Here is a 57,671-nt window from a genome sequence, read left to right as displayed (position 1 = left end):
TGGCCCTATTCTGTATCTGATACAACAGACATTTTATAAGAAATATATGCAGATCAGACAGATGCTGATCCATCTTATCCCTTTTATACTATGTACTGTATGGATTTATTCGATTGATACTTCACCTATTCTGTTTTATTCCTATTCCTTGATTAATGCTCTTATAGTATGCAGTTCCAGTATCGGTTATACCTTAATGATACTGCTGAATATGAAAAAGTGGACATCACATACAGAAAATATAAAGGTTTCCTTATTTATTAAGCTTTTTTTTATTTTCTGTGCCATTGAATTCGGGTTCCTGACACTTGTTCTGCATCACAGACTGCAGTTTGATTATGATATTGATCCTATGATTATTATCTGCCTGCTGTCGGTTCTTTCCGCTCTATTGAGTTTTGATTTTCTGATCCGCCGCCTGAGTTCTTCTTTTGAACAGACAAATGCCGCAGGCCGGAAACTATCAATAGTACAACTTCCATTTTTGGAAGAGATCCAGATGGATGAAGCACATTGGGAATTGTACCGACAAGACCTCGTCCGATCCGTAGAAGAGCAGCAGTTATATCTGGATACCGGACTTTCTGCAGACCGGCTTGCGGATGAAATCGGAATAAGCAGGCAACAGCTATCTGTATTGCTGAACAATTACCTGGGAAAAAATTTTTATGAATGGATAGCCGAATACCGTATCGCACATGCTGTCAAGCTGTTCAGAGAAGGAGGGTACATACTCAAAATAGAATCATTGGCTTTTCAGTGCGGGTTTAATTCTAAAACCACTTTTAACAAATACTTTAAACATTATATGGGGATTACCCCGTCAGAATTCAGAGAACACTTATCCCTAAATAAGCAATGATCGCTACAATACTTTTTACAGCTATTCTGTTGATGGCCAGTGTGACACTGGGCTTTATACTGTTTACAAAGAGTACAGCATTTATTGATCAGGTCACGCAAAGTATTTTGGTGATATTTATCTTTTACACTTTGTTTACGGTGGTATGCAGTTATATGTATCCTTCACTTTCGTATATAGATAAAGCTTCTCCCTTATTATGGATATTTGGCCCATGTGGTTATCTCAGGTTTAAAGCGACAGAAAGAACAAGATGGTCTAAACAGGATATCTGGCATCTTTTACCCCTGATGCTGATGCTTCCGTTTTATTTTATTTTTGTATCTTCTGCATCCTTTCGTAATGATTACGGATATATCTATTATAGTGTTTTGTATACCAGTACTGCTTGTATTTGGTTTGTATACGCACTTCCTATTATTTTTAGCCTGGGAAGAAAAACCGAAACACCTATAGACAGTAACGGATATCTGGATTATATCAGTGTAATATTGCTGTTTATACTGGCTTTCTTTATGATGTCGGTGGCATACAACTATATTGTCTATAAGCAGGATGCAGTATCCTCATTATCCGGTCTGTTGCTGTTCTTTGCTATGTTTATTGGTGTATCAGCAGCTTATCTCCACTACTTTTACCTGTTGATGCAACAAAAAAGACAATCCGATACAGCAGATCATATCCGCCATGGTAAGACGCAGGACAAGTATCCTGATGAAGAAGATAGAAAATTGTGGATTCAGCGTATAGATGAATATCTGGTGCCGGAAAGGTATCTGGATATGAGATTTAATATGTTGAAACTGTCCAAAAATCTCAAAATTCCCAAAGAACAGTTACTGCTGATATTTGAACAACATTACGGACAGAGTTTTATTACATATATCAATCAGCTGAGAGTAAATTATGCCTGTGGTATGCTTGCAGATCAGGATTTTAACCTTCCTATGGAGCAACTTGCTGCGCATTGCGGATTCAGATCAAAAGCATCCTTTTACAGATGTTTCAGAGACCGACAATCCTGTACACCTTTAATGTTTAGAGAAAGACAACTCAAAAATCAACTTGTTTAAAGAACGCTTTCTGATAATGCTATGATGTCAACGCCAATACTATATAACTATTTACCGTGAAAAGAATAAGATTTGCCTTACTGTTCCTTATCGTATTGTACATAGCAATACCTCTTCGGGCTCAGCAAAATGCTGCTTTCGATAGTGTGTACAATAAAGTTTACGGTGCAATGATCGCTTCGGATGTAAGGAAAGCAAATTTTCTTGCTGATTCGCTGCTGTCCATAGCTCATAAAGGTGAAGAACAGATCAAGTCACTGATGCTTCTGGCCAATATCAAACATAGTACGGGAGATTTTACAGCAGCCTTGGTTAATGCCATTCGTGCGCAACAAATAGCAAAAGATTTCGATTATCTGGAATGGACGGTACGCACTTCGGGATTTATAGCTACCACTTTTCGTAATGTAGGCTTAGTAGAAGAAGGACGTAAACACCTCGCAGAAGCAGAAAAGGCAAATAAAAGACTCAAAGGAAAAGAAGGGTATGATCTTACCTCAGCCAATATTTATCAGGAGAGAGCTTTCTATTATCTGGAGAATAAAAAATACAAAGAAGCAATAAAGGAACTGGAAAACGGGATGCAGCATCTGAAACAAATCCCCTCCAGTCCGAGAGCAATAATAGTGCATGCTACAAATGATCAGTTATTGGGAATCTGTTACCTGGAAATCAATGATCTGCAAAAAGCCAGAGAATATCTCAATTCTTCCTTGCAGAAGTTGGGGGAGCAGGAAAGCAATCTTCGCCCTTATATCTTCAGAGCAATGGGAGAGGTGGAAATGAGACTGAAGCAATATGCTAAAGCCTATTCTTATTTTAAACAGGCGGAAGCTTACATAGCTTCATCGGAGAGAGCTGAGATGAAAAGTCTTGTATATGAAAGTTTTGCGACCTACTATAAAGTTACAAATGATCAGGCCAAAGCAGTGGAGTATAGCGAACGCTATATGGAAGAAATCAGGAAAAAAAACGATCTGACATTAAAGATCTCTAATCAGCTGATCAAAGAATTTTACAGCACACAACACACTGAATCCCGGAATAAAAAATACCTGATCCTGCTGTCTGTTTTTCTGTTTATTGTGACCTCCGTAAGTGTAATATTTTACATATGGAACAGAAAGATGCAAAATATGAGATATAATCATATTCTCCGTGATGTACAGCAGTTTGGACTAAGAGGTAACCGGTCCGGGGCCGTACAGCCTGCAAAAGCAGAAAGCAGAGACCTCAGAATTACCAAAGAAACAGAAGAGCGTATACTAACTGAGCTCATACAACTGGAGGAGCAGTCATATTTTGTTAATAAAGAAATATCCCTTTCAGCGGTAGCAACCCGACTCAATACCAATACCAATTATCTTTCATACATCATCAATACCTACAGAGGAAAAGACTTTTCTCATTATATCAACGAATACAGAGTACGTCATATCATTCAAAGACTGCAGGAAGAACCAAAATTAAGACATTGCAAACTTTCGCATATCGCTGATCTGGCAGGTTTTTCTTCACACAGTAAATTTTCCGCAGTATTTAAAGTGGTAACAGGAATCTCTCCCTCTGTTCTGATCTCTCGCTTACGGGAAGAATCAAAATAACATCTGATCCCTGCCTATCTCTAACATATAAATGTTTTACAGGTGGTTTCTTTCATGAAATATATTCGTTAAAAAAGCAAGGAATTTCCTGTTCTCCTGCTTTCAATACCTAATTACTAAAATCCTTTTTACGTCTTGCAGTAACAGTTACGATGGAGTAGTAATACTTCTGTGTAAATGTTAAAGAATTTACTGTTGTCCGTTTCGATGTTGTAAATCACATTTCCCTTTCAGAAATCTGTTTAAAAACATTCTTTTTTTGAAAATTCTACATACACTACTGTTCATTTCTTAAAAACAGACAGACAAGTGTCCCCTGATTTTGAGTTTTTATGAAAAATCGTTAACAATCTTATTTATAGATGTTTATAATATTTTTTTTAAAGTCCGTTTGTCTCAATTTATTGTCTTGTACAACAGTTTCATATAATGAGACCATTGGTCTTGGTCAGGATATTAATATTTGTGCCGCCAAAGTAAAGCGTATTACGAAGGAGCTTATAACTTCTCAGTTTGTATGAGGAAGATTCCACTTCCATATCATTGCCCTGATGAGTATGCCGCTTTGGAAAGATAATGAAAAGTCAAATAATTGTTAACCGAATATGCAAAATTTTAACAAAAATTGTATTGTTTACATCGTACTGCTATTTATATCCCTTTGCCTGGGATTGAATACATATGCGGATGGTTCCAGAGATTTATATCCGAGCGGAGTAAGTGGGGGAAGAGCTTCTTTGCGTTCCAGTATGACTGTAAATGCGAGTGCTTATCCATTTCCCACAAATGGTACACATTATGTCTACGCAAAAGTAGGTGAAACGATAGCATTAGCATCAAGTGCTCAAAGTGGAACTAACACGCAAATCAAATTGTATAATCCCAGCGGAACCGAATTGTCACTGACTATAGGTAATAACGCAGGAAATATCGCCAATCGAACTGCCGAACTTGAAGGTCCGAGATTGCCGGGACAGACGTCTCCTGCTAATGCTTATACTGCAATTTATCATACCGTAGTACAGGAGGGTATTTATAAGGTCGAATTCCTTCCTCATGGCAATGGTACAGGTAGTGGTGGCCGGGACAATATTTCAGGAAATGGCAACTGGACGCAGGCAACAAATTCTGTATATATTCCCGCCTGGGATGTCTCTGTAGCCAATGTCGCCAAAACAGGCTGGATTAAAGGACGGGTATATATGAATGTCCTTAATATGGACATTTATACAATAACTTCCGGTTTTTCGAATATTGGTGGGTTCTATGGTAAATTCAAGATATTAACAAAAGACGGATATGTCTACAATGTGGATAATAATGGAAATAACGGTATCTCTTTTACGTTCTTTGTAAATAATAAAGGATTCTTCAAATCTACCACAGATAATACCCCGCTTTACAAGAGTATGGATTTATCTAACCTCTCGGGCAGAGTACATGATCCTCGTACGGCAGATGCCGGATCCGAAGTTACACACAAGATATTCTACACCCTTCCTGCAAACGATTTGCCAAGTTCGGCCAATGGAGCTGTACCCGGAAATACTACCTGGTTAAAAAATAACAGAATTGTCCCTAAAGTCGAACAATTGAAAGTGATCGGTGTAGACGGAACAAATGGACAGGTTAGTAATAAGGGGGGTAAAATTTCCTTTGAAACTGGAAATACCGGACAATATAAAATTGTAATTGAATCTAACGGTGGAGTGAATTTTCCTGCCCGAACGTTAACAGGCATAGCATTGGCTGGTATCAATAATATTCTTTGGGATGGAAAAGATGGTGCAGGAAATCCATTACCACAAGGTAATGTACCTGCTAAAATCAGTGTTCAGCTTCAGGGGGCAGAAGTACATTTCCCATACTTAGATATGGAGATCAATCCGAATGGTATTATTCTGGAATTGCTTAATGATAATCTGTCATCCGTAGAGTCAAATATTGTGTATTGGGATGATACAGATATACCAAATACCAGTTCAGGAACAAACTCATCACCAAAAAATGCAAGTCATTTTGTACTACCGAATGGTACTCCGAGTTCTGGCACTAACGCAAATGGACATAAGTGGGGCGCTAATACAACCGCTACTAGCGGAACATTTGGAGATGTTAAGGCGATGGACACATGGACATTTATTTTAGGCCCGGTAGAAACATTACAAACACAAATATCGGTTAAGGTAGCCGATCTCAAGATTGAAAGTGTAAGCACTTCCAACGGAGTAGTCAAAGTTGGTGATGAAATCGTATACACTGTAATTGTAAAAAATGACGGACCAAGTGATGTAGAGGGTGCTCCTTTTTCATTTAATGCACCTACAGGCTACGAGATTACAAGTGCAACACCAAAAACTGTATGCGCAGGAGGTGGGGAAATAAGTCCATCCATAACATCAAATAAATTTAATTCGGCACTTAATATGCCGAATGGCTGTTCTATCACCTACGAAATTAAGGTAAAACCGACCAGTACTGCACCTTTTGGTCCTATAACAGTAGACGCAACGATCATGCGCCCTAATGACGTGACAGATCCGGACGCCACAAACCCGGATATCAATACTCCTCCCACAGATCCGTATTTTGAATGTGGTAATGGAGTAGCCGGAGCAGGATGTAATAATATAAAAAATAATACAACAGTAACGTTGATTGATTTGTTGACTGCGACAAAATCTATCGTGGGTAATCCTGCAACCTTAAAACCCGGACAAGCTATTACCTACCAGATCAAAATCAAAAACAGTAATACGGTTGCAAAAACTCCGGTGCAGGTATCTGACGTTATACCTGCCGGATTATCGCAGATTTCAGCGATTACCAATGGCGGGACATATAATCCAACGAACAGAACAATTACCTGGTCTAATCTTACCGTAGCAGGTAATTCAGAATTGACATTAAGCTTTAATGTTATTGTTGATGCCAACCTTACAGCAGGAACAACAGCTATTAAGAATACAGCGATAGTAACAGATCCAATTGACCCTACTGTTCCGGTCACTCCAGAAGTAGAAGTACCTACAGAAGGGAAGATCACTTCCGTGAAAAGCATCGTAGGCAATCCGGCCAGTGTAAAATCCGGCGATGAACTGGAATACCGCATCGTACTGACCAACAGTTATGGTACTGCGAAGAGTGGCGTTACCGTAAGTGATGCGCTAGCAGCCGAGCTAAATACACCTACAGCTATATCCAACAATGGTCAGTTGACAGGTAACACAATCAACTGGACAAACCTGACCGTCCCTGCCAATGGCACATTAACTTTAAGCTTCAAAGCTACCGTCAAAGCCAACCTTGCAACAGGAACAACAGCTATTAAGAATACAGCAATCGTAACAGATCCAATTGATCCTACAGTTCCGGTCACTCCAGAAGTAGAAGTACCTACAGAAGGGAAGATCACTTCCGTAAAAAGCATCGTCGGTAATCCGACCAGTGTAAAATCAGGTGATGAACTGGAATACCGCATCGTACTGACTAACAGTTACGGTACAGCCAAAACTGGTGTGACCGTCAGTGATGCGCTAGCAGCCGAGCTGAATACACCTACAGCTATATCCAACAGCGGAGTGCTGAGTGGCAATACCATCAACTGGACAAACCTGACCGTTCCAGCCAATGGCACATTAACTTTAAGCTTCAAGGCTACGGTCAAAGCCAACCTTGCAACAGGAACAACAGCTATTAAGAATACAGCGATCGTAACAGATCCAATTGATCCTACCGTTCCGGTCACTCCAGAAGTAGAAGTACCTACAGAAGGGAAGATCACTTCCGTGAAAAGTATCGTCGGTAATCCGGCCAGTGTAAAATCAGGTGATGAACTGGAATACCGCATCGTACTGACTAACAGTTACGGTACAGCCAAAACTGGCGTGACCGTCAGTGATGCGCTAGCAGCGGAGCTGAATACACCTACAGCTATATCCAACAATGGTCAGTTGACAGGTAACACAATCAACTGGACAAACCTGACCGTTCCTGCCAATGGCACATTGACCCTAAGCTTCAAGGCTACGGTCAAAGCCAACCTTGCAGCAGGTACAGTTTCTATTAAGAATACAGCGATCGTAACAGATCCTATCGATCCTACCGTTCCGGTCACTCCAGAAGTAGAAGTACCTACAGAAGGGAAGATCACTTCCGTGAAAAGCATCGTCGGCAATCCGGCCAGTGTAAAATCCGGCGATGAACTGGAATACCGCATCGTACTGACCAACAGCTATGGTACTGCGAAGACTGGTGTGACCGTAAGTGATGCGCTAGCAGCCGAGCTGAATACACCTACAGCTATATCCAACAGCGGAGTGCTGAGTGGCAATACCATCAACTGGACAAACCTGACTGTTCCAGCCAATGGTACATTGACCCTAAGCTTCAAGGCTACGGTCAAAGCCAACCTTGCAGCAGGTACAGTTTCTATTAAGAATACAGCGATCGTAACAGATCCTATCGATCCTACAGTTCCGGTCACTCCAGAAGTAGAAGTACCTACAGAAGGGAAGATCACTTCCGTGAAAAGCATCGTCGGCAATCCGGCCAGTGTAAAATCAGGTGATGAACTGGAATACCGCATCGTACTGACTAACAGTTACGGTAAAGCCAAAACTGGCGTGACCGTAAGTGATGCGCTTGCAGCGGAGCTGAATACACCTACAGCTATATCCAACAATGGTCAGTTGACAGGTAACACAATCAACTGGACAAACCTGACCGTTCCTGCCAATGGCACATTGACCCTAAGCTTCAAGGCTACGGTCAAAGCCAACCTTGCAACAGGAACAATAGCTATCAAGAATACAGCGATCGTAACAGATCCAATTGATCCTACAGTTCCGGTCACTCCAGAAGTAGAAGTGCCGACAGAAGGGAAGATCACTTCCGTGAAAAGCATCGTAGGCAATCCGACCAGTGTAAAATCAGGTGATGAACTGGAATACCGCATCGTACTGACCAACAGCTATGGTACTGCGAAGACTGGCGTGACCGTAAGTGATGCGCTAGCAGCCGAGCTGAATACACCTACAGCTATATCCAACAATGGTCAGTTGACAGGTAACACAATCAACTGGACAAACCTGACCGTTCCTGCCAATGGCACATTGACCCTAAGCTTCAAGGCTACGGTCAAAGCCAACCTTACAGCAGGAACAACAGCTATTAAGAATACAGCAATCGTAACAGATCCAATTGATCCTACAGTTCCGGTCACTCCAGAAGTAGAAGTACCTACAGAAGGAAAGATCACTTCCGTGAAAAGCATCGTAGGCAATCCGGCCAGTGTAAAATCCGGCGATGAACTGGAATACCGCATCGTACTGACCAACAGTTATGGTACTGCGAAGAGTGGCGTGACCGTCAGTGATGCGCTAGCAGCCGAGCTAAATACACCTACAGCTATATCCAACAATGGTCAGTTGACAAATAACACGATTAACTGGACAAACCTGACAGTCCCTGCCAATGGTACATTGACCCTAAGCTTCAAGGCTACGGTCAAAGCCAACCTTGCAGCAGGTACAGTTTCTATTAAGAATACAGCGATAGTAACAGATCCAATTGATCCTACAGTTCCGGTCACTCCAGAAGTAGAAGTGCCGACAGAAGGAAAGATCACTTCCGTGAAAAGTATCGTAGGCAATCCGGCCAGTGTAAAATCCGGCGATGAACTGGAATACCGCATCGTACTGACCAACAGTTATGGTACTGCGAAGAGTGGCGTTACCGTAAGTGATGCGCTAGCAGCCGAGCTAAATACACCTACAGCTATATCCAACAATGGTCAGTTGACAGGTAACACGATCAACTGGACAAACCTGACCGTCCCTGCCAATGGTACATTGACCCTAAGCTTCAGAGCTACCGTCAAAGCCAACCTTACAGCAGGAACAACAGCTATTAAGAATACAGCGATCGTAACAGATCCAATTGATCCTACTGTTCCGGTCACTCCAGAAGTAGAAGTAAAAGTTCCTTCTCTTGCATTGGTGAAAGAGTCAGTTTTAAATGATGAAAACGGAGATCAGATTGTTCAGAAGGGAGAGACAGTTACATACACCTTTAAGGTTTTCAATAATGGAGGAACAGTTGTAAATAATATTGTAATCAATGACTCTAAATTAAATATTGTCAATTTACCTGTTGTACCGTCACTGTTAAATCCTGGAGAAACGGGAACAGTAACAGGTACATACACACTTACACAGGCCGATGTAGACGCCGGAAGTATAACCAATACAGCTTTAGCTAAAGGAGCAGATCCTACAGGCAGAGATGTAACAGATATTTCGGGTACGGCAGTTGATAATAACATACCAACTGTAACAGTTTTACCAAAACAACCTTCATTGGTATTACACAAAACAGGTACTTACGTAGATACGGATAATAATGGGTCTACCAATGTGGGAGATGTGATTAAGTACCGGTTTGAAGTTATTAACAACGGTAACGTTACCGTTAAAGGAATCACAATCAGCGATCCTAAAGTAACCGTAACAGGAGGACCTGTTGATCTGGCTCCGGGAAGTTCGGATGAAACAACATTCTATGCAGAATATATCATAAAACAAGAAGATATCGATAGAGGTGGTGTTTATAATCTGGCAACAGCCGCAGGAAAAGATCCGGACGGAGATCATGTATCTGTTACTTCAAAAGATCCGAATCCGATAAATACGGATCCGGGAGTTGATCCGGGCTGTTTAACCTGTACCATTACACCTCTTGACAGAAAAGGTGAAATTACTGTAATGAAAACCGCTAATCTTTCTCAACAATTCAGATATGCAGGTGAGAAAATAGAATATGATATAGTGGTCACAAATACAGGTAATGTCACATTAAAGAATGTAAACGTTACCGATGCTAATGCAGACATTAAAAACATTGGTACAATTGCCGAATTAAAGGTAGGACAATCTGAAACATTTAAAGCTTATCATACTATAACAGCAGCAGATATGTTGCAGGGTTATGTATCAAATATAGCGGTAGCTGTTGGAAATGATCCTAAGAATAATCCTGTAACAGGAGAATCGAAGAGCGGTAATCCGACACAACCGAAAGATCCTGTTGACCCGAATTGTAAAACATGTACAGTTACACCTCTTCCATGGAAAGAGATCAAAGCCAATAACGATACGCCACCGGCTATCAACGGAAAAGATGGTGGCAGTACAACAAGTGTGTTAGATAACGATCAGCTGAACGGCAAACCTGTTGTACCGGCAGAAGTAAAACTAACACCGGGAACATCACCGAACAAAGGAATCATAATGAATCCTGACGGAACGATCACAGTATCCCCGGAAACACCTGCAGGAAGCTACGAATATCCGTACACTATCTGTGAAGTGCTGAACCCAGCAAACTGCAGCGATGCTAAAGCAACGGTAGTTGTAGAAGCAGCGCCAATCAAAGCCAATAACGATACGCCACCGGCTATCAACGGAAAAGATGGTGGCAGTACAACAAGTGTGTTAGATAACGATCAGCTGAACGGCAAACCTGTTGTACCGGCAGAAGTAAAACTAACACCGGGAACATCACCGAACAAAGGAATCACAATGAATCCTGACGGAACGATCACAGTATCACCGGAAACACCTGCAGGAAGCTACGAATATCCATACAGCATCTGTGAAGTACTGAACCCTGCAAACTGCAGTGATGCAAAAGTAACGGTAGTTGTAGAAGCAGCGCCAATCAAAGCCAATAACGATACGCCACCGGCTATCAACGGAAAAGATGGTGGCAGTACAACAAGTGTGTTAGATAATGATCAGCTGAACGGCAAACCTGTTGTACCGGCAGAAGTAAAACTGACTCCGGGAACATCACCGAACAAAGGAATCACAATGAATCCTGATGGAACGATCACAGTATCACCGGAAACACCTGCAGGAAGCTACGAATATCCGTACACTATCTGTGAAGTGCTGAACCCAGCAAACTGCAGCGATGCTAAAGCAACGGTAGTTGTAGAAGCAGCGCCAATCAAAGCCAATAACGATACGCCACCGGCTATCAACGGAAAAGATGGTGGCAGTACAACAAGTGTGTTAGATAACGATCAGCTGAACGGCAAACCTGTTGTACCGGCAGAAGTAAAACTAACACCGGGAACATCACCGAACAAAGGAATCACAATGAATCCTGACGGAACGATCACAGTATCACCGGAAATACCTGCAGGAAGCTACGAATATCCGTACACAATCTGTGAAGTATTGAATCCAACTAATTGCAGTGATGCTAAAGCAACGGTAGTTGTAGAAGCAGCGCCAATCAAAGCCAATAACGATACGCCACCGGCTATCAACGGAAAAGATGGTGGCAGTACAACAAGCGTGTTAGATAACGATCAGCTGAACGGCAAACCTGTTGTACCGGCAGAAGTTAAACTAACACCGGGAACATCACCGAACAAAGGAATCACAATGAATCCTGACGGAACGATCACAGTATCACCGGAAACACCTGCAGGAAGCTACGAATATCCATACACAATCTGTGAAGTATTGAATCCAACTAATTGCAGTGATGCAAAAGTAACGGTAGTTGTAGAAGCAGCGCCAATCAAAGCCAATAACGATACGCCACCGGCTATCAACGGAAAAGATGGTGGCAGTACAACAAGTGTGTTAGATAACGATCAGTTGAACGGCAAACCTGTTGTACCGGCAGAAGTAAAACTAACACCGGGAACATCGCCAATCAAAGGAATCACAATGAATCCTGACGGAACGATCACGATAAGCCCGGAAACACCTGCAGGAAGCTACGAATATCCGTACACAATCTGTGAAGTATTGAATCCAACTAATTGCAGTGATGCAAAAGTAACGGTAGTAATAGAAGCAGCACCTATCAAAGCTAACACCGATACACCTGTCCCTGTAAATGGTAAAAATGGAAAAACAATTCCTAGTGTATTGGATAACGATCAGTTAAACGGTAAGCCGGTAGTACCAGCTGAAGTAAAACTGACACCGGGTACATCACCAAACAAAGGAATCACAATGAATCCTGACGGAACGATTACAGTATCACCGGAAACACCGGCAGGTAACTATGAATATCCGTACACAATCTGTGAAGTATTGAATCCGACAAACTGTAGTAATACAGTAGTCAGAATTACAGTAGTAGAGCCTAAGCTTGAGATTCTGAAAGTTGCAGACAGATCAAGAGTTAAAGCAGCTGGTGAAGAAATTACGTACACCATTACAGTCAAAAATACCGGAGGAGTAGAATTTAATAATCTAGTATTGACAGATGTGATGTTCCCTGCCTGGACAGAGAAAATACCTGTACTTGCAGTAGGAGCGAGCAGAAGTTTCAGTCTGACCCATAAGATAACCCAGAATGAAATAGAAAACGGTGTTCTTGTCAATTCGGCTAAAGTAAATGCACAGGATCCGGATGGAAAACCTTATCAGCCTGAGGTGAAAATAGAAACACCGGTAGATAATCTGGCAGGTCTTACTGTTGTCAAAACAGGGGATCGTAAAGAGGTCAAAGAAAGAGGTGATAAGATTGTGTATACCATCACTGTAGAAAATACCGGAAATAAAATTCTGTATGATATTGAAGTAACCGATCCGTTGACCAAACTGTCTAAAACAATTACTCAGCTGACACCGGGTCAGAAAGAAGTATTTACTACGGAATATGTCGTTATACAACCAGATTTTGATTTGGCTGAGATTGAAAATACAGCCTTTGTGAAAGCGAAAGACGGAAAAGGAAATGTCGTGGATGCAAGCGGACAGTACAGTGTAACTGTATCACCGTTACCATTGCATATTCCGAATGTATTTACGCCAAACGGAGATGGTCAGAATGATAAATTTGAGATTGAAGGAATAGAACGATTTGATCGTGTCGAGATGACTATTATCAACAGATGGGGTAATGAAGTCTACAGAAATAGCCGATACGACAACAATTGGGTAGGAGAAGGCCTTAATGAAGGAACTTACTATTACATCATTGAGACACACAAAGGAAGTACAAAACAACTCCATAAAGGTTGGGTACTGATCAAACGTAATTAATCGAATCATTCATTATACAGCAATACAAAATGAAATACGGAAAATATGCAGTGATTACTATAATAAGCCTGTTGGGACTGACAAAAGTCAGTGCCCAGCAGAGCATACAGTTCACGCAATATATATTTAACTCGATGAGTGTCAATCCTGCCTATGCAGGGTACAAGGAAGAGTGGTTTGCTCAGGTAGGACTGCGCAGTCAGTGGACAGGCTGGGAAGGAGCTCCGAAGACAGGAACTGTTTCTATAGATGGAGTGTTGGATGCACAATCCAAACGGCATGGTGTGGGGTTGAATGTAACTTCAGATAAATTGGGGGCACAATCCGCCACGGCTATCTATGCAAATTATGCTTTCAGATTGCAATTGGATGATGAAGATACACAACGGCTGAGTCTGGGTATAGCAGGAGGTGTGACACAGTACAGTCTGGATGGAAATAAGCTGGATCCGAATGATTATAATGATCAGGTGATCCCGCGCGGAAAAATATCCGACTGGGCTCCGGACATTCGTTTAGGTGTATATTACTATAATCCGAGATGGTATGCAGGTGTCTCTGTACAGGATCTTTTCAACGGCACTAATTCCGGATCAGACTATCGTTTTAACAGTACCACATCTGAGAACCTGTACCGTACTGTAAGTGGATACTTCATTGCGGGAGCTTTGTTTGAATTAGACAGAGGTGTTCACCTGAGACCTAGTATTCTGGTGAAGGAAGATTTTAAAGGACCGACTTCATTAGATGTAAATGCCATGTTTGTATTCAATAGCAAATTCTGGATAGGAGCAGGGTATCGTACCAGAGCGAAGATCTTTAACCGGACATATCAGGATAAGTCAATAGATAAACTGAGTGCTACAAATGCAATAACAGGAATCGCACAGTTCTATGCAACAGAAAAACTGCGTATAGGCTATTCCTATGACATGATGATCAATCGAATGAGCGGTCTGCAGAACGGATCACATGAGATTACGCTTGGACTGACATTTGGGCGCAAAGCAGCAAGTCAGTACTTAAGCCCAAGATTCTTCTAATTAATCAGTATTAATGAATCACAAAGAATGAAACGGAATATCATGATAAAATCAACTTACCTGAACAAACTGTTAATCGCTCTGCTTATCTGTGCTGCCGGAATTTCTGAAGCAAAGGCACAGGAACAAGTGAGTAAGAGAACAACAGCGGAAAAACTGTATTATCAATATGAATACTATTCAGCATCACGTATATATGAAAAACTGGTAGATACCAAACGTCCGAAGGCTGAGGATATGGAGCGTCTGGCAACCTGTTACTTCAATATGAATGAATATAGTCTTGCCCGTAACTGGTATGCCCGGGTTGCTGAAGAAGGCAAAATATCAGATCAGTCTCAACTCAACTATGCTGATGTGCTCAAAAAACTAGGAGACTATGCGGCGGCAAAGAATCAATATAAAGCCTATGGTACAAAAACAGGCAAAGAAAGTGAAGTAGAATTAGCCATTCAGGGTTGCGATTCGGCAATTGTCTGGATGCAGAAACCTACCGTACACAAAATCAGAAATGAACAGCAGATCAATACGCGTTTCTCTGACTTCAGCACTACACCAATCGGGCAGCAGGTACTCTATGTAGGAGAGCCTATGGGATCCGACCAGATTTCCGGACGGACAGGCAGAGCATTCCTCCGAGTATACTCCGCAACAAGAGATAAGGATGGAATAGCATTGATCTATCCGAATGTGTTGCCCGATGTCTTTAACAGTGCACCATATCATGTCGGTCCTGTAGCCGTAAATAAGGATGAGAACGTGCTGTATGTAACACGTACCTATCCTGGAAAAGATACGGAACAACAAAAGTCAGGTCCCTACAGTTTCAAAAAACACAATCTTGAAATTAAGATATACACAAAGAATGGAGATAGCTGGAATGAAACTGATTTCCCTTATAACGATACCAAAAAGTATGCAGTAGGGCATGCAGCATTGAGTAAGGACGAGCAGACATTATATTTTGCATCCAATATGCCAGGCGGATATGGAGGTGTAGATATCTGGTATTCCATACGACAACCCGATGGAACATGGGGACAGCCGGTAAATGCCGGAGCTGAAATCAATTCCGCAGGAGATGAAATGTTTCCTTCCGTATTTGAAGACCGGTTATACTATTCAAGCAATGGATTTCCGGGGATGGGTGGTCTCGATATATTCAGTGCAGTAGGTAGCCGGTCTTCATTTGCAAACCGTCAGAACCTTCGTTTTCCTGTCAACTCTGCTTCAGATGATTTTAGTTATGTCCTCTTAGGTGACAGCCCTGAAGCACGATACGGATATTTGTCATCCGATAGATTAGGAGGTGTAGGTCTGGATGATATTTATTCTTTTTCAGCAATCAAACCCAAAATTACCATTATACTAAAAGGTATTGCCCAGCATCGTACAACAGCAGAACCCCTGGAAGATGTACAGCTTTCTTTATTAAGTGATGGAGGGAAAGTGGTGTCCCGCAAACTGAGTGCTGCGACAGGTGTATTTGAATTTCAGTTAGAACCCGGTACAGCCTACCAGTTGATGGGTGAAAAATTGAAATTCCATGGAGACTCCGTTAATATTGCAGCGCTGTCCCCTCAAAAAGATACCACCATTCAGGTAACACTAAGGCTTCAACCTATCATAGAAAAAGGAACAACATTTATCCTGGAAAACATTTACTATGATCTGGACAAATATAATATCCGGGCTGATGCCAAACCGATCCTGAATCAACTGGTGAATACTCTTCGGGATAATCCAACTCTCAAGATCGAACTATCCAGTCATACAGATAGCCGTGCCACGCATAAATACAATATGAAATTGTCTCAAAACCGTGCACAGGCTGCCGTAGACTATATTATCAGCAGAGGTATTGCCCGAGATCGTATTGTCGCAAAAGGATATGGCGAAACCAGGTTAGTCAACAAATGTGCTGACGGTGTTAAATGTTCTGACGAAGAACATCAGGCAAACAGAAGAACAGAAATCAAAGTATTGGAATATTAAGGTTATTACTCCTCTGATTCCCATTTCATGAGTATTTTCCCCCGATTCCCTCTCCTTAAATAAGAACAGGGAATCGGAGAGAGGTTCCATGTCCTGAGATACATAAATTGACTGGAATTTAAGAAACCCGTTAAATACAATAAAAACAAACTGTTTTCATCGCCCGTCTGTCCTGTAACAGGAGACGGGCGATTTTTGTATACGACAGGGCTAAATAAACAAATGTTCCGACCCTCTGGATAAAGATCGGAACATTTGTTTGTCTGTATGTTCTTTCCCGGTTATGGGATATTAAGATATTTGTGCGTTTGAAGGGAAATTTCCCATTTAGGATTTGCCATCACATAATCAATGATCAATGGCGTCATCTCAGCAGCCTTAGACCATTCCGGTTGAAGATACAATTTACAGGTATCATTGACCAGTCTGGCGTGTTCTTCAGCCCATTGAAAGTCACTTTTATTAAATACAATCACTTTTAATTCACCTGCATTAGCCAGTACATCAGGTCTGGGAGCTTTGAATTTTTTCGGAGAAAGACATATCCAGTCCCAGTGTCCGCTCAACGGATAGGCTCCTGAAGTCTCTAAAAAAGTCTGTATGCCCGCATTCTGCAATTGACTGGTCAGATAATCCAGATTATAAATCAAGGGCTCTCCGCCTGTCACTACGACCGTTTTAGAAGGATGCACGTTTGCATGTTCTACAATAGTATCAGCTGCAGTAAGCGGATGCAACTCGGCATCCCAGCTTTCTTTAACATCACACCAGTGGCATCCCACATCACATCCGCCTAAGCGTATGAAGTAAGCTGCTTTGCCGGTATGATAACCTTCTCCCTGTATAGTATAGAATTCTTCCATCAAAGGGAGTTGCTGGCCGTTTTCTGGAACTTGTAGTGACATCTTTTGAAATTAAGACTGCAAAGGTAGGCTTTTTTTCTTAAGATACCAGCCTGTGTTTTTTGGAGCAGTAGGCTTCATAAAATTATGACATATGATAGACAGGTAATTAACTTTTTCATAAAAAAATATTTCTTCTTTCTTGAACATATTAATTTGATGATTGTTATATTTAACATAGTTAGTACCCATTACTAAAACTCTACCTACAATGAAAAGCAAAGGATATTTTCCATTGTTTTTATTCCTGTTTATGATCCTGTGCCCGCTATTGCTGTGGGCTGACGGATCAAAGGATCTTTACCCGATGGGGGTGAAAGGGAACCGTGCGTACCTGATTTCCCGGAGTGAGAAAGAGGTAGGGACTACAAGTTTTCCTTTTTTTACACTTGGAGCACATTATGTATATGTACAATCAGGTGAAACCATTGCGGCAGCTTCCAGTGCACAGAATATAGGCGAAGGCAGGATCCGGCTGACAAGCCCCGGCGGAAAAAAATATCTTTCAACAAAAAATAATATCGGTAAGATTGTAAATAACGGAAAGGGATCACGACAGGCTGAAATATCCGGTCCGCGTGTAGGATATGCCCCTTATGAAGTTAAAGCAACCGAAGAAGGGGTTTGGAAAGTTGAATTTATATCGCCAGTGGGAGAGTTTACTGAAAATTTTGGCGATCCGAATATCCCGGTAGTTGCAGCCAATGGCGATTGGTCACAGACCTGGGATACCAGTATTGCGGCCTGGGATATTTCAGTGAGAGATGAAAAAGATGAAAACTGGATTTCAGGAAGAGTCTATACCAATGTGCTGAATCTTCATCTCAACAGCGGACAGATGGCCAATAAACAAGGAGCCTTCTATGGTAAATACTTCGTTCTTACACATGATGCATATGTGTACAAAGTTGACGGTAACGGTAGCAACGGTATAGCATTTACTTCATTTGTCAATAATATGGGATTTCTGGATGATGAGGGTAAATCTTTGTACAAAAGTCTTGACTACATTCCACAGGTGGGTTCGGGAGATGTGCAGGATCCGAGACAAGCCGATGCCAACGGACATATTACCCATAAGATATTATATACCAGGCCTGATCTGCATATGCCTGCTGAAGCTGTGGCTGCAGTGCCCGAGCTGAAAACCTGGCTGATCAAGGACAGACCTCAGCCAGTCGTTTCTGATATTTCACTTATAGGATATGAAGGAACAGAAGGGCAACTCGGAGCCAAAGGAGCACATATACTGTTTAAGAGTAGTGAGACTGCCAAATATAAAGTAGTGTTGGAAAGGACAGGCGATCAGACGCAGTTATTGACCGAGTTTGTATACAATGCATCCGCAGGCCTGAATGAAATCTATTGGAATGGCATCGGGAAAGACGGACAATTTGCTCCGAATGGTGAAAAATACCCTTTAACTATTCGTATAGAACTAATACAGGCAGAAGTTCATTTTCCATATATGGATATGGAAATCAATCCGAATGGTATTTTGCTGGAACGATTAGATAAAGAGATGAATGAAGTAGAATCCGATATTGTCTATTGGGATGACAGTGATATCCAGGAAGGACTCCATTCGGAAAACAGCAATCCCAGAGTAAACCTTAGTGGCTTAAGCAGTCATATCAACGGACATCGCTGGGGGACTTATACTAATCAGACCTCGCAGCGAAATACCAACACAAACTATGGCAATTACAGTTTTGGAAATGAAAAAGCCATAGATACATGGGCCTATGCATTGACTCCCAATCAGCAAATCACTATAGCACTCACTGTCAAAACCGCAGATCTCGAAATCACATCACTGGAAAGCCCCGATAGGCAAATAAATAAAGGTCAGGAAGTAACCTATGTGCTCAATCTGAAAAATAATGGTCCTTCAGATGCACCACATGTACGCTTCAATTTTGGTCTTCCTCTGGGATTTGAGATAAATCATGTAGAACTGGGAGAGGTCGTAGCAAACATTGGTTACGAGGAAGCAAATCAACACAGCAGCCTGTTGAATCTGGCCAGCCAGGAAGAACGTATCGTAACGGTGAAGGCGACAGCTTTACAGGAACCGGAGAATACTATGGCGATTCACGCCGTAGCATCCATTGTACGAAGTGCAGATATGATAGATCCGGACGCTACTTCTAAAGATCTGGGTGTAAAAGAACCGTTAGATGCAGAAACAGAATGTTTAGGGCAGGGATGTAATAATATCCGTCTCCACAGAGAAGTGCTCTGGAAAACTACGCCGGTATCAAAAGCAAAAATTGCATTAGTAAAAAAAGCACAATTTATCGATGTAAATGCAGATGGCTATATGCAATCCGGTGAGATGCTGCGCTACCATTTTGAAGTTATTAATAATGGTGATGAAGTATTAAAGGATATTCGCATCTACGATCCTATGCTCAGTTCCTCAGGTTTAAGACTGACCGCGGATCTGCAGCCCGGACAGTCAGGAAAGATTTCTGTTGATTACAAAATAAGTGTAAGTGATTATAATACAGGCTCAGTTGTTAATTCTGCATGGGTAGAAGCTATTGCGGACGCAGGTATTCAGGTAAAAGATATTTCAGGTACATCGCACGATAATGACGAACCGACTATTACGGCCATTGTACATAAGCAAGCCATATACCTTAAAAAAGAAGTAACTAACAAAGGAACCCGAAAAGATGGGCTCTTTGGTGCAGGCGATCTGATGGAGTATACTTTTACAGTTTGGAATCAGACAGATACAGCTTTGACACGGATATCACTTCAGGACGATATGTTGTGGAAAGAGCGACAAATCCTGCCTATAGAACAGCTGAAAAGAGGAGAGCAGTATACATGGAGTACATTCTATACCGTCACAGAAGAAGATACGGATAAGGGCAGTATAATAAATTCAGCAACTGTAAGCGCGAAACTTATTCATACGGGTCAGGAAATCAAGGATATCTCAGGCACTTCCTATGACAATGATCAGCCTACAGTAACAAAGGTAAGTAAAAGACCAGTTGGGGTAGAAGATATCGTGGTGATAAAGCAAAACCAATCTGTACGTATTGATGTTCTGGAGAATGATACAGAAGGCAGCCAGCCACTATTGCAACATACTTTAGAACTGGTGAAAGAGGCTGTACATGGTGAAGTTACACTGACCAGAGACGGACAATTTGTATACCGCCCTTTTGAAAATTATGTAGGGACGGATGAATTTCTTTATACAGCGACGGATGATAATGAATTAAAAATGTCTCCGACAGCAGTGAAGATATTTGTAAATCCGACAAAGCCTGTGGCTGTCGATGACTATATAATCGGAGAGTACAATAAAGATCTGACGATAGCAGTTCTGTCAAACGACAAAAAAGATGACAGCGAACTGGATATCCACAGCATCCGGATCGTGAAAGATGCACAGCAGGGCGTGTTGACGATCAGTCTCGGACAGATCATATACCGTGCAAAAGAAGGGTATACAGGCAAAGATTCCTTTACCTATCAGGTCAAAGATCTGAATGGTAACTGGACTAATGAAGCAATAGTAAATATGGAAATATCCGGATTTTCGGTTCCTAATGTATTTACACCGAACGGTGACGGAGTAAATGACGTCTTTTCTGTATTAGGCACCGGCTATTACGATCGTATCTCACTGTCTGTCTGGTCCAGATCAGGTAAAGAAGTGTATTCAAGCAATGATTATCGAAACGACTGGACGGGTGACGGAGCTGAAGATATGACCTATTTCTATGTCGTACAGACCTACAAAAACGGAGTCAAACAAACCCGAAAAACAGGTTATGTGTTGATTACCCGTAAACCGGTGAAATAAAGAGTTTTTTATATCATAAATGTACTTACTCTTCAATATTGTAAGCCTGACTTCTCTTATTATTCTATGGTGATGTTTTTGTTCTAAAACTGTATCTAAAACGTTTTCGTAAAAAAAAATAGAATTGAAAATTATTTTCCCCTACTTTAGTTTTACCATTTATAAATGCGGTATTGATTTTCTGAGTATTAATATGTTCTGTTGCATGAGATTGATTTAGTATAATATAAGTTTTACTTCTCTCTTCTAATCTGATCCGTTTTTGCATCATTACGTATGGAAACTCAGTAAGTATATTACAACACTAACTAAATTTTATTAACACACACAACTATTAATACAGTAAACCTTCTCAAAACCATTGAAGAGATTGTTGCCTGTACCCAAAAAATTATGAAACATTTGAAATTAGTTTATTTGTTATTGGCTGTGCTTTTAACAATATCATGTAAAAATGATTTACTGGTAGACGATGACCCTGCTTCTGGTATGAAATTGTCACCTAAAGAAATGGCAATTACCCCCGGTTATTTACCATTACCTAATGGCTCTTTTGAAGACGGGACAGGCAATACCTTTACAAACTGGTCTATACTTAACGGAGCTTCCACGCTTTCAGCCACAACAGTGCCCGCAGAAGTGTACGAAGGTAACCGCGCGCTGAAAGTGGTGAGTACCGTCAGTAACGGACAATCCAATGCATGGAAAATACAACTCGCCTCCGTAAATCTTGCAACCGTATCGGGCTCGGATTACCGTATCCGTGTATGGGCAAAAGCAACGGGAGCAAGCACCAACGGATTTCGGTGTCAGACGAGGGGAGGCACCACACAACTTTTGTCGCATAAAACAATTAAGACTTCCTGGGGATTATATGAGTGGACATTTAAGGCAGCGGCAGATTCTACAATGATCTTGTTAGATCTGGGAGCTGATGCAAACACCTATTATATAGATAATGTATCTGTCAGTGAGGTGTCTGCCTCAGGAGCCTATTCTGCAATATGGGGAGAGAATGGTGAGTTGTGGGATAAATCCCGAATTCCGGATTTTACAAATGCCGGATATAGGAGTGGTAATCAGTCTATTCCAGATTATCCGCAAAGCATAAATGTCACCAGTTTAGGAGCCGTAGGAGATGGTGTGACGGATAACACCGCTGTATTCAAGATAGCTATTAATCAGTGTGCTGAGAATGGTACCATTTATATACCTGCCGGAAAATATGTATTGAAAGATACACTGATGATTAAACGGAGCGGTATCAATATTAAGGGTGCGGGAGATGCGACTATACTTTATTTTACCAAAGGACTGGAAGAGCTTTATCCCAGGTATAATGTAGCAGGTTCTCCTAATCAGTCAGCCTGGTCATGGGAAGGTGGTATGATCACATTTTCCGGAAATATCAGCGGATCCGGTATCCAATCCTTAAAAATCGAGTTTCCGGATAATGCATGGGCCGGACACAATTTTCATGAACGGGCTTACAACGCTATTGGCTACACAAACAGCGCACATGACGGATGGGTCAAAAATGTAAAAATGAAAGGCTGTGATATTGGGATCTGGATAGGACGAACATCACACCATATCACTGCAGAAGGCTGGACGCTTGAATCCGGTCCTGTTAGAGCTGCAGGTACAAAAGGTGTCGGACATCATGGCGTAAATATTTATGGAGGATATAATTTGTTGCAGAATTTTGAATTAAAAGGCAAATACCATCATGATTTGTCTGTTGAATCTTCATACAGCCTATTCAATGTATTCAGAAATGGAAAGGGTACAGATCTATGTATAGATCATCATAATCATCAGGTACGGAATAATCTGTTTACGAATCTCAATGCAGGAACAGGTACCCGTCTCTACACTTCAGGTGGAAATGATACCCCTGCTGGCATCAATATTAACGAGACATACTGGAACATTACAGCTACCAATAATCTTTCTTATAATTATATGGGATATAATACCAGCGGAGCCAAATCTAAGAATAACGTTGCAATAGGAATCAAGACAACTTCTGGTTCAGCTCTTCCTAATGTAGATAATAACTGGTACGAAACGATCAATCCTCAATCATTATATCCAAAAGATTTGTATGTATCACAGATGAAGCTGGTGAAAAATATAGTTGTTAATTAGATCATAATCTTAATGAATCAGCACATAAAATGTATTAACATCTTAACAATGGCGTAAACATTTCTTTCGTGTAATATTTAAATCAATCTGGAACTCCAGTTTTGGAGTTTCAGATTTTTTATTTTGGAACTTAGCCTGCCGAATCAGATAATATAGTCAGTATAGAATAGACTATAAAAATATGTTGTAAAGGTTGTGTTGATTTCAAGACACGTTCTTTATCATTACTACAACGTTTTCGTTAATATAGTTGTTTGTTTCTTTTGTTTTGATCTTGTGAAATTTTAGCTTTAGCTATAGCAATAGCCAATTGTATATCAATCACTAACTAGAGATATCACAAATTCAATTTTTGCAAGTATAGTTTTGAATAATATTTCTGAATACTTTGAAATATTGTAACGAAATGGAGGGGATAAAGAAAAATAGTATTCAGTATTTGTTTTGCAACCGGTTGCAAATTCTGAATTATTGTTTTATGAAAGCTAATTAAACTTCAATAAACATATTTAAATCAAATTATAGGAAAGTGTCAAAATGCTAAAAAAATAGTTGCTCTTACCAGGTAGGTGAACTATATCTATTATGCAATTGATTGGCAGCAGGAAGTATGAGTGATTTGATGCCAATATATGTTTTAATCCACCCCAATTATAATTATGAAAACTAAACTAAATGCGCCGGAATGCTACGATTTCCTCTTAGTGAAAGTGAAGTTGTCGGCGGTAAAAAAAATCCTCAAAACGAGAAAAGAGCTGATACTTCTCTGTTTAATGATAGGTGTGAGTCTGACTTCTATGGCACAGACCTCTATAAGAGGAATTGTCAAAGATGAAAGTGGAAATGCGCTTTCCGGTGTCAGTGTAAAAATCAAAAACACAAATAACGGAACTTCTTCTGATGAAAATGGAAATTATTCGATAACAGTACCCGATAGAGATGCGGTTCTTGTTTTTTCTATAATCAGTTTTTCCCCTCAGGAGATTCTTCCGAATGGGCGAACAACACTTAATGTAACACTGACTTCAACACAAACACAACTTGATGATGTAGTAGTTGTCGGATATGGTGTCAGAAAGAGACAGGATGTTACCGGAGCTATAGCAAAAGCCGACCTCTCCTTACAAAAGCAGTCTCCAAACGGAAACGTGATGTCTTCTTTGAGAGGAACTGTTCCGGGGCTAACCGTAGGGCAGGTTACTACTGCCGGAAGTGATCCTTCGATTATGATCCGTGGTCGTAATTCTATTGCCGGTACCACATCACCATTAATTGTACTTGACGGATTAATCTATCGGGGTTCTATCACCTCTATAAATTCCTCAGATATTGCCAGTATAGATCTTCTTAAAGATGCGAGTGCCGCTGCAGTATACGGTTCGCAGGCCTCCAATGGGGTTATATTGATTACCACTAAAAGTGGTTCAGGTGCACAGGACAAAGTTACTATAGACTATAGCGGATCTGTATCATTTCAGGAGATGACAAAGAAAGATATGCGCCCCGTTTCCGGAGCAGGCTTTATCCAGAAACTCGGCGACTGGTACCTTTCGGAAAGCCGTGATCCGAATGATATGACTCAGATGAACCCAAAATGGGATCCATCGACTAAGCTGTCGGTGATTGAAGCGGACAATTACAAGAATGGATATGAAGCGGACTGGTGGAAATTGCTGACAAATTCTTCTCCCAGAATCCAGAATCACAACATCGGAATAAGTGGAAGATCTCAAAAAATACGCTTTTACTTAGGTTATGGTTATTTTGATCAGAAAAATCTGGTTAAAAATGATAATTACAACAGAAACAGTATCCGGCTCAACCTGGAAGCTAAAGCACTGGACTGGCTCACGGTAGGCGCGCAAACCGGATTAACAATAAATAATTACAGCGGAGTGTCGCCCGCATTTACAGATCTGATCTACTTACGGCCTTATAGTATACCCTTTGACCCCGTTACGGGACAGCAACTCGAGTTTTATCCACAAAGTACAAATCCGACACAGTTGGAGATATTAAGAAGATCGCGCGATTCTGACAAAAACTTAAATCTGATCGGTAATTTTTATGTCAGCGCAGATATCCCTTATGTCAAAGGCTTAAATTACAGGGTCAATCTGGGGAATAATTATATTTATGCCAACCGGTTTAATTACAATGCGCCCAATGTAGAAGCTACTGCATACAAAAGGTATATGACAGATTATTTCCTCACACTGGATAATATCCTGACCTATAAAAGAGACTTCGGCAAGCATGGTGTAGACGCCACTCTGCTCTATGGAGCTGAAATCAATAAGCATGATGGAACGCAAACAACAGCCGGTGGAATATTAAACGGTGTATTAGACTATGACAGGCTGGATGTAGGAGATCCGTCAAGATTGTCTGTATCTAACGATCTTCTTTATCTGCCATGGAAAGAACAGGCGCTTTATCAGATGGCCAGATTATCCTATTCCTATAACAAAAAATATATACTTACCGGTACAGTCAGGAGAGACGGATTCTCAGGTTTTTCAGATACAAATAAAACGGCTGTATTTCCTTCAGTTGCATTTGCATGGCGTATGATTGATGAAAATTTTATCAAGTCAGTTTCGCAGATTAACGATCTGAAACTGCGTATTTCGTACGGAGCTACCGGAAACCGGACAGTCGGCAGATACCAGACCCTCTCACAATTGAATGTAGGATTGAGCAGCGGTTATTTATATGGAAGTGGTGCAACAGCTCAAGCTGGTTCATATCTCGGGCAGTTGCCAAATCGGGATCTTAGATGGGAAACAACTACTTCACTTAATACCGGGGTAGATTTCGCATTATTTGACAATCGTCTTTCAGGATCTTTGGATTTGTATTTCTCCAATTCTAAAAATCTACTAAATTCCATAAGCACCCCCACTATTACCGGGTTCTCCAGTTATCTTATTAACATCGGTAAAATCCAGAACAGAGGCCAGGAATTAAATATAAATGGTGTACCGATCGCTAAAAAAGACTTCAGATGGGAGGTAGGTGTTAACTTCTTTAGGAACAGAAACAAGGTACTGGATATCGATGGAACAAAAAAAGACCTGATAAACGGATCTGATCCTATTCTGAGTTTCTTTATAGGACAGCCCTATGGTGTAGTATATAACTATAAAATAACAGGCATGTATCAGTTAGGTGAGGAAATTCCTGCACCGCTGGCAGCACAGGGATTCAAAGCTGGTCAGTACAAGATTGAAGATGCCAACGGAGATGGCATTATTACCACTGCGGACAAGCAGATATTGGGTAAGCTGGATCCTTCCTACAGTCTGGGTATATCCAACAGTTTCCAATATAAAAATATTCAGTTGAAATTCTTTATCAATAGCATACAAGGTGGTAAAAACGGATACTTAGGCGCTCCGGGCATCATGCTGCAAAATCCGGACAATATCCGGAATAATAATGCATTTGCATTTGATTACTGGACACCTAATAATCCGGATGCCCGTTATAGAAGTATAGCGGCCTATGTGCCTACTCTGGGAGAAAATTTTGGCCCGTATATATCCAGAAGTTTTATCCGGCTACAGGATCTGACATTGACCTACAGCTTGTCCGATAAACTTATCGAACGTATAAAAGTCGTGAAAGCTCTGAACGTATATGCCAATGCTCAAAATTTGTTTACGATCACCAACTGGGATGGATGGGATCCGGAAGCAAATTCTCCGGCTTCGCAACGGTCTTCCCTTGGTCTGCGTATGCCGGGGGGGATGGGGTTGGATGCTAACGGATATCCGGTTATGAAGAATTATTCATTAGGAGTGAACATCACATTTTAAAGTTCTACAATTAAATTGTTTAGTAATGAAAAAAATTAGATTAGTCATATTTCTTTTTCTGGGAATCGGAGTATTCTCCTGTAAAAGTGATTTTCTGGACGAAGAGTTATTGTCCATATATACGCCTGATAACTCACTCCAGAATCAGGTGCAATTCCAGCTTGCAGTAAATAACCTTTATAGCGATGTTAGAAACATCTATATGGGAAATATAAATCTGGATACCTATTTCGGACTTTATTATGCGACAGATTTTGCGTACAATGCGACAGATTATGAACCCGCCGCAAAATTAAATGCTTACAAAGCTACTATGGTACCCAGCTATTTTATACCTCAGAATATCTGGACAAGCCTTTATAAGATTATTACCAATTCCAATCTGATCATCAGCAGAATACAGAATGCCACTCAGGTACCCGAAAGCACCCGTAACAATTTTTTGGCTCAGGCATTGTTTTTCAGGGCTTATTCGTATAATATGCTCGCTAATTTATATGGTGGAGTACCTTTGGAGTTAAATGAGTTGAGTAAACCCCGTTATGATTATGTAAGGGCTACCAGAGAACAGGTGTATACACAATGTAAAACAGATCTGGTGACAGCGGTAGGATTGCTGGGTAATATTAATCAGGTAACGGACGGAACGGTCAATAAACAGATTGCCCAGCATGTACTGACCGAAGTCCTTATATCATTAAAAGATTATGACGGAGCGATAGCCAGTGCGTCAGAAGTAATCAAGTATTCCGGGGTCTCCCTGATGCAAAACAGATTTGGCAGAAGAGCGGACAAACCCGGAGATGTGTACCGGGATTTGTTTGAATACGACAATCAAAACTACAGTAAAGGCAATCGGGAAGGGTTAATGGTCATTCAGACAACCTTAAATAATGCAGCTTCTGTAGGTGATGTAACAGCCTGGGCGGTCGTACCGTCTTATCCGGGTGTTCGAATTACTGAGGCCGCTTCGGGTACCCGTATGCCCATCAAATCCAATGGGAGATTTGCCAGCAATATCTCTTCAAATGGTATTGGCTGGATAAGACCCACATCACACTTCTTATATGAAATATGGACTCCGAATGATATTCGTAACTCTGCGTATAACATAGTAAGGGATATCAGGATTACAGGTGTGCCGACTAATTCTCCGGATTATGGAAAATGGTACGTAAAGGATGGTTATAAAGCCAAAGTTACACCACAGGACTTCAGAGATACGATTCGTGGATTTTACCCTGTGATCAGGAAAACCTCTCCTGCATCAGAAGATTTTGTAGCGGCGGCCGGACCTGCGATGGTTACGAATGTAATGGATGCTTTTGATGGCTTTTATCTCAATGGGTCACAGCGGGTATCCATGCAAAAATATATGGCACGCCTTTCTGAAACTTATCTTTTAAGAGCGGAGGCTTATCTGGGGAAAGGGATTACCAATCTGGCGGCGGACGATATTAATGTCATCAGAAAAAGAGCAAATGCTCCGGAAGTTTCACCTGGAGATGTAAATATCGACTATATTTTAGATGAACGGTTAAGAGAACTTTATATGGAAGAGTTTAGGGCAGTTACACTAGCTCGTCTTGGCAAGTTGTATGACAGAACTCATCGCTTTAATCCAAAGTCTGGTCTTTCCATAGAACAATATCACAATCTTTGGCCGATTCCTTCTAATGAAATCAGCTCAAATAAAGATGCTGTATTACAGCAAAATCCAGGATATAATTAATTGTTGATAACATTGTCCATAGCGATTCAAAGATTATGGACAATGTTACCGAAATATCTGAACAAAAACCGGCCTGTGAGAGCCTGTTACAATAGTGTAATGAACTTTTTTGTATGAAAAATATACATTCCAAAGGCTGTTAATACAGCTTTTTTTGTTGGTTAATTTTCAGTACCTTTGTAATCTAATTAACAAAGGAGTGGTAGGGTAAAACTACATAGTCGTATATGTTGTCCTGCCGGCTTCTATATTTTATTAAACATATAATCATACTTGTAAATGATTAAAATTACATTACCTGATGGCTCCGTTAGAGAATATGAAAAAGGAACATCAGCAGCTCAAGTAGCATTGTCCATTTCTGAAGGATTAGCCAGAAATGTATTAGCAGCCGAAGTAAATGGCGAAATCTGGGACGCTTCACGTCCGATCGAACAGGATTCCTCCCTTAAATTACTTACCTGGAATGATGACAAAGGTAAATCAACCTTTTGGCATTCTTCTGCTCACTTAATGGCAGAAGCATTGGAAGCATTGTATCCGGGTGTAAAATTTGGTATTGGTCCGGCTATTGAAACAGGATTTTACTACGATGTGGATTTCGGAGATCGTGAATTTTCATCAGATGAGTTTAAGCAGATCGAAGATAAAATGCTCGAACTGGCAAAACGCAAGGAAGTATTCGAACGCAAAGCCGTTTCCAAAGCCGAAGCACTGGATTATTTCACTGAAAAGGGTGATGAATACAAACTTGACCTGATCAAAGATCTGGAAGACGGAAAGATAACGTTCTACTCACAGGGTGATTTCACCGATCTGTGCCGTGGTCCGCATATTCCGAATACCGGATTTATCAAAGCTATCAAACTGACAAACGTAGCCGGTGCATACTGGCGAGGGGACGAGTCACGCAAACAATTGACTCGTATATATGGTGTTACCTTTCCAAAAGCTTCTGAACTGACAGATTACCTGAAGTTCATCGAAGAAGCGAAGAAACGTGACCATCGTAAATTGGGTAAAGAACTAGAACTTTTTGCTTTCTCCGAGAAAGTGGGAATGGGATTACCTTTATGGTTGCCTAAAGGAGCCGCACTTCGTCAGAAGCTGATCGACTTTATGCAACGTGCTCAGTTGAAAGCAGGATACGAACCTGTCGTGACACCACATATCGGACACAAACAGTTGTACGTGACTTCAGGTCACTACGAGAAATATGGTGAAGATTCATTCCAGCCGATCAAGACTCCGGTAGAAGGAGAGGAATTTTTCCTTAAACCAATGAACTGTCCGCACCACTGTGAGATATACAAAACAAAACCACGTTCTTACAAAGACCTGCCGGTTCGTTTTGCGGAGTTTGGAACAGTGTACAGATACGAGCAGTCCGGAGAATTACACGGATTGACACGTGTACGCGGATTTACTCAGGATGATGCGCATTTATTTTGTCGTCCCGATCAGGTAAAAGAAGAATTTAAAAAAGTAATTGATCTTGTACTTTATGTATTCGGGGCATTGGGCTTTGAGGACTATATCGCACAGGTATCTTTACGCGATCCGGAAAACAGAACCAAGTATATCGGTTCTGACGAAAACTGGGTATTGGCTGAGCGTGCAATTATTGAGGCTGCAGACGAAAAAGGATTACCTACTGTCGTGGAGTACGGTGAAGCCGCATTCTACGGGCCAAAGCTTGACTTTATGGTCAAAGATGCATTAGGACGTAAATGGCAGTTGGGTACAATTCAGGTCGATTACAATTTACCTGAGCGTTTTGAGCTGGAATACACAGGTAGTGACAATGCAAAACACAGACCTGTCATGATTCACCGTGCACCATTCGGGTCACTGGAGCGATTCATCGCTGTATTGATTGAGCACTGTGCGGGTCGTTTCCCGTTATGGCTTGCCCCAGAGCAGTTTATCGTCTTGCCAGTGTCAGAAAAATATGAAGAATATGCACAAAAACTTTTAGAATCGTTAAATAATTCCGATATTCGCGGTCTGATTGACCTTCGTGATGAGAAAGTCGGTCGTAAGATTCGTGACGCTGAAGTGAAAAAATTACCTTATATGTTGATTGTAGGGGAAAAAGAAGCAGAAAGTGGCACAGTTTCTGTTCGTAAGCACGGGTCAGGAGACGTTGGTTCAATGACACCCGAAGAATTTAGAGAAGTATTAATTAAAGAAATAACCGTTTAATTTTCAAACATTTGGCATTAAAAAGACCCAGTGGACCTCGTCCACCAATGAGAAAGAAAGAACCAGATCACCGCATTAACGAACTTATCCGTGTGCCTGAGGTACGCTTGGTAGGTGATAATGTGGAGCAGGGAGTTTTTCCTACACGCAAGGCTCTAGAATTAGCTGATGAATTGGAACTTGATTTAGTGGAGATTTCGCCAAATGCTGTTCCTCCGGTTTGTAAGATAATAGACTACAGTAAATTCATTTACGAGCAGAAGAAAAAGCAGAAAGAAATCAAAGCTAATGCAAAGCAGACTGTAATCAAGGAGATCCGATTCGGACCTAACACGAGTGAGCATGATTTTGATTTTAAATTAAAGCACGCCATGCGCTTTTTAGAGAGTGGCGAGAAAGTAAGAGCTTATGTACACTTCAAAGGACGTGCAATCGTACACAAAGAAATGGGAGAGATCCTGTTGTTACGTTTTGCGCAGGCCCTGGAAGACTATGGTAAAGTAGAGTTACTACCCAAACTGGAAGGTAAGAGAATGTTCCTGACCATAGCGCCAAAAGCGGCAGCAGCACCAAAAAAATAGTATAACAAGAATCTAACAGATTGATATAAAATTTATAAGTATTATGCCAAAAGTAAAAACCAATTCCAGCGCTAAGAAACGTTTCAAGTTGACTGGAACAGGTAAAATTGCAAGAAAAAACGCTTTCAAAAGCCACATCTTGACAAAAAAGAGCACAAAACGTAAACGTAACCTGACACAAACAAGTTATGTATCTGATGGCGATATGGGCAACGTAAAACGTATGCTTGCTATCGGAAAATAAGTTTTATTCGATTTTAATTAACAATAATTTTTTAACCGGGTACAGGGTTGTAAGTACATTGAAAAACATGTCGCCTTTTACCAAACTAATTTTAAAAATATGCCACGTTCGGTTAACGCAGTAGCTTCGAGAAGAAGACGTAAAAAAATCCTTAAATTAGCCAAAGGCTATTATGGATCACGTAGCAAAGTATATACTATTGCTAAAAATACAGTAGAAAAAGGTTTACAGTACGCTTACCGCGACCGTAAAACCAAAAAACGCGAGTTTAGAGCTTTATGGATTCAACGTATTAACGCTGGATCTCGTCAACACGGAATTTCGTATTCTCAATTGATCGGAAAATTGAATGCTAAAAACATTGGTTTAAACCGTAAGGTTTTAGCTGACTTAGCTTTAAATAATCCAGACGCTTTCAAAGCAGTTGTAGACGCAGTTAAATAGAGTTTTAAACCGTTATCAATTTGTTAGATATTAAAAGGGACCTTCAGGTCCCTTTTCTTGTATGTAAATTTTATTTATCTTGCGTCCGTTACCAATTATTATGAATGCTGAAGTAAATCCGAAATTTTGCCGGCAGAGAAACACCGGCCGGGCGAACAGCACTAAAGAATTAACAATAATGAGTTTTTCCGGATATGAGGCTTAATACTTATCTAAAGGGAATTATCTTTTCCTTTGTTCTCGTTATTTTAGGTACTGTAGCCAGTTGTAAGCGTGATGAAGAGCCGCTTAAACTTCCTCTTGAGGAAAGTGAAAATCCCAATGAGCAGATATTAAGTATGGAGCCATTTCGTGAAGTTATCATAAATGCTGATGTGGATGGTAATTATGAAGGCCAGCTGGATCCTGAACGTGTATTTTCGTTGTCACAGGATAGAAAAGCATATTGCCATCCCGATGTTCAGTATTTTCCGCAAGGATTCAGAGGCTACAGATACTGGATGGTATTTACACCTTATTTCGGTGCGGTATCCGGATTCTCCAAATATTCTGCATTCGAAAACCCCACAATAGTAACATCCAATGACGGCATCAACTGGGATGCACCTGCAGGCGTCAAAAATCCTTTGATTAAATGTCCTTCTCCGCAGGAAAGCTTTAGCGGAAAACCGGATGATGAGGATGCACGGGGCTATTGGTCCGATGTAGACTGGGAATTTTATAATAATAAATTTTATCTCTATTACAGATCAAGCTGGGTTTCAGCCAGAGCACTCCAGTCCCGCGGTAGTAAAAGCGCTAATAATGCAGCAAAGCTCAGCAAAGGCAATCCTCAGCGTGCCGTACTCAGACAGACATCTGATGACGGAGCTAATTGGTCGCCACTCGAAGTGTGCTATACCAGTGACGAACCGGCTACCCCACAGAACAACTTCCTGTTGTCTCCAACAGTATTACACAGTGGTCGTGAATTTGTAAGCTATGAAGTCCTGAATAATAATCTGCCGGATAAATTTCCCGGCAATAAGGCCTCCTATATTCTGAGAAGAACTTCTGCAGATGGAGTAGATTTTACGAACTATAAACAAGGACAATGGGTACAGTTTGCGAATGAACCCTGGCTCAAATTAAATGACCAGTATTCGCCATGGCATGTACAGGCTTGTATGTATGATGACTATTATTTTCTGATTATCAATGTAGGTACAGTAAAAAAATCAATGGGAGATGCTCTTTACCTTGCCTATTCCAGAGATGGTGTGAATTTCAGGGTGTGTAAAAAAGCGATAGAGGAACATAACGCTTACAGATCCTGTGTTTTTCCTGTTTCATCAGATAAAAATACGATATATCTTGGGGCTATGGTGGCCAATACGCAGGGACACTTTAAATATACCGAATTGAAGATACGTAAGGATAAAATGATAAATTAATACCCACTTTATCTGATCTCCGCAAAAATTTATTACTTTTGAGTAAATCAATTTTTAGCCATGTTCCCAATCCCACTAAGGCATATTTTATTGTCTTTTGTATTCTTTTGTGTTTTACAGATATGCATTTCTGCTCAGGTTCCCCGTATCTATCAGGAAAATAAACCGGTATGGATCCAGAAATCTTCAAAATCTCCTCAGAAGATAAATCAACGGGATATAGAAGCCGGATTTTTATACGAGAGTCTCGATTATCAGGTTCATATAGAGCAAAAGATAGTATACTCAAGACAAGTGAAAGAAATTGTCAGTACAGATGGTGTCGATCAGGCCGGACAGATATATGTCTCCTTTTCTCCGGATTATCAAAAACTTTTCTTTCATGAAATCCAGCTTATAAGACAGGGTAAGGTACATAATAAACTGGATCTTAGTAAATTTAAAGTAGTAGCCAACGAAACTGATCTCAGCAGGTTTTTATATAACGGGACCTATGCAGCATACCTCATTCTGGACGATTTGCGGGTAGGGGATAAGCTGGTAATTTCTTATTCTCTGAAAGGGTTTAATCCTGCAATCAGCAATAAGTTTGCAGATGATTACTATTTTCAGGGAACAGAGCCTATTGCACTCAACCATGTCAATTACATAGCGGCCAAAGAAAGACCTGTTAAGTTTAAGACTTTCAACGGACAGTCAGATCCCCGTATTGAGCCTCTCGGTCAGGGCTTAATGAGTTATTCCTGGGAAGAGACAAATCTGCCCGTCATCCATAGCGAAAACTATGAACCTTACTGGTATTTTAATCATAAGTACATTCAGATCAGTGATTATCAGAGCTGGCAGGAAGTGGCCGACTGGGCTGGTAAACTAAACCCTGTCGTGACCACAAATCCGGGAGAAGCGCTGAAAAATAAAATAGAAGAATTCTGGGCACGAAGTAAAGGCGACGCATACAAGTACCTTGCACTGGCCACCCGGTTTGTACAGAATGACATCAGATACATGGGAGTAGAAGTCGGGGAATATTCACACCGATCTAATAACCCCAATAAAGTTGTCGAACAACGCTATGGAGATTGTAAGGATAAATCTATGCTTTTGGCTACATTCTTAAAAACAAAAGGAATAGATTGCGAACTCGTATTAGTCAATAGTTACAACAGATACAAGCTTAATGATTTCCTGCCTTCACCATGGGTATTTAATCACATGGTTGTAAAGGCGACCATTAATGACAGAGCACAGTTTATTGATCCTACATTCTCTAATCAGGGTGGCAATATCCGTGATCTGTATTTTCCTTTTTACGGCAATGCATTAGTAATCAAAGCTAAGACGCAAATCGAGGATACTCCCCGGGATGTTAATGGTAAAACAAAGGTGCTGGAACAATATAAGTCTCTGGATAGCAACCGGGCGCAGTTGATCGTCAAAACAATTTACACAGGATATCAGGCAGACAACAACAGGGGTATGCTGAATTCTACTTCCAGAACAGCATTGGAAAAGAATTATCTGGATTACTATACCAAACTTTATCCGGAGATCAAACGTACAGACACTGTAAAAGTAAAAGATGACCGGGAGAAAAATGAGATAGAAATAATAGAAACCTATGAAATCAGCAAATTTGCAAAAACAGAGGATGCAACGAAGAAAAAGTATCTTACTTTTTTTGCAAGCGATATGTTCAGTCAGATCCCGGCTGTAAACAGTAATCGGAAAGCACCTGTTTCGCTTAATTTTCCCTTTACAGCCGAATATGAAGTGCAGTATATCAGCAACAAAGCGAAAGATATACAAGATGCACCTGTTTTTATAGACAGAAATAGCTATACCTTTGGCAAATCCGTAAAAGTGGATGGAGATACATTAAAGATGAACTTTCAGCTGGCTATTCATGAGCCTTCTGTAGCTATTGATAAAGTTCCGGAATTTATGGAAGACTTTAACAATACCGAAGATTTGTTTTCCTATTCGTATTACATCAATGATAATGGCTCTATCGGATATACAAACGGAGGAATATCAACGGTATCCTGGTTTGCCATATTGATAACCTGCATTACATTAGCATCTTGCGGATTTATTTTTTACAAATGGAATAAGAAAGAGGATAAGATCCGGTTAATTTATGATGCAGACTACGTACCTTCAATAGGAGGCTGGCTGGTTCTTCTGGGACTTGGTTTAGTTGCTTCGTTGTTAAGAATAACCGTTGACTTTTTTACAATAGGATTCTTCTATAGTCAGTTATGGAGTGCCTATGATATTTATGGGGTATCACAAGGTATCGTATTCAGGCTGTTGGTAGCATTTGAACTGATCATCAATCTGCTGACCATGTCTTTATTGGTATTTACTATTTACCTGTTTTTCAGGAAAAGAGATATTTTCCCAAAAGTAGCCTTGTTAACCATAGGAGTTATGTTTTTCGGACCGGTTCTGGATCTGGTTCTGATAGAACTGAGCGGACTCAGGATTCCGGAGGAATCTCCTGAGTCATATACGGAGTTGATCAGAACGATGATCTTCGGAGCGATATGGTGCAGTTATCTGGTAAAATCAGATAGAGTGAAAGAAACGTTTGTTGTTAAATACAGAAACGAAGAGGCTGCTCCCACAGCAGTAGAAGAGGTCGTTCAACAAGATAATCCGGATGCAGACAACAATGAGAATATTAAAGAACTATAAATTAAATCGTGGTCTGCTTTTTGCGGACAACAAATAGTTATCAAAACCAATTTACAAATGAAAAAAATCACAGCAGTACTTTGTTCAATGACCATGTTATTGGGCGCAGGTGTATATGTCAAAGCGAACGACAATACAGACGGATTGAGACATAGCATGGTTCAGAAACAAGGAAAAGAAATCAAAGTGTCCGGTAAAGGAAATACCCGTACGATTAAATGTACAGGAACGGAAACGGTAAGTGTCGAAGGAATGGATAACAAAGTTACCATAGTAGGCAAATGTGCCAAATTAGAAGTGGAAGGTAAATCAAATACCGTAAAAGCTGAAAAAGTAGGCAAGATCTCTGTAGAAGGTGCTGAAAATATGGTCAATGCAGATCAGGTGGAAACCATATCTATAGAGGGTATGAAAAATCATGTTCACTATAAAAAATCATCCAATAAATCAGGAGATGCTGATGTAACTACAGAAGGCATAGATAATATGGTAATGAAAATGAAATAATACATTTTCTGTATTAGAGATCCGAAAAGGAAGATTGCTCCGTGAATGTAAACGGTCTGTCTTCCTTTTTTTTATTTTGCCTTTCCGGCATTCTCTTCCATCCGGAAAAGGACGATACGTTTTATCAGATCCAGAGGCAGAGGTCGGTCATGCGGAAACTGAACAGATCCTTTGCCTTGCTTATAGGACGCCAGTTCCTTTTCAAAAGCTATGTTACCATTTGGAGTAGCATAGAAACCTATATGCTGAGGATAACCTGCAAAGTAGACTAAAGGCTTCCCTTTATACTTATAGGAAGGCATCTTGTAAGCCATTCCTTCAGCCAATTCCTCACTGCAGTCTTTTATGAGTTTTCGGATAATTGTCAGTCTTTCACTAATCTCTTTGGGAAAGGAGGCTATGTATTCTTCAGCGCTTATCATAATTAAGGTTTTTTCATGCTTGATATAGTTCTAAAATAATAAAAAAAATCTGTATTCAACTTTTCAAAATGTTATTTTGGTACAGGATTTCACTGACACAGAATAGTTTCTAAAGATATGCTTCATCATTTTCCATTTTATCTCAGCCTGATTGTGATCATTATCTTTCTGATCATGCTGGCAAACAAAGTAAAAGTAGCTTACCCGATTTTTCTGGTATTGGCCGGATTAGCGATCAGCTTTGTGCCGGGAGTTCCCGTGATCAGCATTGATCCGGAGCTTATCTTTATTATTTTTCTTCCACCCTTATTGTATGAGGCAGCATGGAACACTTCCTGGAAAGAATTATGGCGATGGAGGCGGATTATAGGGAGTTTTGCCTTTTTAATAGTTTTTTTAACAGCAACGGTTGTTGCACTGGTGGCTAATTATATGATTCCGGGATTTACTATAGCCCTGGGATTCTTATTGGGAGCCATTGTGTCTCCTCCGGATGCAGTCAGTGCAGGAGCAATACTTCGTTTTGTAAAAGTACCCAAGCGCCTGGCATCTATTCTGGAAGGTGAGAGTTTGCTGAATGATGCCTCCAGTTTGATTATTCTGAGATTCGCATTGATAGCAGTAGGTACGGGACAATTTGTGATGCATGAGGCCGCTTTGAGTTTTGTGTGGATGGTGCTCGGAGGAATAGCGGTAGGAGTCCTGATCGGTTTTGTCTTTTTCAAGGCACATCGGCTGTTTCCTACAGACGTGAATACTGATATTGTATTGTCTCTTGTGGCTCCCTATATCATGTATATTGCAGCGGAATCGATCGAAAGTTCAGGAGTCCTGTCTGTAGTCAGCGGAGGATTGTTTCTGGCAAACAGAAAGCATCTTTTCCTGAGCAATAGCAGTCGCCTGCGTGCGGAGAATGTATGGGAATCCTTATGCTTTATACTGAACGGCCTAGTTTTTATGCTGATCGGTCTGGATCTGCCGGAAATAACGGCGAATCTGAATGATGTCAGTATCGGTACAGCTATTGGTTACGGAGTATTGATCACAGCTGTACTGATAGTCGTACGTATACTCTCCGCTTACGGAGCAGTTGTATTTACGCTGATTGCCAGAAACTTTATTACCGTTGCTGATAGAAGAAGTCCGGGGGTAAAGGGGCCGTTTATATTAGGCTGGGCAGGAATGCGTGGCGTAGTATCTCTTGCGGCTGCACTTTCTATACCCGTTTATTATAATGATGTATTATTACCGCAACGCAATCTGATCTTGTTTATCACTTTTGTGGTTATTCTGCTGACATTGGTGCTTCAAGGACTTACATTGCCTTATCTTATCCGTAAAATGAATCTTGTAGATCAGGATAATCATCTTCCGGAAGGAGAAGCTTATCTCCAATTGTATAAACGGCTGGCAGAACAGAGTCTTGTACACCTGAAAGAAAATTATGCGGAAGAACTCCGGCAGCAACAGGTGCTGCAACAACTTGCCCGCAAATGGGAAGACAGCCATCAGCTTCTCGAAAACGAAATTATGGCAACGGAATGTAGAGTCGTATATGTCAGTATGTTGAATAAGCAAAGAGAGTGGCTGAGAGACTGGAATAAGGATTACACTATTGATGAAGAAGTAATCCGAAAACATTTGCATCGCCTGGATCTGGAGGAAGAAAAGATGAAATTCCTGGCTACAGAATAATTATTTTTATAAAACAAGGGCAATAAGGCCGGAATTATTTGATATTTTTAGAAAATGGATATCTTTTATTCTCCGTTATTGTATCTTTTTGTTATTCTGGTACTGATTGCTGCCATTGTGATACTTATTATTCGTAATAAACGTCAGCAGGACCATTTCAGGACAATCGAACAACGTTACAAAGACCTGGAGAAGAAAGTGGATGGATTTCAATTGAAAAATCTGGAAGCAAAACTTCAGCCGCATTTATTCAAAAATATACTTAACTCTGTACAGTCTCATGCCTATCAGACTTATTATACATTGGATAAGCTGGCTACGGTACTGGATTATGTGCTGTATGAAGCCCGGGATGAATTTGTCTCTGTGCGACGTGAAATAGATTTTGCAAAAAGTCTGATCGATATCAATAAGATCAAAGTAAGTCCGCTTTTTGAAATTAAAGTTAAAACCAAAATAGCCGGACAAAATCCCTACTATGAACAAAAACTGATTGTTCCGATGATTTGCCTGGATCTTATCGAGAATGCCTTTAAACATTCTGATCTGCAAAGTCCGGATGCCTTTATTTCCTTCTATTTTGAATTGTCGGAGGAGGGAATATTTGGGATTACCGTATCCAATACATCCAGCGAGTTGAAACCTCTGAGTAAGCAGGCTGGCGGGCTGGGGATGGAAGCATTTGAACAGCGACTACGGATATTGTATAAAGACTGTTTTAAACTCGAACGGTTTCTGGAGGGAAATATTTATACAGCTTACCTTAAATTAGACCTTAAACAAATTGAGCGTGCTAAAATGTATACTACTTGATGATGAATTGCCGGGGTTAAAGTTTCTGAAACTAATTACCGAACAGATGGAAGAGCTGGAGATTGTAAGGACCTATAATGATCCCGCAAAATTACTGCAGGACGCAGGTGAATTGCAATTTGATCTGTGTATCATGGATATCGAAATGCCTGTTATCAATGGTTTGCAGATCGCAAAACAACTGTCGGACAAAATGATTATTTTTGTGACAGCATATTCTGAGTACGCTGCGGATGCTTTTGATCTGAATGTGGTGGATTATGTCCGCAAGCCTTTAAGTAAAGAAAGGCTGCAGGTAGCTATCGATAAAGCTGTAGCCCGCAAACCCCGGGAAAATGAGCTGGCTCCCATCAATTTTAATACAGATCAGGGAAAATACTTGCTTCATCTTCAGGAAATAACACATATTCTCAATTCCAGAATCGATGGACGTGATAAGGATGTATTCCTGCGCAATGGCGAATCTATCTGTATTAAGAACGTCAATTTTGCGAAATTAGAAGAGTTGCTGCCCGAAAAGAATTTCTGCAGAATCAATAAAAAAGAATTAATAGCATTGGATATTGTACGGTCCTATACACATAATACCATAAGCTCAATACCGTTGAATTCGGGTGTATCGCTTACCTTTCAGTTGTCCAATACCTACCGTCAGGCTTTTCTATCCAAAATAAGAGATTGATTCATTTCATTTTTTTTTAATTTCATTACATCTTGTTTCAAGGCATAAAATCATGTCTGTAAAAATTGGCATCTTGCAAAAAAAAACAGGGCTACTTTATAGCATTAACGGAAAATCAGATAGATGAAAAGATTTAAGAATACATTTTTTTATGCCGGAGTGATCGGAATCTGTGGATTGCTGATGTACGTGACTTATCAATTGGGATTAGATAAACAGGAGGGAAGGCATTTTGAGACGATAGGTACAGGTAAAGGACATTGGCCGGAGTTTCTGGATACACTGACACACAATCTTCAACATCCTCTGGCTATTCTGTTGGCCCAGATTATAACCATTATTGTTGCAGCTCGTTTTTTTGGATGGATTTTCAAAAAAATTGGTCAGCCGTATGTTATCGGTGAGATCATAGCAGGTATCGCGTTAGGCCCTTCATTTTTCGGATCATATTTTCCGGAATTCTCCGCCTTGTTGTTTCCGGTAGAGTCATTAGGCAATCTGCAGATGCTAAGCCAGGTCGGATTGGTCATGTTTATGTTTGTGATCGGGATGGAGCTGGATTTGAATATTTTACGCAATAAGGCACACGATGCAGTCGTGATCAGTCATGCCAGCATTGTGATTCCATTTTCTCTGGGGATGGTTCTGGCCTATTTTATATACCTGGATTTTGCTCCGGAACATGTAGAATACCTATCCTTCAGCTTATTTATGGGAATAGCAATGAGTATTACTGCATTTCCGGTTTTGGCCCGTATCGTACAGGAAAGAGGGATACAAAAGACACGGTTAGGAACCGTAGTATTGACCTGTGCTGCTGCAGACGATATCACAGCATGGTGTATCCTGGCTATTGTGATCGCAATAGTAAAGGCCGGTTCGTTTGTCAGTTCGCTGTATGTCATCGGATTAGCCGTAGTGTACGTATGGATTATGATCAAACTGGTAAGACCCTTTCTGAAAAGGATCGGTGATCTGCACGCACAGCGCGAAAGCCTGGGTGCACCTATAGTTGCTATCTTCTTTATCGTACTGATCATATCTGCATATCTCAGTGAAATAATCGGCATACATGCCTTGTTCGGGGCTTTTATGGCAGGAGCGATTATGCCGGAAAACAAAAAATTCAGACATATCTTCATTGAGAAAGTAGAAGATGTCGCTCTCGTATTATTATTGCCACTCTTCTTTGTCTATACAGGGCTTCGTACACAGATCGGTCTTTTAAATGATATCGAGCTTTGGAAAACCACAGGCTGGATTATTCTGGTCGCTGTGGCCGGTAAATTTATAGGAAGTGCTTTGGCTGCAAGATTTGTAGGACAGAACTGGAAAGACAGTCTTACAATCGGAGCACTCATGAATACAAGAGGATTGATGGAACTGGTCGTGTTGAATATCGGATATGATCTCGGAGTCCTCTCTCCGGAAATATTTGCCATGTTGGTAGTAATGGCTTTACTGACAACATTTATGACCGGACCTGCACTCGATTTTATCAACTGGGCCTTTCGTAAACAGACGCAGATCGCTCCGGATTATATTTCAGACAAAACAAAATACAACATCCTCTTATCTTTTGGTAATCCCGATACAGGAATTTCATTGTTAAGACTGGCCAACAGTATGACCCGTAAAAACACGCAACTCAACACGGTGACTGCACTGCATCTGTCAGCAGACAATATGTTGCCTCAGTATGACTGGGAAACAGAGGAAAAAGAAAGTTTTGCTCCTTTAATCACGCTTTCAGATGATCTGAAGCAACCCCTGACCACACATTTTAAAGTATCTAACGATATCAATGCAGATATCGTGGATATTGTGAATGAAGGTAACTATGACTTGTTACTGATAGGGGTAGGGCAGTCTATTTTTGAAGGAAGCCTGCTCGGTAAGATATTAGGTTTTACCACCCGTTTTATTAATCCCGAACGTATTTTTAACCAGATGTCCGGGAAAGAGCAAATCTTCTCTTATGCTGCATTTGACGACAGAACATCCTCCATACTAAGTGGAAGTGAGGTCTCCGTTGGCGTGTTGATCGATAAGGGGCAGACTGTGTTTAATAAAATATTGGTTCCGGTATTCTCTGATGAAGATTCTTTTCTCGTAGACTATGCCAAGAAATTCATTACCAATAACAATTCACAGGTCGTTATCCTGGATGTACAAGGAATCTTACGTGATAATTCGTATGTAAAAGAAGCGGTCAGAGCTATAGAACATATTGCATCCAACCATATCAGTCTGATGCATGAACGGGTGATTGATAAGAATTTTGTGGCGGAGCAGCAGTTGATGCTCGTCAGCCTGAAGAGTTGGAAAAAGCTGGTTGAATCCAAAAGTGTGTGGCTTACAGATGCACCTTCTACACTTATTATTAAACATAAGCCTTGATAATCATCAGGCGACATTATTATATACTATAAGAAGTCCCATAGGACATAATAAATTATTGCTCTACCTGTCTAAAACAAACAATAGAGGTTGTATCATAGTTGTATGATGCAGCCCTTTGTTTTTTTAATGAGGAAAGGTTCTTTCAGCGGTTTCTCTCTCTTTTTGAAGGAGAGGTGCCCGCAGGGCAGAGATGTTACTAATAAGTTGATAAAGTTACAACTTATGTGCTTCTATAGTTAAGAACCTATCTGTATGGCATACTGTTGGTGTGGACACCAACAGACGCTTCAGCTGCGTTTGTCGGTGTCCACACCGGCAACATTATACAGGTACAAGCATCGCTGTGCTAATGCATGCGCCAGAGAAATGACAAAAGTTAAACCAGATTAACTTACCTTAAATATGAAATGTGATTTACTTTGTTTTTACTGGTAAAGAGTGCCATTCATGCTCTATATTTTCCATTAAAATTGCATTATCAAAAGAAATACTGTTTTTAGGAAATATATGCTCATCTTCAAAAAAGCTGGAGGATACATGTTCTACTTTAAGAGGTTTTACTTTCCATTGATACGTATGAAGTCTTAATCCGTCAAAACTTTTCCCATTCGGAGAATATCCATCACAACCCTTTTCAAAAAAATCAGCTACTTCATTCAGTGTGCCGAATATCGAATCCTTAGTAAAGGTGTCAGAAAGCGCTGCAGAGATGGATACAGAAGTCTGATCTGAACTTAAGATGTCAATATGATAAGCATGCTGTTTTTCTTTTACATCAAACGTTGCAAGATGATGCTTTCCCGGAAATATTCTTCCTCCGACTATTGCATTTATTCTTGAAGAAGTGTCCCGTCTTGGGATATACACTCCTTCATTTACAATACCTTCTTCATCCCATTCCACAGCAACCCTATGGGCAGCATTTTCGGATCCGATGCCCAGAAAATCAGGTATTCCTTTCGGTTTTATGTGTTTCAGTCGAATCAGACATATACCGACAATCGCTTTTTTTTTATAAAGCTTGGGTCTGAAAGGGCTCGGTAAGATACCTGATACAACTTCAGGGTCTACAGTATAATTGATCAGCAACCTTCGCTCAATAAAACCATGTATGACAGGTATTTTCATATTGCATGTGTATTAGTCCTTATATTCTTTCTCTGCTTTCACCAATTGATCGATATCATGAGCACAAATGTAAGATTTCAGTGTCTCAAACTTTTCTTCCGTCCAGGAGTACAGTTGCATTTCTAAAAGTTGTGCTATGGTTTCTTCCGGGAACCTGTAGCCGATCAGTTTTGCAGGATTACCTCCGACAATGCTGTAAGGTGCAACATCTTTGGTCACAATAGCTCCTGCAGCGACAATAGCTCCTTCACCAATGCGAATACCCGGCATAAGTACAGAGCGTATTCCAAGCCACGCCCCGTCATCAATATGTGTATCTCCTTTTGTTTTATAAGACTCTTCCAATGTTTCTACAAAAGGATATAAGCTGAACCAATCCGAACGATGAGTGTTATTACCGCCCATCAGGATAATGACTTCTGCACCGATACATACATAATTACCGATATAGAGCTGGTCGATTTTCCACTGGGGTTTCCATGTTTTCAGACTATAGGCATCCCCATAGAGATAGCGCACTACAGATTCTTCAAAAGATCCTGTCCATGCAGAACTGTAATAACTTTTGGTACCCTTAATATGAATATTGGTATTGGTTACAGTTTCATGCAGATATTCGACTATAGACCAATGTTTTTGTTTCCCTTCTTTCATGATATAGTATTCAGATCAACTACGAATATACCCATTATTCAGTGTTTGGAAAGGGAAAAGAAGACAAGGCAAACAGAATATTATTTTTATTCCAGGGTCGATTAAAGTATATAATTGTAAAATTGCAGACTAAACTTTCCTTATTTTGATATAATTTAATCTTTTTAGCGCTGTTGTTGATTGATTTTAAACAATTGTCTATTTTTGTTTTGATTATGTCAACAGGGAAAAGGTCGGATGAAAATAAATCACGTGATATGTATCGTGCAAAGGAAGAAGAACCCTTGCGATTGTTATTCAATGATGTTTTCTATACCTATGAAAAGGCCCTTTTCAGATTAGCGCTCAATACCTGCAAAGATGAACATGTCGCACATGATATTGTGCATGATGTATTTCTGAAACTCTGGGAAATCCGTCAACAGCTCCATGAAATCAAATCGATAGAATCTTTTCTGTTTACGATGACCCGTAATAAAATTATGGATCACCTCCGTAAAGTAGCATCGGATGCGAGACTGAGACAAGCTATTTTGGAATCTATGCAGACGATTGTTGATCAGCATCCGGCTCCGGTAGAATACAAAGAGTATAAAGAGATACTGAGAAAAGCGGTAGACAATCTTCCTGAACAACGTAAAGCTATCTATCTGATGCGGGATGAAGGATATAATTATCAGGAAATAGCCGATGAATTTGACATCTCCAGGCATACTGTGAAAAATCAAATCTCAGCCGCAATGAAATCCATTCGTAAAGTTCTTTCTAAATTTCTTACTTTCTGATAAAAATATCTTGCTGTATTACAGTTTGTTATGGTTTTATTGTTGAAAAAGTTACGCTTCGGATAGGACACTTTCCGTTTAGCTACGTCTTTATTTAGAGACACACCATATGAAGACACGTATTCGTTATTTGCTGCGCCAATATTTTTATAATCATGCTACTCATGAGGAGCTTGTTGAGTTTTTCGATATGGTTCGTAGTGCGCGATATGATGACGAATTATCTGTATTACTTAAAGAATTATATGAGGAGCTGAAGCGTGAAGATCCTTCCCTCACTTTTGTTGATACCGAGGGTAATCTAATGGAGCTTCCGGATAAGGAAACTGTTGATTCAACACATGTTAAAGTATCCAGCAGATCTTCCGTAAGCAAATGGGCTGTCAGTCTGTCAGCGGCTATTGTTGTTTTATTGTTTTCATGGGGAGCTTACCGGATTGGGGAGTACACTGAAAACGGAAGTTCAGAAGAATATGTGCAGGTCATCAAAGAAGCTGCTAATGATGAAAATAAAGTGCTTCATCTGGCCGATGGTACTACGGTATGGCTGAATGGCTCGTCCCGTCTGGAGTATCCACAGGAGTTTGAAAAAGATAAACCCAGAGAAGTTACACTGATCGGTGAAGCCTATTTTGAAGTTCATAAGGCTGTAGACTGGCCGTTTATAGTGCATACCGGATCTGTCCGGACAACCGTAGTCGGGACACAATTCAATGTGAAAGCATATCCTGGTATGAAGGATGTGATGGTCGCTGTCAAAAGTGGAAAAGTAAAAGTCAGTAAAAATGATAAACTACTTGCAGTATTGCAGAAAGATCAGGAACTAAGAGTTCCGGTCGTGGCTTCAGCACAGCAAGGCAAAGAACATATCCTTACCGATAAGATCGCAGGTAACTGGAAAGAAGGTTATCTGGAATACGAAGACGAAACCATAGAATCTGTACTTCTCGATCTGCAACGCATCTATCAGATAGAAATAATATTAGAGAAAAAAGAAATCGCTAATAAGGATATCACCTTATCCGTACGTAAAGATAGTGGGGCTTTACAGGTGCTGGATATCTTGTGTGCGCTTACAGAAAGCAGACTGAAAACAGACAATAAAAACTATATCATTTATTAACACCTAAATAAAAACCGCATATGAAATAAAAAGACATATAAAGAAATTAAGCCATCCCGGCTGGTCCCCGAAGATGGCTCATGGATTCAATAAACAAGTTACGTCATACTAAATCGTTATCAAAATTATGCATTTAATTCCAAAAGAGTGCAATGGGAGATTATTAATGAAAATATCCTTACTGGCCCTTATATTGACATGTGTCACGACCTTTGCAGCGTATAGCTCTAACGCCCAGAATCTACGGGACGTAAAGGCTTCTCTGCCATCAGAGACACTCAAACTAAAGGATGCACTTCGTCAGCTGGAGAAGCAGACGAAAATCAGATTTACCTATATGAGCAGTGATATTAACCAGAAAACTGTTCGCACAAATGGTAAGAGTTCCAATTTGGCTGATATCCTTCATGATCTGCTGCAAAACACAGATTTGCAGTATCAGGTCATCAATCAGACTGTTATTATTAAAAAAGAAAATTCTACTGTAAACAATATCGAAAAATACACAGGCAACTCCCGGCAACAACCTATAAAAGGGTATGTTTTCGATGAAAAGGGGAACAAACTGGCGGGAGTTACCGTACGGTTGAAAGGAACTAATCTGGTGACATCAACCAACGGAAACGGTTATTTTGAGCTCTCCGGAGCAAATACAAGCCAGCCGGTGCTGATCATTTCCTACATCGGATATCAGCTGCTTGAACAAGCCTATACACCTACTTCTGCAGAAGGAACAGAACTTCGCCTTCAGCCGGATCTGGGAAATCTGGATGAAGTGACGGTGATCGGTTACGGTACTACCAGTAAGCGTGTGAGTACGGGTTCTACAGCCGGTATTTCCAGTGATGTTATACAGCGCGCGCCTGTCAATAATCCTTTAGAAGCATTGCAGGGACGTATTGCAGGACTTGAAGTCAACAGTTCTAATGGATTGCCCGGAGCTTCCTTTAATGTGAGATTAAGAGGGATTAATTCCTTGAATGAAAATGCAAATGCCCCTCTTTACATTATCGATGGAGTACCGTATTTTTCGGAATCCTTAAATGTATTTACCGGAGATAATGGTTCGCAAAGTCCGCTGGCAGCTATCAATCCTGCAGATATCGAGCGTATAGATGTACTGAAAGATGCAGATGCTACCGCAATATATGGATCAAGAGGAGCTAACGGAGTCATATTGATCACCACTAAAAAAGGAAGTTCAGGCAAAACACAGGTTAGTTTTAATGCCTATACAGGAGCAGGCAAAGTATCCAATAACCTGGAAATGCTGAGTACTGCAGAATATCTGGAATTACGTCGTGAAGCTTTTGCCAATTCCGGTGGCACTCCTGATCCGGAAACTCCGGACCTGTTCAAATGGAGCCAGACAGAAGATCAAAACTGGCAAAAGCTGCTGATGGGAAACACGGGCAAACTGACAGAAGCCAATTTCTCGGCTTCGGGAGGCTCTGAGCTGACCACATTTCTGATAAGCGGTACATTTCGGAACGAAACTACCGTACAACCGGGCGACAACGGATATAAAAAAGGTGCAGGAATGCTTTCCATCAACCACCGCTCGAGCAACAATAAGTTTTCCATATCTGCTACAGCAAACTACACAGGCGATATGAATGATGCGCTGGCTACAGATATCAGTCAATATTTCAATCTATCACCGAATCTGCCGATTTATGATGAAGTAGGCGATTATTACTGGTATGGCAATATTCAGAACCCTTATGCCTTTCTGGACCGTAAATCAGAATCCCGCAACAAAGCGCTATTGTCAAGCGGAACTATACGCTACAGTCCGTTGAAAGGTCTGAACCTTTCTGCTACGATTGGTTATAACCATACTGCCCTTGATCAGTTGCAGATGTATCCCAAGAGAAGTTTTAATCCGCAGAACTCTACGGTAAGCATGTCTTACTTTGGCAACAGCAGTATCTCTTCATACAGCATCGAACCGCAGGCCAGTTATGTATATCATCTGGGAAAAGGTACGTTTGATGTTCTTGCCGGAACAACCTGGCAGCAAAGTGTACGTGATGGCCAGTTCTTACAGGCAGAAGATTTTACTTCAGATTCACAACTGGATAATATCAATGCTGCTGTGACGATCCGTCCCCGCAAATTCAATTATTCGAAATACAGATATCAGGCTGCTTTTGCACGTGCTACCTACAATTATGACAACAGGTATATTCTGAATGTGACCTTTCGTCGGGATGGTTCATCCCGCTTCGGTCCGGACAAACGTGTCGGAAACTTCGGTTCTGTCGGTGCGGCATGGGTGTTTACAGAAGAAAACTGGCTTAAAGAAGCCGTTCCCTTCCTTAATTTTGGAAAGTTACGCGGAAGCTACGGATCTACAGGTAATGACCAGATCGGAGATTACGGATTTATGGACAGCTGGAGTTATCTGAGTTATCCTTATGGCGGAGTGGCGGGTTTATATCCGACACGTGTTGCCAATCCTACATATAGCTGGGAGAGAAACCGTAAACTGGAAGGAGGGCTTGAACTGGCTTTCTGGAACAGCAGATTGACCTTAAATATCAATCATTACTACAATAAATCTGACAACCAGCTTATCAATTCTACTTTATCTCCGCAGACAGGATTTTCCGGTTATACCGCCAATATGCCAGGTATAGTAGAAAACAAAGGGTGGGAGTTTGAAGTCGGGTCTACCAATTACAGAACGGATGATTTTGAATGGAAAACAAATGCCAACCTAACCATTTCACGCAATAAACTGGTTGCTTATCCAGGTCTTATAGGTTCAGGAGAAGAGGGCCGGTTTGCTATTGGTCAACCATTGGATATTGTATTCGGTTTTCAGTTTACAGGAGTAGATCCGCAGACCGGTCTTGCACAGTTCGCAGATTTGAACGGAGACGGAAAAGTGGATAATAATCTTGGAGATCAGTATGTAATGGGAACACATCTTCCTAAGTTTTTCGGTGGGTTGAGTAACAGCTTCCGGTATAAAAATCTGGATGTAAGTTTTCTTCTCCAGTTTGTAAAACAAGAAGGAGAGATGCTGAATTTCGGATATATGTCTCCGGCAAGTCTGGGTTCACTGGCCAATTTTGATAAATCAGCACTGCGTCGCTGGAGAAATCAGGGCGATGTGACAGATATTCCACGGGCTGCAGCTTTAGCAACTGACGACGGGTATAAGTCATATAATACCTTTTACAGACATTCCGATGCACAATGGGGAGATGCTTCCTTTATCCGCTTAAAGAATGTAATGGTCAGTTATGATTTTACTTCATTACTGTCAGCTCTCAAGACACAGCGTATCAGTCTGTATGCACAGGGGCAAAATCTGTTTACCATTACCGGATATGATGGTTTTGACCCGGAGACAAGAGGCTACGTAGTACCTCCGTTGAAATATTATACTTTAGGCATTCGTTTCACTTATTAATTACGACCATGAGATCATATCTATATATATTTATTGGCTTTATTATCTGTAGTCTTACCGCCTGCGAGAGCTATCTGGATGCAGGCCCTCCGAAAGATCAGATGCCTTCTGAGCTGGCCTTTTCAGATGATAAGACAGCTACAGCATCGGTTACCGGTGTGCTGTCCCGCATGAATCAGCTGAACTATCAGTTTGCCAATGTACTCTCCATGATACTGCCGGCAATGTCAGCTGATGAATTTGTCTACGCTGTAGCTTCAGCACCTTATGATGAATTTAAAAATAATGCAGTACTATCCTCCAATTCAAATGTAACCACACTTTGGTCACAGCCTTATACTTACATTGCACAGGCTAACCTGTGTGTAGAAGGCCTGGAAGCTTCTACAAATCTAAGTCCCAAAGTCAAAAGCCAGCTATTGGGTGAAGCTAAATTTATCCGTGCGTTCTGCTATTTTTACCTGGTCAATTATTTTGGAGATGTGCCATTGATTCGCGGTACAAATGTGATGGAAAATAATACAAAACCAAGAACTCCTCAGGCTGAAGTCTATGCCGCAATCATAGAGGATCTGAAAGATGCTAAGGCAAAACTCTTTCAGGGATATCCTCAGGTAGATAAGGCTGATGCTAACGGAGAGCGTATACGTGCCAATAAAAGCGCTGCTTCAGCGCTGCTGGCAAGAGCTTATCTCTATACCAAACAGTGGGATCTGGCGGAGCAGGAGTCAAGTGAAGTGCTTGGCGCAACACAATATAAATTACAGCCTGCAGCAGATCTGGATAAGGTATTTCAGGCCAATAATCAGGAAGCGATATGGCAGCTTCAGGTTGTGAATACTGCCGGTGGACGCAATACCTGGGAGGGATTTCTGATCGTTCCGGCGGCACCAACCAGTGCGCCTTTGTTTCGCCTTATTCCGGGATATCTTTATGATGCCTTTGAAAACGGAGATCAACGGCTTACACGTTGGGTTGGCAGTATGACAACAGCAGCTGGCGTTACCCACCGTTATCCGTATAAATATAAAATCCGTACCGGAGTGACTCCGGCCAAAGAATACACAATGGTATTGAGACTGGGAGAGCAATACCTGATACGTGCAGAAGCACGTATGATGCAAAGCAAATGGGGACTTGCACAGGAAGATATCAATGTCATCAGAAATCGCGCCGGCCTGCAAAGCCTGTCATTAGGAAATGATGCTGTTGCTTTACGAAAAGCTTTAGAACAGGAGCGTCGTGTGGAACTATTCGGAGAGTGGGGACACCGTTGGCTCGACCTGAGACGCTGGCCAAGTGAAACAGGGCAGGAGGGCAAAACGAGAGCAGATGATATATTGCCGGCACTCAAACCCAAATGGCAATCCAAAGCTATATACTTTCCTTTGCCGGATGTAGCATTGCGGACCAATCCGAATCTGGTACAGAATTAAGTAACATATTGCATCGGAGTTAATTTCCGGTGCAATCGTTTCTATCACAGTCGCAATAAACGAAACAATCCGAACACCATGTTGAAAAGAATAATTTTATCCCTGATATGCATCGTTGTGATTGCCGTTCACATACATGCTGCACCTAAGAAAACGGTGCTGACCGGTAAGATAACAGGAGTGAAAGCCGGAACTCTGGAGCTGAATGTACAGGAATACCGGGTAATGTCTCCTCAGAATAAGATCGATGCCGAGCTCAATGAAGACGGAACATTCCGGTTCGAATTGGAAATCAACGGTCCTGCACGAGCTTTTTTAATATTAGGAAGTACCCCCGTCGAAGAAACATTTGTACTGAAAAAAGGAGATGGTCAGGATACAACTGTATCCAGTAATACAAATCGTCCGCAGATAATCTATTTTTATCTGATGCCGGGAGACAAACAAATATTACAGGTCGATGCAGCCAAGATCCCTGAAACGTTGAAACTGACAGGTAAATATGCAGATAACAGCTTATACCTGAATCAGGAAGACTGGAATTTTAATCAGTATAAGGATAAGCACCTTAAAAATTATTTTGCCTATGTACATTATTCACCTCAGCAATACAATGAATATGTCGAAGACAGAAGAGCAAAACGTCAGGAATTTTTAATCGATTTTGCCAGCACGCATAAGTTGACTAAACAGTTGAAACAGGCAAGTGAATCTGTGTTGTACGGTGATGCTATACTTGCGAGACTGCTCTATCCTAAGATGAGAGAAAGCTATAAAAAGGACGGCTATACAGCTCCTGCCGGTTATTATGACTTTCTGAAAGAGGTTCGCCCTGACCAATCCGGGAATGATAATGGCATTGCTTATTTTTACTTTCTGGACTATCTTTTTAAGGAAGAATATCGTCTGGCAGATACAGATGATGATTATATTGATTTTGTTGCTGCCAAACTATCCGGAAGACCGCTGTACGAATATTATGCATTTGCACTTTCGGGTAATTTTAAGAAGAAACTATACGATAAGTTTGGTTCGAAAAGTCCGTTTCCGGATCTGGCCAGACGTGTAAAAGAGAAGTATGGCAAATTAGAAGGGATGCTGGAAGGTAATCCCGCTCCACAAGCTGTTTTTGAAAACCTTACAGGAGATAAAATTACCTGGAGCAAATGGAAAGGGCAGTATATCTATGTCGATTTCTGGGCGACATGGTGTGGCCCATGTATACAGGAGATTCCGGCTCTGGACTCCCTGAGACATGATTATAAAGATAAGCCGATTACTTTTGTCAGTATTTCATTTGACAGTAAAAAAGATCAGCAGAAATGGAAAGATTTTGTGAATGATAAGAAGTTGGAAGGCATACAATTGTGGGCTGATCCCGACAATCATAAGCTTGTAACACAGGCCCTCAATATTTTGCAGATACCGAGATTCTTATTACTCGATCCGAAGGGAAATATAGTGGATGCAAATGCGCTTCGCCCTTCAGACAAACGAATCCGGTCCTTACTCGATAAACTGCTGACAACAGCAGACACGAAGTAATTACAGTTACAGTTCGCAGGCTGTCAGTCAAAACTGCAGCTAACAACACCGAGGAAAGCCAGACCAGTATTAGGTTTGGCTTTCCTGTATTTAGCAAGGAGTCTGCAAAGCAGAATCTGTATAAGTTTTTTTGATTTTATTTTTCATCAAATCCATTTTACCTATCTTTAGTTTTATATGTATTTACTGCTATAATTAAGTTACGTTTATCATGAAAACCAGAACTGTGTTGTTGATTTCTTTAATATGTGTTTCCCTTTTTTCTTCTTGTGACCAGCAGGCAAAACAACGTTCTATAGAAATTTATTATGAAAACGGGAATGCAGACAATAGTAAAAAAGAGTTTCCTGAATTTGAAAAGATCCGGAATAACAGTCCTGAACAGATCAGAGATCTTGGTGAATTGAAGATCGATTCTGTAACATTCAATCAGATTAACCAACATTTCTCCAAAGGGAATAATCCACAGAGTCAGAACGGAAGCGTAGAAGACAAAGGGAAATATAACATGTATATACAGATAGAAAATGGAGATCGTTTTATCGTCGACAATACCAATGCCTTCTATTCTTTAACTCAAAACACTGTGTTCACTGATGATAGTCTTGCCTATCTGGTCAGAGATCATATCCATTACTACAATTCTTTAAAATTATCAGAACTTAAGGATTTTGAAGATTTTATGAAGTATCAAAAGTATATTAAATACGATTATCTTTCTTTAGTAGATACTGCTGCTGCTCCGGCTGTATATTCCAAAATTGTGCTGCTCCCTCAGTAATTAAATCTCAAAGTATAGTAAACGAAGCAGTTTATCAATGACTGTAATCATGTCCTTAGCATGATATGAAGATATAACTGTTACTAATTCTTAATACCTGATAGTTATTTATTGAATGAAATAACTTAAATTCGCTGTACCATTTTCAATTGTCAGTGCAGAAGCCCGACGATTAATATTAACCTGATTTTTATATCACGTGAAAAACTTTATCAAATTTGATGTGCAGTATGATGTTGCACAGTTGCAGCAGGAACTCGCTTATTGCCTAAAAGAAGTTTGGACAGATCATTTTAACACCAGAGATTATCAGGGACGCTGGGAGTGTATTTCTTTACGCTCGGAAACCGGAAATCAGCAGGATATACGTTCCATCCCGGGTAATAATACTTTTCAGGATACCGCTTTATTACAACATATGCCTTATATCAGATCCATCATTGATAGCTGGAATTTCGAGAAGGAGAGTATTCGCTTAATGGCACTTTATCCGGGGAGTGAGATAAAGCCGCATCGCGATCCGGGATGCCGGTATCAGGATGGTGCTCTGAGGTTGCATATACCTGTTGTGACACATCCATTAGTACAGTTTAATGTGGATGGAGAGGAACTGAAGCTGGAAGAAGGAAACTGCTGGTACATTGATTTCTCTAAGGTACACTGGATCCGCAATTCAAGTGATACGATAAGGGTACATCTGGTTATAGATGGAAAGAGCAATCCGGATATGGATGAAGTATTCGAATCACACGGTATTCCATCATATGAAAAGCCAGTATATGATGAAAGGACAAAGCAGGCGATGATCGCTCAGTTAGAACTGATGGATACCGATGCTGCCAGACAAATCATCCAACAACTAAAAGAAGAAGAGTGAACTATGCTATATAACTGGATACCATATTCTCTGAAGTGGGAAGAAAATGAATGGAAAGTCCTTTGGCTGGATCTGGCTGATCATATTATTCAGGAATCTTTCTTTGACGAAACGATCGTAGACCGACGTATTTATATGCGGAACCGATCTAAATACCAGCCGCAAAGCTCTATGGAGTATATTCTGAAGCTCGCAGATCAGCTGGATAGTATAGCACCTACCGCATTTATTTTTCATGTCTCACGTTGTGGTTCCACATTACTTTCACAATGTCTGGCTACAGATACAAGTAATATTATGATACCTGAAGCCCCTTTGCTGGATGAAATATTACGGATAGAGGAGTGCGATGAAACTCTTTTGCCGTTAAGAGAACAATTATTTAAGGCAGCTGTAAAACTGATGGGACAAAAAAGATTAGCCTTTCAGACAAAATACTTTATTAAACTGGACAGCTGGCATATTCATTTTTATGATGTTTTGCGCAGCTGGTATCCGGGCGTGCCGTTCTATTTTCTGACGAGAGAGCCGGAGGCTATTATAGCTTCGCAGAAAAAGAGAAGAGGTATACATTGTATTCCCGGTTATATCAATGAAAAACTATTGAAAGTGCCGGTCCGCACGGGTCACTTTGAAAACTTTGACAGCTTCACCGCCGATGTGCTTCAGCAGTTTTATGATGGTATCAGGGAGATCAAGAGTAAAAATCATCATCTGAATTTCTACTACGACTACAGTTGGGGAGTATCGGAAATGATAACCGATTTTAATAAAGCAATAGGAAATACATTAGGCGATCTGGAGAGAATGCGGGCCAGGCTCTCACATCACAGTAAATATCCGGATCAGATTTTTCAGGCAGAGGCTCCTTTGCCTGATTCGATCGCATTTGAACATACTCATACAGCCTATCAACAAGTTTTGAAGCAGATAACCAGACAATGATATGGCACTTATAATTCAAATGACAGGTCTTTCCGGATCCGGTAAGACAACGCTTTCCAAAATGCTCAAAACAACGCTGGAGGAGGAAAGTTACCGGGTGGCATTAGTAGATGGAGATACCTATCGGGCAACCTTATGTAAAGATCTGGGCTTTGATAAAGCAGACCGTATCGAGAATATAAGAAGACTGGGAGTCGTAGCAGCAGAACTCAGCAAGGAACACGATATTGTCATTATAGCGGCTATTAATCCTTATGAAGAGGGAAGACGCCTGCTACAGCAGGATAACAGTAATAGTCAACTTGTCTATATTAAATGTGATCTGCAGACCCTGATAAAGCGGGATCCCAAAGGATTGTATAAGCGTGCGCTTTTGCCAGAAGGACAAGCCGGCAGAATTGATCAGTTTACCGGGATCAGCGATGTATTTGAGATCCCTCAAGATCCGGCAGTAATAATAGATACAGCAAAGACTTCTCCCGAAGCATGTATTGCACAGTTAAAAGTATTTGTATTGACACATAGTAAAGTTAATGATGAATCATTCCGAACCATATAATCCCGAAACTGAACAGTCATTAGCAGAAAAGCCATTCGCTTTTCTATCGGCTTACACTACATTTCATCTGGAAAGAAAAGCACATAACAAGGCTCCTGATGAAACTTTTGCACGCACTTCAAATGCGTTCTTAGCTATTTTTGAGCTTGGGCTTTTTAATACGATTAATTTTCTGTTTAATGAGTACACAGATGTGGAAAGTTTCAGACAATGGATTATACGTAAAAAAGGTGTGGAATTTTATAAGAGTGCACGCCAAAAATTTGAAGAATGGGAGATACAGCGGGATGTTAAAGCAGAAAATTATGTTTGTAAAATACTGACGGAAGATCAGTTAAAGTATTGGGAAGAACAGGGGTATCTGAAAATCTCCGGATTGGTATCCGAAGAGGACTGTGATGCTGTTGTAGATCATATTTGTTCGGTATTATCTATAGATTTAGAAAACCCGGAGACCTGGTATCAGGAGCAATCCGCTCTGCAGGGTATTATGCTACCGGATGCAGTTGGTTCTGCAGTTGAAAAAGTCCGGAACAATACAGCTGTCAGAGCAGTATTTACTGATCTGTATAAAAGTGATGCAATCTTTCCCAATATTCTGCCATTAGGGTATAACCCACCCGAAAGTATGGGATACGCTTTCAGAGGAAGTCGTATTCACTGGGATATTGATTTTTCAATAGGTCCCCGGTATCATATACAAGGTCTGCTTTATTTACATGATGTGCCGGAAAATGGAGGAGCATTCAGCCTTGTTCCGGGATATCATAAGCAAATTGATCATTTGCTGGAACAATACGGCTCTCCTGAAGCCGCTATGCAATATCTTGCTGCTGCAAATCTTGAAAAGCATATCAGCGGGAAAAAAGGAGATCTTATCCTGTGGATAGAATCCCTGCCGCATGCAGCTACTGCTAATAAATCTGATAATCCACGCTTTGTACAATACATCAACTTCGGCAGATAATAGCATCTGAAGAGTATAATACTTATGAACAATACAACAGATAACCTGAATAGTCTACATGCAGAACCCGAATTTCAGGAAGAAATGAAATTAGTTATCAATTTTCTGAACGAGATCGGGATTCCGGTATTGGAGCAGGAAAGCTGGCAGGAAAGTTTTCTACCGGGTATATTTATTGATAAAGGGCGACTTTTGATTGACCAGACAAGGCTCTTACATCCCGGAGATATTCTCCA

General features: G+C 40.7%; 36 protein-coding genes (2 of these 36 cut by a window edge). 32 read left to right on the top strand and 4 right to left on the bottom strand.

What is annotated here, in order from left to right:
* The 6 genes from I6J03_RS01765 to I6J03_RS01740 all read left to right on the top strand — a co-directional run.
* A protein-coding gene (locus I6J03_RS01765; RefSeq protein WP_003010943.1) for a helix-turn-helix domain-containing protein crosses the window boundary here: on the top strand, nucleotides 1-862 show its 3' portion. Its footprint begins 125 nt before the window's first position; 862 of the gene's 987 nt are visible here — the last part of the coding sequence; its start codon lies beyond the left edge, outside the window; it ends in the stop codon at nucleotides 860-862.
* The gene (locus tag I6J03_RS01760) at nucleotides 859-1,935 is read left to right on the top strand and encodes a helix-turn-helix domain-containing protein (RefSeq protein WP_201694106.1); all 1,077 of its coding nucleotides are present in this window, start codon (nucleotides 859-861) and stop codon (nucleotides 1,933-1,935) included. Before I6J03_RS01765 ends, I6J03_RS01760 begins: the two co-directional genes overlap by 4 nt.
* A 56-nt stretch (nucleotides 1,936-1,991) precedes the next feature.
* Nucleotides 1,992-3,539 (top strand): helix-turn-helix domain-containing protein, encoded by a 1,548-nt coding sequence (locus I6J03_RS01755; protein ID WP_201694105.1) that lies wholly within the window; start codon nucleotides 1,992-1,994, stop codon nucleotides 3,537-3,539.
* A gap of 605 nt (nucleotides 3,540-4,144) precedes the next feature.
* On the top strand, nucleotides 4,145-13,612 hold the full coding sequence (locus tag I6J03_RS01750; protein ID WP_201694104.1) for a DUF7507 domain-containing protein: 9,468 nt from the start codon (nucleotides 4,145-4,147) through the stop codon (nucleotides 13,610-13,612).
* A 29-nt stretch (nucleotides 13,613-13,641) separates the two neighbouring features.
* Complete coding sequence (locus I6J03_RS01745; protein WP_003007813.1) at nucleotides 13,642-14,655, top strand: PorP/SprF family type IX secretion system membrane protein; 1,014 nt, start codon at nucleotides 13,642-13,644, stop codon at nucleotides 14,653-14,655.
* Nucleotides 14,656-14,682: 27 nt separating this feature from the next.
* Nucleotides 14,683-16,650 carry an OmpA family protein gene (locus tag I6J03_RS01740; RefSeq protein WP_003007810.1) on the top strand — a complete coding sequence of 656 codons (1,968 nt, stop codon included), beginning with the start codon at nucleotides 14,683-14,685 and terminating at the stop codon, nucleotides 16,648-16,650.
* Between the two features lie 281 nt (nucleotides 16,651-16,931).
* Here I6J03_RS01740 and I6J03_RS01735 read toward each other — a convergent pair whose 3' ends face one another.
* A complete protein-coding gene (locus I6J03_RS01735) occupies nucleotides 16,932-17,555 on the bottom strand; it encodes a 7-carboxy-7-deazaguanine synthase QueE (RefSeq protein ID WP_003007808.1) in 624 nt (207 codons plus the stop codon).
* A 208-nt stretch (nucleotides 17,556-17,763) separates the two neighbouring features.
* Between I6J03_RS01735 and I6J03_RS01730 the strand changes: the two genes are divergently transcribed.
* From I6J03_RS01730 to I6J03_RS01680, 11 genes are all read left to right on the top strand, one after another.
* Nucleotides 17,764-21,381 carry a DUF7507 domain-containing protein gene (locus I6J03_RS01730; RefSeq protein ID WP_003007804.1) on the top strand — a complete coding sequence of 1,206 codons (3,618 nt, stop codon included), beginning with the start codon at nucleotides 17,764-17,766 and terminating at the stop codon, nucleotides 21,379-21,381.
* A gap of 393 nt (nucleotides 21,382-21,774) precedes the next feature.
* The gene (locus tag I6J03_RS01725) at nucleotides 21,775-23,532 is read left to right on the top strand and encodes a glycosyl hydrolase family 28-related protein (protein ID WP_003007800.1); all 1,758 of its coding nucleotides are present in this window, start codon (nucleotides 21,775-21,777) and stop codon (nucleotides 23,530-23,532) included.
* 659 nt (nucleotides 23,533-24,191) lie between these two features.
* Entirely contained in the window at nucleotides 24,192-27,353 is a 3,162-nt protein-coding gene (locus I6J03_RS01720) for a SusC/RagA family TonB-linked outer membrane protein (RefSeq protein WP_003007798.1), read from the top strand.
* Nucleotides 27,354-27,378: 25 nt separating this feature from the next.
* On the top strand, nucleotides 27,379-29,085 hold the full coding sequence (locus I6J03_RS01715; RefSeq protein WP_003007796.1) for a RagB/SusD family nutrient uptake outer membrane protein: 1,707 nt from the start codon (nucleotides 27,379-27,381) through the stop codon (nucleotides 29,083-29,085).
* 279 nt (nucleotides 29,086-29,364) lie between these two features.
* Nucleotides 29,365-31,290 carry a threonine--tRNA ligase gene (gene thrS / locus I6J03_RS01710; protein WP_003007794.1) on the top strand — a complete coding sequence of 642 codons (1,926 nt, stop codon included), beginning with the start codon at nucleotides 29,365-29,367 and terminating at the stop codon, nucleotides 31,288-31,290.
* A 47-nt stretch (nucleotides 31,291-31,337) separates the two neighbouring features.
* Nucleotides 31,338-31,871 (top strand): translation initiation factor IF-3, encoded by a 534-nt coding sequence (infC, locus tag I6J03_RS01705; RefSeq protein ID WP_002993963.1) that lies wholly within the window; start codon nucleotides 31,338-31,340, stop codon nucleotides 31,869-31,871.
* Between the two features lie 43 nt (nucleotides 31,872-31,914).
* Nucleotides 31,915-32,115, top strand: a complete 201-nt coding sequence (rpmI, locus tag I6J03_RS01700) for a 50S ribosomal protein L35 (protein WP_002993964.1) — start codon at nucleotides 31,915-31,917, stop codon at nucleotides 32,113-32,115.
* Nucleotides 32,116-32,214: 99 nt separating this feature from the next.
* Nucleotides 32,215-32,559 carry a 50S ribosomal protein L20 gene (gene rplT / locus I6J03_RS01695; protein WP_002993965.1) on the top strand — a complete coding sequence of 115 codons (345 nt, stop codon included), beginning with the start codon at nucleotides 32,215-32,217 and terminating at the stop codon, nucleotides 32,557-32,559.
* Between the two features lie 194 nt (nucleotides 32,560-32,753).
* A complete protein-coding gene (locus I6J03_RS01690) occupies nucleotides 32,754-33,992 on the top strand; it encodes a hypothetical protein (protein WP_003007791.1) in 1,239 nt (412 codons plus the stop codon).
* Between the two features lie 60 nt (nucleotides 33,993-34,052).
* The gene (locus tag I6J03_RS01685; RefSeq protein ID WP_003007789.1) at nucleotides 34,053-36,689 is read left to right on the top strand and encodes a DUF3857 domain-containing protein; all 2,637 of its coding nucleotides are present in this window, start codon (nucleotides 34,053-34,055) and stop codon (nucleotides 36,687-36,689) included.
* A 57-nt stretch (nucleotides 36,690-36,746) separates the two neighbouring features.
* On the top strand, nucleotides 36,747-37,196 hold the full coding sequence (locus tag I6J03_RS01680) for a DUF3060 domain-containing protein (RefSeq protein WP_003007785.1): 450 nt from the start codon (nucleotides 36,747-36,749) through the stop codon (nucleotides 37,194-37,196).
* Between the two features lie 71 nt (nucleotides 37,197-37,267).
* Here I6J03_RS01680 and I6J03_RS01675 read toward each other — a convergent pair whose 3' ends face one another.
* Entirely contained in the window at nucleotides 37,268-37,618 is a 351-nt protein-coding gene (locus I6J03_RS01675; protein WP_003007784.1) for an iron chaperone, read from the bottom strand.
* A 117-nt stretch (nucleotides 37,619-37,735) separates the two neighbouring features.
* On the opposite strand from I6J03_RS01675, the gene I6J03_RS01670 reads away from it, so the two are divergent.
* From I6J03_RS01670 to I6J03_RS01655, 4 genes are all read left to right on the top strand, one after another.
* On the top strand, nucleotides 37,736-39,313 hold the full coding sequence (locus I6J03_RS01670; RefSeq protein ID WP_201694103.1) for a Na+/H+ antiporter: 1,578 nt from the start codon (nucleotides 37,736-37,738) through the stop codon (nucleotides 39,311-39,313).
* Nucleotides 39,314-39,367: 54 nt separating this feature from the next.
* A complete protein-coding gene (locus tag I6J03_RS01665) occupies nucleotides 39,368-40,126 on the top strand; it encodes a sensor histidine kinase (RefSeq protein ID WP_003007774.1) in 759 nt (252 codons plus the stop codon).
* Nucleotides 40,104-40,808 carry a LytR/AlgR family response regulator transcription factor gene (locus I6J03_RS01660; protein ID WP_003007771.1) on the top strand — a complete coding sequence of 235 codons (705 nt, stop codon included), beginning with the start codon at nucleotides 40,104-40,106 and terminating at the stop codon, nucleotides 40,806-40,808. The genes I6J03_RS01665 and I6J03_RS01660 overlap by 23 nt, the downstream gene beginning before the upstream one ends.
* A gap of 123 nt (nucleotides 40,809-40,931) precedes the next feature.
* Nucleotides 40,932-43,208, top strand: a complete 2,277-nt coding sequence (locus I6J03_RS01655) for a cation:proton antiporter (protein ID WP_003007765.1) — start codon at nucleotides 40,932-40,934, stop codon at nucleotides 43,206-43,208.
* Nucleotides 43,209-43,625: 417 nt separating this feature from the next.
* On the opposite strand, the gene I6J03_RS01650 is transcribed toward I6J03_RS01655, so the two are convergent.
* Together I6J03_RS01650 and I6J03_RS01645 are read right to left on the bottom strand one after the other, a co-directional pair.
* Complete coding sequence (locus tag I6J03_RS01650; RefSeq protein ID WP_003007762.1) at nucleotides 43,626-44,339, bottom strand: DUF2071 domain-containing protein; 714 nt, start codon at nucleotides 44,337-44,339, stop codon at nucleotides 43,626-43,628.
* A gap of 12 nt (nucleotides 44,340-44,351) precedes the next feature.
* The gene (locus I6J03_RS01645; protein WP_003007760.1) at nucleotides 44,352-44,993 is read right to left on the bottom strand and encodes a CatB-related O-acetyltransferase; all 642 of its coding nucleotides are present in this window, start codon (nucleotides 44,991-44,993) and stop codon (nucleotides 44,352-44,354) included.
* Between the two features lie 215 nt (nucleotides 44,994-45,208).
* Between I6J03_RS01645 and I6J03_RS01640 the strand changes: the two genes are divergently transcribed.
* The 11 genes from I6J03_RS01640 to I6J03_RS01590 form a co-directional block, all read left to right on the top strand.
* Nucleotides 45,209-45,778 (top strand): RNA polymerase sigma-70 factor, encoded by a 570-nt coding sequence (locus I6J03_RS01640; protein WP_050767788.1) that lies wholly within the window; start codon nucleotides 45,209-45,211, stop codon nucleotides 45,776-45,778.
* A 109-nt stretch (nucleotides 45,779-45,887) separates the two neighbouring features.
* Entirely contained in the window at nucleotides 45,888-46,901 is a 1,014-nt protein-coding gene (locus tag I6J03_RS01635; RefSeq protein WP_003007757.1) for a FecR family protein, read from the top strand.
* 166 nt (nucleotides 46,902-47,067) lie between these two features.
* Nucleotides 47,068-50,325, top strand: coding sequence for a SusC/RagA family TonB-linked outer membrane protein (locus I6J03_RS01630; protein ID WP_232279721.1), 3,258 nt, complete (start codon nucleotides 47,068-47,070; stop codon nucleotides 50,323-50,325).
* 8 nt (nucleotides 50,326-50,333) lie between these two features.
* Nucleotides 50,334-51,761, top strand: coding sequence for a RagB/SusD family nutrient uptake outer membrane protein (locus I6J03_RS01625; RefSeq protein ID WP_003007753.1), 1,428 nt, complete (start codon nucleotides 50,334-50,336; stop codon nucleotides 51,759-51,761).
* Between the two features lie 78 nt (nucleotides 51,762-51,839).
* Nucleotides 51,840-53,306, top strand: a complete 1,467-nt coding sequence (locus I6J03_RS01620) for a TlpA disulfide reductase family protein (protein ID WP_201694102.1) — start codon at nucleotides 51,840-51,842, stop codon at nucleotides 53,304-53,306.
* Between the two features lie 211 nt (nucleotides 53,307-53,517).
* Complete coding sequence (locus I6J03_RS01615; RefSeq protein ID WP_003007747.1) at nucleotides 53,518-54,087, top strand: hypothetical protein; 570 nt, start codon at nucleotides 53,518-53,520, stop codon at nucleotides 54,085-54,087.
* Nucleotides 54,088-54,286: 199 nt separating this feature from the next.
* The gene (locus tag I6J03_RS01610; protein ID WP_003007745.1) at nucleotides 54,287-54,964 is read left to right on the top strand and encodes an aspartyl/asparaginyl beta-hydroxylase domain-containing protein; all 678 of its coding nucleotides are present in this window, start codon (nucleotides 54,287-54,289) and stop codon (nucleotides 54,962-54,964) included.
* Nucleotides 54,965-54,967: 3 nt separating this feature from the next.
* A complete protein-coding gene (locus I6J03_RS01605) occupies nucleotides 54,968-55,909 on the top strand; it encodes a hypothetical protein (protein ID WP_003007743.1) in 942 nt (313 codons plus the stop codon).
* A 1-nt stretch (nucleotide 55,910) separates the two neighbouring features.
* Nucleotides 55,911-56,468 carry an adenylyl-sulfate kinase gene (gene cysC, locus I6J03_RS01600; protein WP_003007741.1) on the top strand — a complete coding sequence of 186 codons (558 nt, stop codon included), beginning with the start codon at nucleotides 55,911-55,913 and terminating at the stop codon, nucleotides 56,466-56,468.
* The gene (locus I6J03_RS01595) at nucleotides 56,443-57,435 is read left to right on the top strand and encodes a phytanoyl-CoA dioxygenase family protein (RefSeq protein ID WP_003007739.1); all 993 of its coding nucleotides are present in this window, start codon (nucleotides 56,443-56,445) and stop codon (nucleotides 57,433-57,435) included. Before cysC ends, I6J03_RS01595 begins: the two co-directional genes overlap by 26 nt.
* Before the next feature lie 24 nt (nucleotides 57,436-57,459).
* Nucleotides 57,460-57,671: the 5' end (the start) of a hypothetical protein gene (locus I6J03_RS01590; protein ID WP_003007737.1), read on the top strand. It continues 337 nt past the right edge of the window; only the first 212 of its 549 coding nucleotides appear in the window; the start codon lies at nucleotides 57,460-57,462; the stop codon falls past the right edge of the window.

It is taken from the genome of Sphingobacterium spiritivorum (assembly GCF_016724845.1).
Classification (GTDB): domain Bacteria; phylum Bacteroidota; class Bacteroidia; order Sphingobacteriales; family Sphingobacteriaceae; genus Sphingobacterium; species Sphingobacterium spiritivorum_A.
The sequence above is the reverse complement of the archived record's forward strand: the minus strand, read 5'-3'. Positions and strand labels throughout refer to the sequence as shown.

Bases quoted from the DNA above. Each gene is read 5' to 3' on its own strand.
- I6J03_RS01690 (WP_003007791.1), top strand. From the start codon at position 32,754: ATGAGGCTTAATACTTATCTAAAGGGAATTATCTTTTCCTTTGTTCTC.
- I6J03_RS01740 (WP_003007810.1), top strand. From the start codon at position 14,683: ATGAAACGGAATATCATGATAAAATCAACTTACCTGAACAAACTGTTA.
- infC (WP_002993963.1), top strand. From the start codon at position 31,338: ATGAGAAAGAAAGAACCAGATCACCGCATTAACGAACTTATCCGTGTG.
- I6J03_RS01685 (WP_003007789.1), top strand. From the start codon at position 34,053: ATGTTCCCAATCCCACTAAGGCATATTTTATTGTCTTTTGTATTCTTT.
- I6J03_RS01640 (WP_050767788.1), top strand. From the start codon at position 45,209: ATGTCAACAGGGAAAAGGTCGGATGAAAATAAATCACGTGATATGTAT.
- I6J03_RS01750 (WP_201694104.1), top strand. From the start codon at position 4,145: ATGCAAAATTTTAACAAAAATTGTATTGTTTACATCGTACTGCTATTT.
- I6J03_RS01665 (WP_003007774.1), top strand. From the start codon at position 39,368: ATGGATATCTTTTATTCTCCGTTATTGTATCTTTTTGTTATTCTGGTA.
- I6J03_RS01760 (WP_201694106.1), top strand. From the start codon at position 859: ATGATCGCTACAATACTTTTTACAGCTATTCTGTTGATGGCCAGTGTG.
- I6J03_RS01645 (WP_003007760.1), bottom strand. From the start codon at position 44,993: ATGAAAGAAGGGAAACAAAAACATTGGTCTATAGTCGAATATCTGCAT.
- I6J03_RS01730 (WP_003007804.1), top strand. From the start codon at position 17,764: ATGAAAAGCAAAGGATATTTTCCATTGTTTTTATTCCTGTTTATGATC.
- I6J03_RS01650 (WP_003007762.1), bottom strand. From the start codon at position 44,339: ATGAAAATACCTGTCATACATGGTTTTATTGAGCGAAGGTTGCTGATC.
- I6J03_RS01735 (WP_003007808.1), bottom strand. From the start codon at position 17,555: ATGTCACTACAAGTTCCAGAAAACGGCCAGCAACTCCCTTTGATGGAA.
- I6J03_RS01635 (WP_003007757.1), top strand. From the start codon at position 45,888: ATGAAGACACGTATTCGTTATTTGCTGCGCCAATATTTTTATAATCAT.
- I6J03_RS01615 (WP_003007747.1), top strand. From the start codon at position 53,518: ATGAAAACCAGAACTGTGTTGTTGATTTCTTTAATATGTGTTTCCCTT.
- I6J03_RS01725 (WP_003007800.1), top strand. From the start codon at position 21,775: ATGAAACATTTGAAATTAGTTTATTTGTTATTGGCTGTGCTTTTAACA.
- thrS (WP_003007794.1), top strand. From the start codon at position 29,365: ATGATTAAAATTACATTACCTGATGGCTCCGTTAGAGAATATGAAAAA.
- I6J03_RS01630 (WP_232279721.1), top strand. From the start codon at position 47,068: ATGAAAATATCCTTACTGGCCCTTATATTGACATGTGTCACGACCTTT.
- rplT (WP_002993965.1), top strand. From the start codon at position 32,215: ATGCCACGTTCGGTTAACGCAGTAGCTTCGAGAAGAAGACGTAAAAAA.
- rpmI (WP_002993964.1), top strand. From the start codon at position 31,915: ATGCCAAAAGTAAAAACCAATTCCAGCGCTAAGAAACGTTTCAAGTTG.
- I6J03_RS01625 (WP_003007753.1), top strand. From the start codon at position 50,334: ATGAGATCATATCTATATATATTTATTGGCTTTATTATCTGTAGTCTT.
- I6J03_RS01745 (WP_003007813.1), top strand. From the start codon at position 13,642: ATGAAATACGGAAAATATGCAGTGATTACTATAATAAGCCTGTTGGGA.
- I6J03_RS01620 (WP_201694102.1), top strand. From the start codon at position 51,840: ATGTTGAAAAGAATAATTTTATCCCTGATATGCATCGTTGTGATTGCC.
- I6J03_RS01715 (WP_003007796.1), top strand. From the start codon at position 27,379: ATGAAAAAAATTAGATTAGTCATATTTCTTTTTCTGGGAATCGGAGTA.
- I6J03_RS01655 (WP_003007765.1), top strand. From the start codon at position 40,932: ATGAAAAGATTTAAGAATACATTTTTTTATGCCGGAGTGATCGGAATC.
- I6J03_RS01675 (WP_003007784.1), bottom strand. From the start codon at position 37,618: ATGATAAGCGCTGAAGAATACATAGCCTCCTTTCCCAAAGAGATTAGT.
- I6J03_RS01605 (WP_003007743.1), top strand. From the start codon at position 54,968: ATGCTATATAACTGGATACCATATTCTCTGAAGTGGGAAGAAAATGAA.
- I6J03_RS01680 (WP_003007785.1), top strand. From the start codon at position 36,747: ATGAAAAAAATCACAGCAGTACTTTGTTCAATGACCATGTTATTGGGC.
- I6J03_RS01720 (WP_003007798.1), top strand. From the start codon at position 24,192: ATGAAAACTAAACTAAATGCGCCGGAATGCTACGATTTCCTCTTAGTG.
- I6J03_RS01670 (WP_201694103.1), top strand. From the start codon at position 37,736: ATGCTTCATCATTTTCCATTTTATCTCAGCCTGATTGTGATCATTATC.
- I6J03_RS01595 (WP_003007739.1), top strand. From the start codon at position 56,443: ATGATGAATCATTCCGAACCATATAATCCCGAAACTGAACAGTCATTA.
- cysC (WP_003007741.1), top strand. From the start codon at position 55,911: ATGGCACTTATAATTCAAATGACAGGTCTTTCCGGATCCGGTAAGACA.